Genomic DNA, 41,565 nt, shown 5'->3' on the forward strand with positions numbered 1-41,565 from the left:
CATCAAAACGCGGCGTAAATTGAAACTACAGCGAGCCTGAGCCTCCAAAGCCAATCAACCGCTCGTGTTCCAAATCATTTGATGACAGACAATCATAAGAATGCGGGCTGAGCTTGAGCGCTATAACCAAGTTATTGCTGATGCGTTCATTGATATCCCAGTTTTGAAAGAACCGAAGGTCGATGATGTCAGCACCGATCATCATCATAAATTCACCCGCTGGATATTCAGTCGCTCTGACTTCAACCTGAATGGGCGCTTTCATGGTGGCTGGTGGCAGCAGATCAACAGTGACTGGAGGTCGAAGATCTTCATCAATGATACGCCAGTCGTCGAAGTGGACTTCCGCAGTCTCCATGTCTCCCTCCTCAGTCTGGAGGCCGGGAAGGAACTCGCTGGTGACCCCTATGATCTGCCTGAAAGACTTATCGCGGGTGCGCCTGCACCGCTTCAGCGCAAGTTTATCAAACGACTGATACTGACTGCTATCAACGCCGGGTCCAAAGACGCGGCCTTCAGAGCGTTCCGAGATGGGTTCCCGACTGGTCATGCTGGGAAGTCACTCACAAACGAGCAACTGGAGGCCCTGCTGACGGGCTTTCTGGAAAAGACGCCTCACATCAAAGACTACCTGTTCGCGGACCAAGGTATTCGGTTGATGCACCTCGACAGTCAGATCGCCGAACGCGTCCATCGTCACTTCTGCCACCAAGCCGTACCTGTCCTGTCCGTGCATGACAGTTACATCATCGACTATACCCGCGTTGGGGAGTTGAAGCGGGTGATAGCTGAGGCTTCGGAGGAAGTGGCCGGTACACCGTTGCCGACGTCGAACCAGTTCTATGGGCTGGACGAACGAGCGAACCCCAATGCGGACCATGTGAAAGACTATGTGATTTGGCGACAGACGGCCCGGTCAGATGGGTATCTTCAACGGTTGGCGGAACATGAGCGGAGAACGGGGCGAGAGGTGGTGCCGTTTGGTTCCTAGAGATCTAACTCTGATTTAGCGATGACTGTGGAACCTAAGGAAGCAAAGCGTTTGTGGATCGCAACTTCAACCGTGAGCGAATGGCTGGAAAATATAGAGCTCTTCAACGAACATGTCCCCACTAGCGTTGAAAACTATACGATTTTCTGCCATGGCAACGGGAGGTTGGCTTCAGATTGAGGTGCAGTGAAATGAGTTTGTGGTACGATTTCGCACTACGGTTGGACGAAGTTTACGCGAACAACCCTGTCGCTGCAAAGCGCCAACTAAAAAATGCAGCACAGCTGATGGTGCTTAGTGACACGCGCCACAAATTCTTCCCCATCCGACGCTTAGCCGACGGCATCTCTGGCAGAGATATGAGCTCGCCAGAGTGTTTAGCGCAGGAGCTGCAACGCTATCGTCACGAGTTAAATTCTTTTGGTTTTCGCGAAGTTACTGAGCGGGATCACGAACACCAAAATCTGCTCTCTCAGTTAACTGAATTGCTTGAGACACAGTTTCAAACGAAGCCTTCGCCTTCAATAAAGACATTTTGGGTTTCAGAAACCGACATACGCGATTCTCTAATGCACGCATTTCAGTTGTTCGACGATCATGGAACGCCAGATGGCTTTAAGAAAGCGCAAAAATGGTTTGTGTCACATCCCAACACGCAAGCACCTTATCCTGCCAAGATTATCTGGGGCATAGCGACCAACGTAAAGGGTGCGGAAGTAAAGTCTCGTGATGCTCGGAAGGGTTTGCGAAAAGCAGGTTTTGAGTGCGCTGACCTTAGCGAGAGCCCGCCAACTCATATCGGCAAACGATACTTTAAAGAAGGCGCTCTAAGAACTTTCGTCGGGTCGAAGCGCGAACGCAACCCGGTGGCAAGAGCCCTTTGCATCAAGCACTATCGAAAAAAGAACCAAGGCAAATTGATTTGCACTGTCTGCCGTTTCGATTTTTCAGAGGTTTACGGACGTCTAGGAGACGGGTTTATGCATGTTCATCATTTAGACCCAATTTCTGAAGCAAAATCCTCCCGGCTAGTTTCGCCAGAATTCGATCTGGTTCCAGTATGCCCGAATTGTCACTCTATGATCCACCGAGGAGGCGAGACCAGATCCATAGCTGAAATGCGGGAGATAATAGACCATAGCTGACGATCACTTTTCGGTGCAATCACTCAATCAGTGTTTTCGCCTAAACTCGGCAACGACCCGCTAACAGTGTGTTCTTTTTGTTGTCAGTTGAACAGCGACAACTATCCCAGATGCGGTCAACCAAGTCAGCGACCTCGGGGTGATCCGACCAGCGGTGAACGTCGATTGGCCGCGAGTGCCATGGGTGCTCTATCTCCCCCATAACCTCCTCCTCCCTCTATGTATTATTATCAGGAACGAGGATACTCGGGTCTCTCTATCCTCCGGTTTCTATTCTATTCATTATTTATACCTATTCCCCACCCCCATAGAACCCCCGCTAGAGGAGAGGTCAGAGGGCGTCAGATCACCCAAAACCACTGGGGCATAAACGGGGGCATTTCTCGGAGGGTTTAGCCCCAAGTGCCTGCTGTCTTTCTATGTCTTGATGATCTGGCTGGGGTGGTAGGAATCCTTGCCAACCGATGATTGTAATCAGCTTTTCCAACCGGCGGCCGGAACTGGGGCGATTTCGGGGGCATTTCTAGGGTAAGCACAGGGCATTTTGGCTGCTAGGGAGGCCGCTGACAGACCGCTAGATCAACCGTCCACTGGCGCTGGACCGCTGACGAGTCGTTCCGGGTGCTGAAGACTGGTCGCTGGTGCTGGCGGTTGGCGGGGCTGCGGTGATTGGACCAGTGCAGCGACGGAATGGTTAGACCCCGAAGTGGCGAATGCTGCAATGTGGGCGAAAGTCAGCTATGCTAAGCCATGAATTTGGTCCCAATTAGAGTGACGGCGTTTTTCCCCTGAATACACTTAGTACAGGAACCAAACGAAATCAGCTTCCGTAAGTGCCTGTTCGCCAAGAATGGTTACCGTGTCAGTTCCGGGATCATTCCCATACGCAGACGAAAAATCGATTGTCGTGCCGCCTTGAATGGTCACGTGATCGTCCCCATCATCCAAGACACCATTCCCATTGGTGTCCAGATCGTCGAAGTTCTGAAATGGCCCATCTTTACTGGCGTTAAAGACCAGCGTGTCCTTTCCGGGTGTAAAATCCACAACCACATCTGTTGCCATGCTGTCATCGAAAGGCGAGTCTATAAGGTTGAACCGGAAATAGTCCTCGCCCGGCCCGCCGATTCCAACGTCATCACCGCCTTTGAAATACAGGTTGTCGTTGCCGCCGCCGCCGATCATCAAATCGTCACCCTGATCAAGGTTAAACATCAAACCAAGATCATCTATGAGATCATCATTTCCCGGACCGCCAATCAGTGTGTCATCGCCATTGCCGCCGGAAAGTCGCAATCCCGCACTCCCAGCTTTCAGCAAGTCATTTCCGTCACCGCCCTCTACTGACCGGCCGGTTGTGTTACCAATCCCAATAAAGATATCGTCCCCATCGCCTAAAAAAACTGAGTCGATACTGTAGGCATCTTTGGCAATTATTTTGTCGTTGCCGGAACCCATGTTCACGTTCGTCCCGATGCCATCTATGAACAGAAAATCGTCTCCGCCAAGCAAGTTAACAAAATTGACATCGTCATCCGGCTTGATGACGACGTCGCGATTGTCGGTGCCAGTGATTACAGTCATTATTCCCCCTCCAACGCTGTAAAAAAATAGGGGGTTTTTATATTCTATTATCGAGATACATTAACTGATCCATATCAATTGAGCCGCTTATTTGTTCCAATCTTTTGTCTGGAGCTAGTAATGTTAGGGGCGAAAGTACTAGCTGCGCTTGAGATTATCTTTAGAATTATCAATTATAATCAACGCTTTACCAACCTAACAGAAACTCATCTAGACGATTGACTGCCCCAGAAAACCGAGCAACCTCCTGCATCTAAATAAAGAAGCAACTGCAGGAGTTTGATCCATGAAGTACTTGTCTGCCCTCGGCGTTCTCGTCGGGGGTTTTCTTTTGCACCCACCGCCCAAGGCCGTCCTGACGACGATGCTCTGGGTGGTTTCGCGGTCTCATCCCGCTGTCTCGGCGCTGGTTCTGTTGGCGGTTCTCTGGACGTGGAGGCCCAACGATGACTGAGCTGGAGCTAAACCCCGGCGACGTCGTGGTCGTTCGGGCCTTCGATGACGTCCCTGAGCATCTGTTCCGGGTGGAAGAGGTGTTCGAAGACTGCGTGACCGGCTTTGCTGTAAGCGGTCCACTGGCTGGTTCCTACGGCGAACCGGCCCTCGAGATGATCCTACGGGTTGTCTCAACCAACTGACCCCATCCCAAATTCCAACACTGAAAGGAGGAGATTGATGTCTGCTCACATTCGCTATGCCTATCTGAAGGGCCATACGTGGTTGTTCAGGCGCAACTATCCCGTTGACGTGGCTCTCGCGCTGGGCGCTCAGGCGCTGAAGCAGAGCCTCAAGACCAGTGACCGTAACACCGCCCGCGTTCGAGCCGCTGAAGTCAATGCCCGGTTCGAGACACTGGTGGAACAGGTTCGGTTGCAGGCAGAGGAGTCACTGTCTGCACCAAAGAGCACCGCTGAGACACCTGATTGGGTGGAACATCCGGAGACGTCTCTCGTCCGTCTTCGGGCCACTCTGGAGGACTCTGGATGTAATCTGGAGCGGTCTGCCTTCGTCAGACCATCATTGCCGGTAAAGGTGCCGGTTCGTGACCTGAGCCGGGCCTATCTCAACAAGCGCAGTAACGAGCTACGACCCAGTGGGTTCAAATCGGTCCGATACTCTGTCGGGTTATTCACTAGTCGATTTGGTGACCAGTCAGTTTGCAGTCTGACCAGAATAGACGGGCGAGACTTTCTGTCCGCAATAGCCCAACTGTCTCCGATGATCGGCAAGTCCGAGCGGACCCGTGGGCTTACCCTGGACCAGCTGGTCGAGTACTCAGCTCGGGGATCGGTGACGATAACAGCCAGAACCCAGCGGCGGATCTGGTCGCAGGTCAATCACTTCCTCGACTGGGTGGTCTATGAGGGGCATCTGGAGGTCAATCCATTCAGGACCGTTCTCTTCGATCGCAAGGTGCGCCCAGCGCCTTATGCTGTCCCGACTGACGATGAAGTTGTGCGGTTGCTGGGAGCGAAAGACCGAGAACTGCATCCGGTTCTGCTGACCTGTCTGCTGTCAGGAATGCGAGCGGGGGAAGCGGTTGGGCTGCTCCGGGAAGACCTCGTGACCAAGGGCAACCTCGGGTGCTTCGTTCATGTTCAACCCAATGAGTTAAGACTGCTTAAAACCGACGCGGCGGAGAGACTGGTTCCGGTTCATCCGGTGCTAGACGAGACGTTCCGTCAGTTACCTTCATCTGGCCCTCTGTTCCCTGACCTGACCGTTGCGCATGTCACCAAGGGGTTTGCGAGACTGAGACGTAGGCTAGACTTGGAGCGACCGGGTCTGGTGTTTCACTCGACTCGAAAGTGGTTTGTGACCCAGTGCGAACGAACAGGTGTTCCCGAACATTTCACGGCCTCTCTGGTTGGTCACCAATCTGCACGGTCGGAGAACGGGATCACCTACGGGATTTACTCGGCGGGCATTAGTGATGAGCAGCGTCGGTCCATCGTTGACCAGATAAGACTTCCGGCATGAGCTTCCCGGACATTGACGCGTTCGAGGAACGAGCTGCTATCGCTGAGTTCGATGGAGGATGCACCCGTCAGGCAGCGGAAGATCTGGCTGCTCGGGCTCAAGGGTTCCGTGACGCTGAAGCGTACTGGCAATGGCTGGCTGACTATGTCGTTAACCGCAGACCACCCTCATAAATAGAACCCTCGGCGGCCCTTAGCGGGGTTGCCGGGGGATCTCCGCTTTGCTTTTTTTGAGCAGGGTGTCGGTTCGCGCAAGATAATTGGTCGAAGCGCGGACAAGTTTACCGCTAAGAAATTAACGATTGGCAGGTGTGTTCAATCTGATTTGGTCGTTAACGATTTGTGAAGCCATTCAATGCTTTGAGCCACAGTTGGGCTCTCTAAAGGAACAAAAAGCTGATGCGATCTCGTCCTTGTCTGCGAAAAGAAAGCAACTGGAGGGCTTGGTGACCACCGGTTTGGTTCAGGAGCCGCGAAAAGCAACTTGTACCGATTGACGTCAACGTTGCGAAATTTCGTTCTCCCGCTAAACTTGGGCCTAGGAAGTGATTTTCAGCGCTGCTTATCTAGGGCGCAATTGCTCGCTTGCCGTAGCTTGAGCCATTTAAAAGCTCCTTTTTTTTCGCATTTAGCTTCGGGGAGGGCGCGGTGAGCGAAGTGAAAGAAGGTTGGAATATTTCAATCAGGCTGAAGCTGTTTCTGTTTGGCGCAGTTTTGGCGACGGCCAGCTTGATCATTTTTGGCAGCATCGAATACCGCAACGCAAAATCGGCAATCAACGACCTCACCTTTGCGCAGTTGACCGCTGTTCGGGAAATGAAGGCTCAACAGATCGAGGACTATTTTGAGCTGATTTCCAATCAGATACGCTCAGTTTCAACCAATGAAGAAGCGCACAACGCCATAAAAGGGTTTAAACTCGCAATAGCTGCACTCAAATCCTCGAATGAGGCTCGCTTGCCAGAGGCAATGGCCGTGTCTGAGGGCATGCGAAGGTACTATGAAGACGAGTTTTTTGAACGCCTCCAAGCCCATACTCTCGAAGACTTAAAAGGCGTCTCCGCTGAAAGTTATTTTCCGAACACGGAAGTGGGGCGTTATCTGCAGGAGCAATATATCGTTCAGAATCCGCACCCGACCGGCGAAAAGCATCTCCTCACGGACGCCGCGGACGGGACTTATTACAGTTCGATGCACTCGAAGTACCACCCCTGGTTCCGCGATTATCTGGACCGGTTTGGGTTCTACGATATTTTTTTGGTGGAACCTGAAGACGGACAGATAGTGTATTCAGTGTTCAAAGAAGTGGATTTCGGAACCTCTTTGCTAACTGGCCCATATCAGAGGTCAAATTTTGCAGAGGTTTTTAAAGCCGCGCGCCAATGGGGGTTGGAAGCAGAGGGAAATCCTGAACTCGCAGCAGGACAGGTTTTTGTCAAACTGGCTGACTTTGAACCCTACGAACCTTCCTACAATGCGCCTGCTTCGTTCATAGCTGCACCGATCATGAACCAAGGCAAACTGACCGGCGTTTTGGTATTCCAGATGCCTATTGGGCGCATCAACGAAATCATGACCAGCAATCAGGCTTGGTCCGATGTCGGATTGGGCGAAAGCGGTGAGACTTATCTTGTTGGCTCGGACTTCTTAATGCGAAATCAGTCCCGGTTTTTGATTGAAGATGCGGAAAACTACTTCGCCATGATTAAAAACATCGGGACGGCACCGGAAACCATCCAGCAGATCAGAGCGTTTGAAAGCTCGATCGGGCTTCAGAGAGTTGAAACGCAAGGTACTCGAAGAGCTCTAGCCGGCGAAACCGATACCGAAATCTTTCCTGACTATCGCGGCGTTCCCGTTCTTTCTTCATATCGGCCAATCAATTCTGAAGGGATTAATTGGGTCATCATGAGTGAAATCGACGAGGCTGAAGCCTTCGCGCCAGTTACCGACCTTAGGGATCGGATGTTTTTGTTATTGATATTATTTGCTCTGCTCGTCGGTGCGATTTCCGCTGTTCTGTCCAAAAGGATCACTTCTCCGATCAAGGAGCTCACACAAAAAGCCGCGATAATGGCAGAAGGTGATTTGGGTGTTAAGATTGACACCAGCGGCGGTGACGAAATTGCCAAGTTGGCGCGCAGTTTCGACGTCATGCGCGACGCCCTAGCCGACCTTATAGGTGGTCTTGAGCAAAAGGTTGCGGAGAGAACTGAAAGCCTTGAGGCAAGTGAAACCCGTATTCGCACAATTTTTGAAAATGCAGCTGATGGCATCATCGTGATAGGGACTGATGGTGTTATCCAAGAATTCAGTCACAGCGCAGAGAAGATATTTGGTTACGACCGAGGCGAGGTTGTCGGAGGAAAAGTAGATGTTCTGATGCCAGAACCGATGCAATCTGAACATGACTCTTATCTGCAACGTTACGTAAAATCCGGAGACCCACGAGTCATAGGAAGGACCCGAGAGGTTATCGGTCTTCGCAAAAATGGATCAGAGTTTCCAATGGGTCTGACCGTTGGCGAGGCGTTTGTCGGTGGAGAGCGTATCTTTGTAGGCATCGTGCGCGACATCACCGCCCGAAGAGAGGCTGAACAGGAGATGAGCGAGGTTTATCAGATCATCGAACAGATGCCGATGAATGTGTTCGTTCAGTCCGAGGATATGCGCTTCAAGTATGTGAACCGAGCGTTTGAAAAGTTCCACGGCGTCAAACGGGAAAACATCCTTGGCGAGAAAGTCAGGGACATCTTTCCTGAAGAGGGAAAGGCATACGAGGGATATAACCGGGATATTCTGGCAACCGGGCGACGCCGAGACGCCGAAACCCTGGTCAAGGACCACACAGGGCAAGACTATCACCTACAAGTCAGCACATTCCCAATCAAGGATGCCGAAGGCAATCACGTAGCAGTTGCTGGTTTGGATATCGACATTACGGAACGGAAGCAAAATGCAAAAAAATTAGCTGACAACTTAGCTTTCATTTCTGCCTTGGTCGACGCCATTCCCAATCCGCTTTTCGTGAAAGATCCAGAAGCCCGATTTCTCACTTTCAACGAAGCATACAATAATGTTTTCGGAAGCACTGCCAAAGAAAAATACATTGGCAAGACCCTTCTGGATATGGAGCATCCATCCGAAGAAAAAAGGCGTTTTCACCACGAGGAGGACGTCGAACTTATCAAGGATGGCGGTACGAAACACAGCGAGATTTCCGTTACGCTTTTGGATGGCAGCGAGCGCCAGATGCTCTATTGGGCCAAAGCGTTTGATTTGTCTGACGGAAGCCGCGGTGGAATGCTCGGAGTGGTGGTGGACATCACCCACCAAAAGGAACTCGAAAAGCAACTCTCCATCGCAAACAAACGCATGGGTGACGAGCTAAATATCGGACGTGAAATCCAGATGAGTATGATCCCGCTGACGTTCCCGCGTTTCCCTGAGCATAGGGATATAGATGTATGGGCCACGTTGCGGCCTGCGCGAGAGGTGGGTGGAGACTTCTACGACTTCTTTTTCATCAACGAGCGCAGGTTTGCCTTTGTCGTTGCAGATGTGTCGGGTAAGGGCGTCCCGGCGGCGCTGCTCATGGCGGTAACGAAAACTTTGCTGAAATCGCATTCCCAGTCGACCATGTCGACGGCGCGCATCATTCAGAAAACGAACAACGAACTGAGCGAGAACAACAAGGACTGCATGTTTATCACAGTCTTTTTCGGCATCATTGATACCGAGACTGGCGAGATGATCTACACCAATGCTGGCCATAACCCGCCATACATTCTTTCCCCGACTGGCGAGCTTAAAACTTTGGATGAAATCCATGGACCCATGATAGGTGTCATGGAGAACATTCAATATGAGGAAGCCACAATCAAGTTGGGAATGGATGACAAGATCATCGTATTCACTGATGGCATCACCGAAGCCTTCAATAGCGAAGGTGAGGCTTATGGTGAGAAGCGGCTAGAACATTTGTTGTCCGTGTCAAACAAACACGGTGTGAAATATTTGATGCATGAGATTGTGGACTCAGTTGATGAATTTGCAGGAGAGGCAGAACAGTCGGACGATATCACGGTCTTTGGTTTGCGTTACGTGGATTGGGAAAGTCGAGAGGAACGTGCGGTGATCGAGCTGCATTTGAAAAATGAGCTTTCAGAAATTGACAGGTGTCAAAGAGCGCTTGAGGAATTTGGGGAAAAATTTGGGTTGGAGGCCGAAGTTCAGAATGCCTTGTCGATAGTGCTCGATGATTTCCTGAACAACATAATTAGCTACGCCTTCCAGGACGAAGAGGAACACATCATTGATGTGAGCCTCGAAACTGACAAGCAAAGACTTATTGTATCGGTCGAAGACGACGGCATCGAATTCGACCCATTCATGCAGGATGACCCAGATACAGAAAGCTCTTTAGAGGATCGCAAAATTGGCGGATTGGGAATCCACTTGATGAAAAACTTGATGGATGACTACTCGTATCGGAGGAAAAACGGCCGCAATATCACGGTCATGATGAAACGAATGGGTGACTGAACCCTGTGGGCGGAAGTGGAACAAGAGGCGATAAATGTATCTGGAAATCACATCGAAGTCTGACGACAAAACCGTCTTTGTCTATATCGACGGCGATCTAACCACGACATCAAGTCCTGATGCTGAAACCGATATCAACCGGATTCTCGAAGACGAGCCAAACAAGAATGTGGTGATCAACGTCGAAAAGGTCGATTTCATCGCATCTACTGGATTGCGTGTTATTCTCGCTCTGGGCAAACGGCTAAATGGGCAGGGAAAGAAACTAGGCGTTTGTGCAATGAACGAGACCACTAAGTCCGTGTTTAATATGTCCGGATTCTCCAGGATCTTTCCGGTCTTTGACACCGAAGACGAAGCCAGGTCAGCGCTATAGTCGACTAATTTTCACTGGGCTGGGGTATTAAATGGAGCAACTGACTACTCTCGTGCAGTCCTATCCGGGACCAACCCTTGTCGTCCTCGTCATAATAGCGCTGATAGCCTCTCCATTTCTGAAAACGTTGATTGGAAGCATCGCAATGCGCTTCGCAATGCGTGTGGGATCGATCCAAGTCGATCTTATCGTCGACGCGCTGCGTCCGTTCCACTTTGTCTATGCCTTCCCTGTTGGGGTGGCTTTCTTCCTTGCCAATCTTGGCGAACCTTACGCGTATGAAATTCGCCTGATAAGTGGCTTGCTACTGATCGCAATAGCCATTGAAACGATCATCAAGATACTGGCCGGGATCGGTGGTATCATTCGTCATAATGCCGGTGACAAGGGGGCCAGCTCGACCGGATATGTCGATTTGGCAAAGGTCGTTGTTTTCCTCTTAGGGGTCGCCTTTGCGATCTCGATAACAGTTGAAACCGACATCGTTACTCTGCTGAGTGGTCTCGGTGCGTTAACAGCAGTATTAATGTTCATTTTCCGGGACACCCTGATGGCTATTCAGGCGAGCCTGAGAATTGCCTCGTGGGATCTTCTACGCGAAGGTGACAAGGTTAAGGTGCCTGGATTCAAGGCGGACGGAACGGTCAAGCGTATAGGGCTCTATGACATCACTGTTGAGAACGGAGATTACAGCACCACACTAATTCCGACGCACAAATTCTTCGACAGCGCGAACATGAATTACAGGCACATGACTGACACAATGCGGGCGAGACTTGTGTTGTTCACATTTGTGGTCAAAGCGGACTCTGTGCATTTCTGTTCCTTAGAGGAACTGGAAAAACTGCGAGATATCCCTCTTATAAGTGATGACATATCCGCGCTTTTGGCCGACCTGGACAACCCTTCTATACACACCCCTTGGACTGATTTCAGCAAATCAGGGATCACGAACTTCGAACTGTTTCAAGTGTATATGAAACGCTTCATACAAACCCAAAAGAATGTTCACCAACGCAGGCATCCAATTGGTATAAAGGCGTTGCCACCTACGGTTGACGGATATCCGGTTGAAGTTGTGGCCTTCTCTAAGAAAACCGGCGCAGGTGATATCGCTACTATCCAATCTGAGTTGCTGACACATTTCTTAGCAGTGTCGGAATACTTTGGTATCAGACTTATCTGACGCGAATAGCGCGTTTTCTTTGTCAGTTCTAATCAAAAGCAGCAACTGCCTCGGACTCGTCGGCGTGTAGATTAATGAGACTGTCAAACCCCGACATTTCAATGATCTTGGCAACATCCTCGCGGGCTGAGCATATCCGGAGCTCGCCATCATTCGATTGAATGAGTTTTGCGGCCACCAGAATGGATCGCAATCCGGCACTGCTGACATATTCAACGTCCTGCAAGTTTAGCAGCATTTTGGTCGAACCGTTTTCAATGAGGTCATTCAAAAGCTCACCAACTTGCCAAGATGTTGTGCTGACCATCCGCCCCTTGATGTAAACCATATCAATGCCGGCGAAATGTTTGCGCTCAAGTTCCATTCTAACCTCGCTTAACTCTTCCGAGACTGACTATGGTTCAATACACTGACGAATATACTTTCGAAAATCCATCGCACCGGAAAAATTTCATCTACTTAGCATCAGGAACCTATCAAGACTTATGCGTTCTGACAAAAACTCGAGCGTCGGCTGGTTCTCCAGATTGTTCCGAATGATCAGTTTCAATAGGCTAAAGGATGGTTTGTCATAACGCTTGAAATTAAAAGATCTTTTACGTCGTCCGTGACCAAGTGACTGTGGTTCAGTTCTCCTTGGATGCAGACCCGTGCTGCTGAATACGGTAGGGTTCGATGGCCTTCCTTCAGTGAAGACTATGGCAGTGCGAGCCAGTGAAGAATCGGGACTTCAACCAGCCATTCGCTGCATCACGCCTTAACGTCCGCTCCACCCCGCCACCCACCAGCACCAGCAACCACCCGTCAGCACCCGGAACGACTCGTCAGCGGTCGTCTCAGCGCCAGTGGACGGTTGCCGTAAATATTGAAACAACACTAGTCCATCGCAGATTTGACGGGCTTCGGCGAGCATCGCACCTCGAAGACTTTTTTGAGAGCTACCCACTTCACCGAAATCGGATGTTGATATGGCTCGGGTCAACTTCCGCTTTTCGGGCAAAGCTTCAAATCTCTGCCGCGCAGCATCCCGACTGTACCAAGTCAGCGATGCGCAGAATGCTGACTTTGCAAATTTACGAGAACGGCTCAAATGAAATTGCCTTTAACCAAGCAGCAACAAGTTGGGGGTGTCGTCTGGCAAACTTACCGTTCGCAGTATCCCAACAGAATCTCTGAGCGGAACCCGAAATTGCTTTAAGGTTGCGTAAACAACGTTGGTTCCTCACTTTGAGAAAACGTAATCCATAGCAAGATTGAAAGAGAATTAAATGAAACGCCTGTTTCTGTCTCTGCCGGAGAACGCGACACTTGGAAGTGTCTATCAAGCCTTTCCAGATAAACTTTCTCCGCTTTGTGCGTACGAAAGCCTTGTGATGAGGGGCGAGAGCGACCTCTCGGTTGCTGAACGTGAACTCATTGCGGCCTATGTCTCGGGATTGAATGCTTGTGCGTATTGCCATGGGGCGCACATCGTTTTCGCCAAAGCCTACGGTATTGAAGTCGAGACAATCGAGGCACTGATGGAAGACCGCGATACGGCGCCCGTCGAGGATCACCTCAAACCGTTGCTGGCATACATTGAAAAGCTCACTGTCTCACCATCCCGAATGACAGAAGCCGACGCTAGAGCAGTCTACGCGGCAGGCTGGTCGGAGAGTGCGCTGTTCGATGCTATCCAAGTTTGCGGTGTCTTTAATCTCGTGAACCGCTTCATAGAAGGAACAGGTGTCCAAAGCCCTGGCACCGACCCAAGAGAAGCGGACGAAGCCACTTTAAACCGATGCCGCAGTGACAGCTTCTATACCGATTTCGGACGAGAGAACGGCCTCGACATCCCTTGAATTAATGTTGTTCTAACGTTCGAAACGCCACGAAAAGCTGGTCCGATAGAGCGGCAGATGCGTCCTTCGCTCTCGGGGTTAAATCATTCGTCGGATCAAGTCGGCGCATTCATTTATTGTTGGTGGACCCATGTTCAAGCCTCAACGATCCGTCCTGCTTTTCGTAGATAACTCAATTTCTGATAAGTTTTGGGGGCATGTGGGCTTTGTAAGGGTGGAGAGTTGCTTAAATTTGACGCTGAAACAACGACATTACTTGAAATCGCCTATCAAGGCGCAGAACTGACGCGGCGAAGACAGGCTTCATTTGATGCGCTGTGCCCGGCTCCTGGTGAAACTATTTTGGACATCGGTTGTGGCAACGGGATGTTAACAGTTGAGTTGGCCCGGGCAGTTGGCTCGGATGGCTATGTCATCGGGATCGACCCAAGCGCTGACATGACGGCAGCTGCTAGAGAACGGTGCAGCGACTACGCAAACGTGGAGTTTCGTGCTGGTGCCGCAAATAGCTTGCCCATTGAGGATGAGAGTGCTGACAAGGCCGTCTCGGTACAGGTCTTTGAGTACATCGAAGACGTAGACGGCGCGTTGGCTGACACGCTGCGGTGCGTCAAACCCGGCGGGCGCCTCGTCATCAGCGATCTACACTTTGGCAGCTTGATCTGGTTCAGCGATGAGCCCGACAGAATGCAAAAGATGCTGACATCCTGGAACCAGCACTTTGTGAGTGGTTCCGTCCCGGAAAGACTGCCCGCGCTGATAAAGGCTCGCGGCGACCGTGTGGAAGATGTCTTGTCGTTCACAATGACAGATCACCAGCTAAAGCCAGATGGCCTCGCAATCATGATGATGCACCTCATGAAGCAATACACTGTCGCAAATGACCATGTTGATCCCGCAGTTGCGCAATCGTGGTTTGATGAGCAGCTCAGCCTTGCAAGGACTGGACGCTTCTTCTTTTCGATGACCCAATTTGTTGTCGTGGTGCGCAAAAAGGGGTGATTGAGCTAAGTAAATCGGCCTGGGTTCTTTCGCGGGCCTCATGAAAGTCTCGTATTGGTACTTACTCAATGGCGACAACACAGGTGCGTGGCTGTCAATTCCAGCTTGCAGCTGTATTTGGCGTGATCTAATCGCCCTGTTCGGCCGATTGTCACCAAGTGTTTTCAGAACCTTTTTGGATACAGACTCATCATGTTCTGAACGTCCAGCTCACTCGAAAACGCGTCCGGATTATTCCAGATCACCTCTTTTATATAGTCGCGTTCCGAGTGAAGATCATTGTCCGAAAGCCGCGGTTTCCGGGTTTCGTGGAAGGCTCTTTTGGTCCAACCGAACAGTCCACCAAATACGGTCCAGATGCTGGGCGACATTGTATGGGAAGCCATCTCATGGTCCTTTCCGAGTTACTTGTGCTGTCGCAACAACAGTAACTGTTCACCTGTTTTTCTGGTATCCGGCACAAAATTGTGCTGTTCTACAAAAATGAAGAACGGGTTCCGAAATTGGTCGGATATTCGTGTGTTCCTCTCTGTCTTCAGAGAAGGTTCGACGCTTGCGGCCTCTGGAAAGTTAAAGGTCTCCCAACCAACGGTCGCCCGACGCATTGATGTTCTCGAAAGAGAAACAGGCTTGACGCTGTTTGAGCGCGGTACGCACGGGTTCAAACCGACCCCAGAAGCCCTTCGCCTCGTTCCCCTCGCCGAAGCAATCGAGGCTTCAGTCCTCGAATTTACCGATTGCGCGAAGGAATTGACGTCGACACAACCCATCCGTATCACCGCTTATTCGGCAAACTTCTCCGCACGCATGATTGAAATCGTAAACGAGTTTTCCGCCGACAATCAGGATGTCGCATTCGAGTTTTTGTCCAGCGTTCGGGCGCTGGACCTGATGGCGGGCGAGGCCGACATTGCTTTGCGCCTTGCAAGAACCGATCCCGATCCTGACCTGATCTGTCGTAAGATCAGCACGGCCCGCTGGTCTTTGTTCGGCAGCAGAAATTACGCGGACAAATTTGGCTTACCGGGGTCAACGAATGATCTGGCCGGGCATCAGTTTGTTACCTTTCAGCGGGACGATGTACCGAATGTATTCCACGAATGGTTGACCAATCACGTGGAGCCGGGCCAGATCGTCATGTCTTTCACTGAACTGGAGCTAATGCATGCGGCGATCAGGTCAGGGCAAGGCCTTGGGATCAGCAATGTCAAGCTGGTGGAAACAGACATGTCTTTCATCCGATGTTTCGACGAAATCCCTGAACTTGCGGTGCCGCACCTAATGCTCATTTCGCCGGAAGCCTATCGTCGGCCAGAGGTTAGAGCCTTCGTTAAGTTCTTCGCACCTCGCTATGCGGCAATCTACAAGTAGTTATTTATGCAAAAAGGATTGAGAACACGCGAACAAACTAGTTTGCATGTATGCCACGACCGCAGCAATAGAAGCCTTATGTGGCGAGCCCAAGGATACTCTTGAAGATGACAATGGGAGATCAAATTGATCGCCGCGCCCCAGTCGCTGCAAACCGCCTTAACTCCGACATGCCATCACGTGGTGCATGACCAGGTTAAGAACTTCAACATCGTTCTGGTTAAATGTCTGGTATCGGAATTTGACCGTTCCCCGGTCTGGCTTCGAACGTGACGGTGTAATTACCTCAACCGTGACGCGCACGCTGATCGTGTCACCGGAATACACCGGAGCCAGCCACCGTACCTCGTCCATACCATGTCCACCCAGATTGGTGCCGGTAAGTACACCAGTGTCGCGGAACAACCTGAAAGTAAGCGCTATTGTTTGAAATCCACTGGCGATGAGACCGCCGAACATCGACTCTGCGGCAGCCACTTTGTTAACGTGGAAGGGCTGCGGGTCATGAACCAGTGCGAAGTCAATAATCGCTCCCTCGGTCAGCGTAACGCCTCCGGTTTCGAAGGTTTCGCCAACCGACAAATCGTCGATGTATTTTCCGCTAGCCATGGCAAAAGTATAGTTTGATGCAGACTCAACCGTCAACGCGGAGCCAGGCTCGGCCGCCACTAATGCCGCATTATCTTTCGGCCATGGCAAAGATCGTAATGGAGAACTAAGTCAGTGGTCGTTGACCTATGCCGCGGCGACAAATAGGTGCGCTTCTTGCGGTACGTGCAATACGCCTTCTTTGTCATATCTAGACAAAGCGTCTGCAACCTCTTCCACGACCTTGTTGGTGACGTCAGCACCTGCATCCCTAAGATCGGTTTCGATTGGCAGCGCCATGATTTGCGCGCGAAGATCAACAAATCTTCGCTCAAGTACCAGTGGCTCGTGACGAGCTATCTTGAAGCCTGCATCGACCAACAAGTTCGAAATGAGGTCCCCATCTCGAAACGAAAAAGGCGCTCTGGCTTTGACTGCGGCATCTGTTCCAACATGCCGTTCGAGAGCTTCTGCAAGCGCTCCATTGAAGGGCGACACTGCGCGCCAACATGTCAAAAATAGCTGACCGTCATTGCGCAAGATCCTATGAACCTCTTGCAAAGCGGCGGATTTGTCGGGGAAGAACTGAAGCCCCTGTTGTATGAAGGCATAGTCAAACGTAGCATTTCCGAAAGGTAACTCGGTTACATCTGCTGCATACCACTCGAGCACATGACGACAATCCGGCTGATTGGACTGCGCGACCTCAATCATGGTTTCGTTCAGATCTACGCCAACAACCCGGCCTTCGCCCGTCAGTTTCCTTGCAATCTCTCGCGTCAAAGCCCCGGTGCCGCATGCGATGTCGATAACACAAGTGCCGCTTCGAAGCTGAACCTTCTGCATTGTTGCTTCAGCCAATGGGCCGAACATCGCAGGCACACTATGGTTGTTGTACTTCTGCGCAGCCTCTTTGGTCAGCCGGAAATTGTCCGTCATCAAAAATATCCTCCTAGCAACGCGTCAATAATTGGACCGCCCAAAGTGACCCAAAATCGTAGTCTCACGAGGTTTCAACCGGAAGGCTCTCATCGGCGCTCCACTCAGCCCATGAACCATCGTACAGGCGGGACTTTTCGAACCCCATTTGGCGCAACGCAAGGAGCCCACAAGAAGCAGCTATGCCACGGCCGCAATAGGCGATGACCTCATCGTCAGTTTGAATTCCCTTGTCCTGATAGTGCTTGAGGAGCTTGGAATGATCCGCCAACTTGAATGAACCACGTTCCTTTAGTTTAGCTGCACGTTCGGCAATGGGTATGTGTGCCAAATCCGGATCGATGTTCGATATCGCCGGTATGTTGACGGCGCTGGGAATATGTCCCGAGCGACCTCCCCATGTGTGAACTCCGTCGCCTCGGAAGAGGTTGTTTGGTAGAAAGTCCACAATTCTGACTCCGGGCTTACCCATCGCATCCAAGACATCAGCTTTGCGGGCAATCCAATTGCTCTGCACTGTTGGTTCAAAGTCACCATGCTCAACGGTTAGATCGCCAGTTTCAGTGGGTCGCCCTTCGAGTTTCCATTGCTGCAAGCCGCCGTCCAAGACCTGCACGTTTTTATGGCCATAGTGCGAAAGTGCCCACCAAAGACGCGCAGACGCCAATGGAAGCCCGGAGTCATCGTAGACCACGTCATTAGTGTCGTTGGAAACACCCAACTCGCGCATCCTTTCCCCGAAGTCCTCTGGGCCGAGCATCATGTCGGGAGTGTTCTGAGTGCTGTCTGCAAGCTCCGTCGACATGCCAACATACACGGCGCCAGGAATGTGCTCGGCCTGGAACTCGCTCCTATCGTCATAGGCTACGCCCTTGCCGTTTTCCTCCCTAAACTTCCAGCGAACATCAATGATGCGTAGTTTCGGGTTAGTCAGGTTATCTGCCAACCAAGCCGTATCAATGAGCGGGCGAGTTTGGGTTGTCATACCTACTTTCTCCTCTAACCGGACGCGGGTCGAGCCGTATGGAATAATCCCCAAAATTGCTTTCGGAGTCCAATTTTGGAAAATCGGGATTTGATAGAGCAAATATGATTTCAACGGCATGTTGATGATTTCATGAGACTTCTGAAAGAAACGGATGCTGAAATCATGGCGCCTCGTAACGTCGATTTCCTTTGACTCGTTTATGGGTAGGCATGCTCATATAGCTCACTGACGGACAGGTTTGGTACAGAAAGTGGAAGGTTTGGATGCTTGAAGATCGGTACGGAAGCCCGCTAACGACCACATCACAAACTGCGCGAGACGCCTACGTTGAAGGCATCGACCGATTTCTGGGTGCTTTTGATGATGTTGAAGGAGCTTACCGTTCTGCAATGCAGGCAGATGATAGCTTTGCCATGCCCCATGTCGGGCTTGCGCGCTACCTTGTTACCGTCGGGCGTGGACAAGATGCAAAGCGTCAAATAGCCGTCGCAAAGGAACTGTCGCATGGTGTCAGCCCGCGCGAAGCCGCCCAGATCGACATTATCAGCGATCTCATTGAGGGGCGTGCACCGCAGGCCTACAGGCGCATCCGGGATCACGTCACAGACCATCCGCGAGATATTTTGCTTGCTCAGACATGTACCAGCGTATTTGGCTTAATAGGGTTTTCAGGTCAGGCTGGACGCGAGGCGGAGCAGCTTGCGTACACAACCATGTTGAAGCCGCACTATGGCGACGACTGGTGGTTTCTCTGCCAGCATGCATTTGCCCAGATGGAGGCCGGACAGATCGGCCCGGCCGCGGAAAACATCGAGCGCGCGCTTGAGTTGAAGCCAGACAGCGCACACAGTGCACATGTCAGGGCCCATCTCTACTATGAGAACGGGGAGACGGACGCTGGCTACGCTTATCTGCGCGAATTCTGGCAAGACTATCCCTTCACAGCGTATCTGCACTGCCATCTCAGCTGGCACGTCGCTCTGTGGGCGCTTGAGAGCGGCGATGTGGCAGGTATGTGGAAGCTGTTCGATGATTATGTTTCCCCCGACCGACCTCCTGCGCCACCACTGAACGTTTTGACTGATAGTGTGGCAATTGTTCACCGCGCCTTTTTGGCTGGCGAGCAAATTCCTCAGGAGCGTTGGCAACAACTCAGCGACTATGCTGTTCAGTTCTTTCCTTCACCAGGCTTGGCTTTTGCGGATGTTCACGCTGCTCTTGCGCATGCGATGGCTGGAAACAGAGAGCGTCTGGAAGCAACCATTGACGGCGCAAAGGGACCCGCAGGCCCCACCGTTGCTTCGGTAGCAGGCGCATTCCGTGCTGTGGCGGATGGAAACGCGGACGAAGCGATTGAGAAATTCGTAAGTGTCATGTCTGAGCACGAACGCCTTGGTGGTAGCCGGGCGCAACGCGATATTATTGAGTTTTCATTGGCGCATGCGCTGGCAATATCGGGAAAATCGAATGAAGCTCGACGTATCCTCAACATGCATCGACCGCATACCTCTCACGACCATGCAGTTGCCACGCTAGAAGAATAGTGTGCCCGTATTTTTGACGCCCGCAATGAGCGCAAATTACACGTTTTCAACGCCAGTTAGAACAGAAGCTGTCGCACGACGTTACCAGGCCCCAAAAGTGTTAGTTGGCGGAAAAGACCAACCTGACTGCCGACATCAGCTTTGTCAAAAGCCCGTCTTAGGTGTGCGAGCGGTGTTTGTGGTCTTGTCGGTGGGCTACTGTGGATGGATTGGACGACGCGTCACTCACGTAGCCGATAAGTTGGTCAGTCGCCAAGAAGAGTGCTTCGATCAAATGGGGCTCATATAAGTCGGGTCTATGCCTTGGGTCGGCTTTGATGTCGCCAGTATCGAGAAACAGCCCATTGTGGTAACCTCCTACCTTTAATTAGGGGGTTATTGTGATGGAATACTATGATCTCGGTAGCTACAGCCGAAAGATCACAACCTCGTCGGACGAAGCCCAGCTTTGGTTTGATCGTGGTTTGGCTTGGACTTACGCGTACAACCACGAAGAAGCGATTGTATGCTTTCAGAATGCCGTGGCTGCGGATCCAAATTGCGCAATGGCGCACTGGGGCATCGCGTATTGCATTGGGCCGAACTACAACAAGCCCTGGGAAACATTCGAAGAAGACGAGAAGCCTGACTGTATCGCCTTGGCAAAAGCGTCAATCGAGGCTGCTGCATCGTTAAAGGACAAACTGACGCCTGTTGAACGCGCGCTCATCGAAGCCATTCCAGCGCGTTATCCATCCTCATCGGATATCGAGGATTTCAGCCCATGGAATGATGCATTCGCTGATGCGATGCGAAAGGTGCAGGCTGAATTCGATCAGGATCTGGACGTGTCTGCGATTCTGGCCGAGTCGCTCATGAACCGGACACCTTGGCAGCTTTGGGATTTGCCGACTGGGAAACCAGCGGATGGAGCCGATACACTTGAAGCCATAGCAGTCCTCGAAACTGCATTTGATACACTCCCCGGAGCATGGGAACACGCAGGACTCCTGCACATGTACATTCACCTGATGGAAATGTCGCCCCACCCCGAACGGGCACTGCGTCACGGCGATGTGCTCAGCACGCTGGTGCCCGAGGCCGGGCATTTGTTGCACATGCCGACCCATATCGACGTGTTGTGCGGAGACTACATGAACGTGGTACTGCGCAATCACAAAGCCATATTGGCAGATCGAAAGTTCATGGAACGCGAAGGCCCTGACAACTTCTATTCCGTTTACAGGTGTCACAACTACCACTTCAAAATCTACGGAGCGATGTTTTTAGGGCAACCATCGGCAGCACTGGAAGCTGCTGATGAGCTTGTCGAAACTTTACCTTCAGAGACACTTCGGCCAATGGCTGATTGGTTCGAGGCGTTCATTCCTATGAAACAACATGTATTGATCAGGTTTGGACGCTGGCAGGCTATCCTTGATCAGGAGTTACCTGAAGATGCGGAGCTCTACAGCGTCACTATCGCCATGATGCGGTATGCAAGGACGGTTGCCTTGGCCAACCTACACAGGGTCGCCGAAGCCGAGAGTGAAAAAGCCAAGTTCTATGATGCTCTGGCCAGAGTTCCTGAGACCCGAATGCTGTTCAACAACACATGCCGGGACATTCTGAAGGTCGCTGAGCAAATGATGCTGGGTGAGTTGGCCTATCACGCAGGAGAGCACGAAACGGCCTTTGACCACCTGCGAAAGTCAGTCGAGATCGACGACAACTTGCCGTACGACGAGCCCTGGGGCTGGATGCAACCCACCCGTCATGCGCTGGGTGCTCTTCTTCTTGAGCAGGGCCAGATGGAGGAAGCCGAAGCTGTTTACCGTGCAGACCTTGGCCTGGATGCAACGCTTAGCCGGGCCTGTCAGCATCCGGGCAACGTCTGGAGCCTGCATGGCTTGCACGAATGTCTCGCCCGGCGCGGTGAAACGGTCGAAGCCGCCCACATTAAGCTACAACTGGACAAGGCCGCTGCCCGCGCCGAGGTGCCGATAAAGGCGTCGTGTTATTGCAGGCAGAAGGCGTTGGCCGCCGAGTAATCTCGGATCAACAGCAATGGCTGGGGCAATTGCGAGGCCCGCTTCTGCCGTTGATCGGGACTTGTTTAACTTCGTTGATGGCAACCGTCTGGGCGACCACAAGACCGGCAATCATCGCTTGGATGCCGTTTTGCGGTAAATCAGCCGCATGGTAGCATCGCGTAGGATTTGCAGTCGGGGGGCAACATGGTCTTAACATTCGCACAAATGGAAACTCAGGAAATATCCAAAGCAAATCCAATTTCAGCAACTGACGCGCTGGCAGTACTGATCGAAGACCCCAACGCACTTGTGGTGGACGTAAGGGATAGCGCTGAAATGGCGGCCACAGGTATCAGCCCGAGAGCAATTCCGGCTCCTGGTCGCGCCGTCGCTTGGATGGCAGACCTTGAAAGTGAATACAGATCTCAAGAGTTACAGGATCGTGGAAGGCGAATTTTCACCACTTGTGGCGGAGCTCCGAGCTATCGAGGCGCGGCAGCGGCAAATGTATTGACTGCGATGGGTTTTCAAAACGTGCAGTTCATCGATGGAGGGATGGCGGCTCTGATCGCAGCGGGCTCCTCTACAAAGCAGCCTTAAAAAAGGCGAAACCAACGGTGTTGAGCAAACACGCCGGGGTCAATAGAAGCTTCTCAGCTTGCAGAGTTGTGTCTCGATACGACTTGCGACTGAGATTTTAGCCAATTGACGAAAACCTTAGCCTCGGGGCGCTGAAATTCTGCCTGCGTCTGGATGTAATAGACGCCGAAGAGAGGCTCAGAGAACAATTCAATCATCCGACCAGATGATAGATCGTCCTCGAAAAAAGCTCTGGCGGTATACGTGATACCGTCACCCCGGCGAACCGCAGTCATGATCAGGTTCCCCGGCATGTGATTTATGGTCAATGGTTCGGCAGGAATAACCCCGTGATAGGTGAACCAGTCAGCCGCCTCGTTGGTGCCCAGTTCCTGCAACCAGGGCAGCTTCGTTAAAGAGGCTGGGTCACGCAGATCTTGGCCTTCCACCAGTGAAGGTGCCCCGATCACGACCATGTCGGAAACAAGGACAGTATCCTCTTCTTTTCTCGGCATGCGTCTGTCGTGATACCGAATGGCGACATCGATACCACCTGGTCCTATCTGAACCAGTTCCGAAGTTGGGTTCAGCATCAAAGTGATCTCTGGATGTTCACGTTGAAACTCTGCCATTCTCGGCAACAGCCACTCCACCGCGAATGCTGGTGACATTGTTACTTGAACGGGACGCTGCGCTGTGTGTTCTGCCAGTCGTTCGACACCCCTTCCAATGATTTCAAAGCCGATACCCAGTTCACGCGCAAGAATGATGCCAGGCTCTGTCAATTCAATGCTGCGCCCACGTTTAGCAACAAGAGCTACACCCAAATGCCTTTCCAACGATTTCACCTGCTGGCTGACAGCCGCTTGGGTCACGTTCAAGCGTTCAGCCGCCACGGTGTAACTCCCAGCCTTCGCAACCGCTGAGAAGGCGCGCAAAGCATTCATCGGGGGAAGGTGCAACCAATCCATACTATAGTTTTTCTAAAGTTTCGTTAGACTATTTGAGTCGCATGATATCGGGATTCTTGACATTATTCACAGTGAAATCTGTTCTTAAATCATGGGGTATTAGAGCAGATGCCTCATTATCGATGTAAACCTAGCCGCAAGTCATGAGGGCTTGATACGATGAAAAAACTTCAAGGTGGATGTTACTGTGGTGCTGTTCGATACCAGTTAGCAACCCCACCAGCTTGGTCGGGTCATTGCCATTGCCGTTCATGCCAAATGGCCCTTGGCGGTGCCTTTGTAACTTGGGCTAAAGTAGCAGCGGAAGACTTCGCAGTTATCAAAGGCGAAATCCAACACATTGAGAAAACTCCGGGTATTCGCCGCGGGTTTTGTCGGGACTGTGGAACGACGTTGACCTATGCCGCCTTAAATGAAGTCGAGGGCCAAGACTGGAGCGCTGATGCGTGGTTTTCTGCTGTGACGTTGGACGACCCATCGATTGCACAACCCAAAGCCCATATTTTTGTTTCACATCAGCAGCCATGGATAAAACTTGACGACGGGCTGCCGACGTTTCCTGAGTTCTAGATAACTTTCCGAGCGAACAGAGGAGAAAGCGATGAACGCTGCTTATTCATATGCCTGCAAGGATTGCGAAGGCATGGAGGCCTGCCCAGGGAAAGTGATCGCAGCGACCAAAGATGAAGTATGGAAACTCATGGAGCTCCACGCGGTGGTCGCTCATGGAGAGGACCCCAGCTCGTGGGATGCCGACACCCGGGCATATCTGGAAACACTAATAAAGCCCGCGTGATCAAATAAATTAAGCTTCAAGTTCCTACGGATAATCGGCCCAAATTATCAACTTGGTTGTTTAACCGCGAAGGGCAGCTTTAGTCTGCTACTGGGAAATTGCTAGGCCCATTTGTGAGTATCCGGTTTGGGCTGCGGCCTACCGCCAAGGCGCCTAGAAGCGCAAGGCCATCACGAACCCAAATCGGAAACGTGTGAGATTGGTTTCCATCACAAACCATCCTGCTACAGCGAAACCCTGCTTCTATTCAGGCAAACCGGCTAGTCGCAAAGACGCACAGTCTTTCTCCAGCCTTTTTCTGTCAGAGAAAAGTTGAGTATTCGCCCAGTCCGATATGGAAAACTGAGGGCGGTATTTCATCACATTCCGTGCTTCATCGCGAGCGGCCTCAAGGTTCTCCGTCTCTACATGGACGATTACGAGGTCGAGGTGACCAAAGCCTTCAACCCTTTGACCATATTCGGTGAATGCTTTCTTGGCTTCCTCGTATTGACCGTCGAGTCGAAGGGCTAAACCCAGAACGCCTGCATACCAACCTGGATAGTGAGGGTTCAGGGTAATGGCTTGTTGTGCGACTTGGATCGCTTCATTTGCCTGGCCATTGAAAGCTAGGGTGATTGACAGTCTGGCAGCCACGTCAGCGTGGTTTGGATTCAGCGCTAGTGCCTCGTTGAACTTCTCGATAGCCGAAACCAGCTTGCCATCGATTGCATCCGCAAAACCCGCAATAGCGTGAGCCTCTGGGTTGTAGCTGTCTATTTCCAGAGCCCGCTGAGCGCAGTCACGAGCCTCCGCTAGCGCGGCACGCCGGTCAGCAACAAATCCATGTCGTGCTTCGACAGTGCAAATGAATCCCAAAGTACAATACGGAGCCGAGTAACCCGGATCGAGTGCAATTGCCTGTTGTGCAAATCGGCGAGCGTCGGCCTGAGCTTCCCTGGTAATTCTGCGCGAAGCCTCAACGGCCTTTAGTTGAGCAGTCCACGCGCCTAGGTTATTTGTGCCGGATCCTCTGAAACGAGCCATTTCTCCCGCCAACAGTTCGACTTGAAGCTCGGTTGCAATCCTAAGTGCGATTTCATCCTGAACTTCGAATACATCTTCAATGAGGCGATCATAGCGGTCTGCCCAAATATGCATGCCGGACTTTGCATCGATTAGCTGTGCTGTGATCCTCACCCGGTTACCGCTTTGACGGACACTTCCCTCAAGAACAAGATCGACACCCTGCTCCAGACCGACCTGTTTCACGTCAACGGAGCGACCTTTGTAGACGAATGTAGAGTTACGCGCGACGACTAGTAAATTCGGGAGTTTTGATAAAGTGGTGATGATCTCTTCGGTAATTCCATCTGCAAAAAACTCCTGATCCGGGTCAGAAGAAAGATTATCGAAAGGTAAGACGCCGATTAGCAGAGACTTTGTATGGCTAGCCGGAGTTACTCGCGGTGGGGCAGAACCTGGCGGCGACCATTGGAAAACTTCTATTGGTGACGGCGCGTTCTTAAACTGTCGCTCTCCAGCGCGATAAAATTGCTCAGCGAGGCGCTCGTCAAGGCTGCGATGGACGACATCTGAAATTAACACAGCCCCTTCGTTGGAAGCCTCTTGTAGACGTGCAGATAGATTGATGCCATCGCCGAAAATGTCATCTTCGTCGAATACGACATCTCCAAGATGCACACCCACTCGTAGTTTCAATGAGGACTGAGTCGACACCTGGCTTTGAAGATCAAGGGCGCATCGTACTGCATCAGATACCGAGTTAAACTCGACTATCCATCCATCACCCATCCTCTTAACGACATTACCTCGATGATCGCTAACCAAAGGATCAAATAACTCTCGACGTAGAACACGAAGTTCGCTGAGAGTCCTATTTTCATCTGCCTTAATCTGGCCTGAGTAGTTTACTACATCTGCCGAGAGTACTGCGGAAAGTCTGCGGTCTCCATTCATGTCTATTGGTAACGCAAATTACGCTGCTTGGAAAAGACAACATGATTTCCTGAACGTCGCGCATGTCCTAGTGAACGGTTTGGTGCAAAACTGAAAAGCTTGACTGTGAATGCCTGCTTCGGGCTGGACCTGCCAAACATGCAAGCTGCGGAGAATGGCCGCTTCGAGCCCAAACCAACCGATGTTGCTGAAAGCACCAATGTCAGCGATGCGCAGAAAGCTGACTTTGCAAAGTCGAGCTGACGGCCCTAGACATTTGGTCGACGTGCGGCCTTATCGAAAACGCGAACGATCCAATCGAGGAAAACCCGGACGCGCGGTGAGAGTTGTCGGTTTTGTGGGTAAAACGCAGCCAGCTGGGTTGGGGATGGCGGCGTATCCGGCAGGACTTCAACAAGACGACCATCTTCCAAATCTTCCAGAAAACGATATCTGGGCGCTTGAGTCATCCCGAACCCGTTTCGGGTCAAATGATGCACAGTGTCAGCGTCGTTTGCGGTAAAGGACTCTGTCGCTCTGGCGGCTTTCTGCGCGCGAATTTCTTATTGTATCTTCAAGGCCCGTGCTTCACCCGCCAGAGACACGTATTCGCGCACCGCAATGATATCTTCTGGCGAGGTTAAGTGCCCAGCCTTTAGGAGGTCGGCAAGCAGCTTGGCTTGGCTCCATTCTTCACGGCCTCCGAATTGACGAGCAACAACCGGGGCAATCGATGGTTCATTCCGCAACACCGTCGCAACAGCGCCTCGAACAACATTTTGCGTTTCTTCATCCCCGGAAAGACTGTGAATCGCGAATGCCTCAACAATCAGTTCCCGGTTTTCAAGCGGAAGTGTCACATCTGCCAAGTAGCGCATCGACAACTCAGTAGCGGCGCTTGGCCCACCATGCTCGACAAAAGCGGTAGCGAAGGCACCGAAGGCAGGACCAGGCCTTGCTGAATAGACTTTAAGCCCTGCTTGCAAGGGCCGTTGGACGTCACTGTCTTTAGAAAGACCAAGTAGAAGAACCTGTATCGGTAAGAGTGTCGGATCAGAGACGACATACAATCCAGAGGTGATTGCTTCCGCTGGGATGCTCAATCCTAGATTTTTCAACGTCCCATATTCCACGCGGTCAAGTTCACGGAGCGCCAACTGGTGAATGCGAATGTCGGTGTGGCCCAACAAGGCGCCAAAAAAAACTAACCGATCATTCTCATCCCCTCCACGCCAGTCCTCAATTCGAGCGATGATTTGATCAAAGACTGCGATCAATTCTCCGTCGACAAGTGCAATTCTTGTCCAAGCACCGTACTTCTCTCGACCGAAAATTGCGTAAGCGTTCGGATTTTTTCCAAGCCTCTGAATTGCGGTTGCGTCCACGCGCTGAGGGATATCAATATCTTCGGGCGTTGCGCCAATTGCTGCAATCGGATCATACCGCAACGGATCATTTGGATCTTCGATAACAGGAACTGCCAGTGCAATTTCCTGACTGCGTAGTAACTTGTCCACCACCGTGTCTTGCGGGATGTAATTATGAAATGCACAGGCGTACACAGTCGTAGCGGCCATGACGACGGACAATACTGCGCCTGATAGGGCCGCAATAAACAGACGTTTTATCATCTTGACCTCCCAAGAATGATTTTGTTTGTCATGAGGCGATCCAATCACGCCTCGTTGGTCTCTTTGCCTTCCAGCCAGGTTCCACTTACTTTGATGTTTTCTATTTGCATTGGGTCAACAGAAGTCGGGTCGTCTTCAAGAACCGTGAGATCAGCGTATTTCCCGACTTCCAAACTCCCCGCAATGTCATCCATATGCAGTTGCCAGGCCGCATGCGTCGTAACACCTTTAAGTGCTTCTTCTACTGGAATACGCTGGTCGGGCGCGAAGACTTCCCCACCGTCTGCCATGACTCTGGTCACCATGTCTTGGACGCAACGCAGAGGACCTAACGGCGATACCGAGTAATCGCTGTGCATTGAGAACGGGATGCCTTTTTCAACGGCTGTGGCGGCGGCATCGTAGTACTCGACCCTTTCTGGACCAAGTAGATTATCTCGGAATGCCTTGCCCCACCATCGAATATGGCCGGACAGGTAAGTTGGCGAAACACCGAGTTCCTTCATCTTGTCGTACTGCTCAGGATGGCCGACGCTGCAATGTTCAATCCGGTGCCGATGATCGTCGCGCGGGTTCTCCGCCAATACCTGCTCGTACACGCGTAGTACTAGATCTATAGCCGCATCACCGTTGCCATGAACGGCAAGAGAAAAACCATCCCCATGTGCCCGTTTGACCACCTCGTATAGTTGGTCTTCCGTGTAGTTGAGTGCTCCACGGCTGTCCGTGCCAAGGTAGGGCTCGCGCAAGTAAGAGCTGTAGGCCTGCGTTGCGCCATCTGACCACGCCTTCATCTTGGCAACGCGCATCTTGTCGTCGCCGTAGCCCATACCGATTCCGTTTTCGGCCCATTCGTCCATCAGGGTTGAAACTAGAAAGGCGCGCGTCCGCACCGGCGCGCGATCCTTGATGCGTTCAAATAATCTGAGGTCTTCTATGCCTTTGTTTTGACCGACGCTTGGATCACCAAAGGTGGTAATTCCGACCTTGGCACCCGAGTTGAAAAAACGGATTGTTCGCGCCTCCATATCCTCATCGGTCAGTTGTTGGGCAGCGTTCAGAAACGGGCCAAAAGTCGGGAGCTCTTCCAAGCGACCAGTGAGTTCCCCTTTGTCGTTTTTAACGTAGCGAGCCGCAACTGGGTCCGGAGTGTTCTCGTCGATTCCAACGATTTTGAAGGCAAGTGAATTAGCATAAGCTGCATGACCACTTCCTTCCAGCAACAAGAACGGGTTGTTGGGGGCGATGCGGTCCATATCTTCAAGAGTGAACTGTCTTCCGCCGGGGGTCACGACGCCGTCATAATCAGCGGCCAGAAGCCAGTCGCCTTCTTTCAACTTGGCGGCACCTTCGTTCAGTTTTTGCATTACCTCGTCGAAACTGGCTACTTCGGTCGGACTTATAATAATGAAGTCGTCCTTGACCACCGAATATGAATGCGCGTGGCTGTCGATCATGCCAGGCATTAGCGTTCTGCCGTCAAGATCAATGATGCGTGTCGTGCTGGAAGTCAGCGCGTCGATTTCATCTTGGCTACCAACAGCGATGATCCGCCCATCACGGACTGCCAGCGCTTCTGCCTTCGGGTTGGAGGTGTCCATCGTAAGGATACTGCCGCCACTGAAAATCACGTCTGCTGCATCAGATTGGGCAATAGCTGTTCGATAGGGAAGCAAAAGAGCCCCCACAGCAGCAAGCGACCCGGTTTTCAATACATCACGCCTGTCCGGCCGGAAAGCGGATTTGTAAGGAAGCAATGGGGCTTTCATACTATTTCTCCTTATATTTCAATAACATTTCGATGTTCTTGGTGCGCAATCGACCCAATGTGCTTGGAGTTTGAAGTGACGAAGACACCTCTAATCCGCGAGATCGCGGCATTTTTCACCTAACGGATTGCAAAAAAAATCTGGCTCCGAAATCCTTTGTTCGGCAGCCTCAATCCGCTTCGCTTTCGACAATATTTCGGGAACAGCTTATTTGGTTAGGCGAAATTCTCGCGATGAAATAGTATTCAATTTATCCGGTGTACTAATTTTTTCAGACCGCGCATTAAGTTTGGTCCTATGGGTTTCACGCATCTTGGAGAGTTCTTATGCAGTTGCGACCGTTAAAGAGTTTTGCACAACACTTCACGAATGCGCCGGTTCGAGAAACAGAGCTTGTACAGCTGGGTCCAGGTGACATCAATTTAAAGGACTGTTGGATCTACGGAGAAAACAGTTTTGTAAATACTGCGTCCAGTAAAGCCCGGTCTTCTTGGACAGTGCTCGGAAGGCAGGATTTGATGGCACTAATGTTGCCACTTTCTTGGGACGGGGATTACCGCGTAAATGGTTGGTACTCCGATCCAGGTGATGTCTATCTGCTCGACGGGGAGCACGAGTACTGCAACGTGGGTCAGGATCGGAAAGTGCTGTTCATTGCTTTCGAGCGCCGTCGAATGACGAGAGAAGTCGCTTCCTTAAGTAGGCGCACCTACGATGAGCTACCCCAAGGGCACAACAAGTTTCAAATTGGTCTAGCGGCGGCTGAGAATCTATCAAAGATCACTGGCCGAACTTTCAAAAACGCTTCACCTCTTGATCAAGGGGGGCGGCGATTTGGAATGAGCCGCGGAGTAGAAAGCGAATTATTTGCTCAGATCGCGCAATGGATATTGTCGTTGAACCTACTTTCCGATTGTACACATGTTCTAGACAAGGCAGCTTTCAAGAATGTTAGGTTGGCGCGGGGCGCGATCACACGTATCCCTGCGGACCAACTAACGATCTCAACTCTGTGTCGAGTTGCTGGTGTGGGGCGAAGCCAACTTCACGAGAACTTTGTCGAGATTTTTGGTGAATCGCCTTGGCAATACATATTGAAGCGACGTTTGACTTCTGTCCGAGAGCATCTCCTAGACGTTGTATCAACACCAAGGTCGGTCAAGGACACAGCACTCATGCATGGCTTCTTTTCTGGTGGCCACTTTGCGAAAGAATACCAATCAATGTTCGGAGAGCTACCGTCTGAGACATTAAAAAAGACTCTGACCGAAAAATCTCAACTTTGATTAGATTGACCTCGGTTTTGCTTGTCTATTCGCGTTAGGCAGTGAAAATCAGCGAGGCGACTATTCAAGCCGGCGATGGCATTTCTTTTGAAACCATTTTGATTGGCCTGTAGGTTTGCCGGGACGTTTGGATTGTCCGCAACTCGGAATCTGCATAGCTTGTTTCGGTGTCCGCTTTGGGCTGATAGTTCTACTCTCGGGGTTCGTGCAAAAAAGGCCGCTCGAAAGCGGCCTGATGGATCACACCTCGGTGGCTTCCGCGATGGCGAGTGCGTCTTCGATGTCTACACCCAGGTAACGCACTGTACTGTCCATCTTGGTGTGACCAAACAATAGCTGCACGGCTCGCAAGTTACCTGTTCTACGATAAATCTGCGCCACTTTTGTGCGTCGCATTGAATGGGTCCCATATTGGCTGGGATCAAGCCCAATCGAAGCGACCCATGACTGAACCAACCTCGCGTACTGACGAGTAGAAATATGCAGCCGATGCTGAAAACGCCCTGGCCACAAGTACTCGGATCTTTTCATCGCAGGTTGTTTCAGCCAATTCAAAAGCGAGTTTCGCGTACCACTACTAATTTCAAAACGAACGGGTATCTTTGTCTTGCTTTGGTTGACAGACGCGCGTTCCTTTACTTGTCCAGCGGCAAATACGTCTGCAACATTAAGGCGAACAAGATCGCAACCACGGAGCTTACTATCTATTGCTAAATTGAAGAGTGCTAAGTTCCTATGATCTTCTGAAATTTCTAAGCGAACGCGTATTGCCCAGACATGCCTTGGCAAAAGCGGGCGCTTCTGGCCAATAACCCGACCTTTGTTCCACGCAGATCGGCCAACTCGAATGACGGGTAGATTTAAAGCTTGCATGACGAATACTCCACACCGCCACGCACCACCTCATCGCCCACACAGTGTCAGCGTCTATTGGTTACCATGCTTGGTCTCCGTCATGAAAAATCTGACTTTGTCGAAGCCTGACCGGCGCCTCAAATATGCGATTTGGTATAGGGCGAATAGCAGAACTATGGATTCAATAGATCAGGATGGATAATCTTGGGTCTAGGGGAGAACGGGAGTGGAACGCCGCCTTACCACTATCTTGAGTATTGACGTCGTGGGCTACTCGCGACTGATGGAACGCGATGAGGCAGCGACGCTGGCAGCACTAAAGTCGCATCGGTCTGAACTCATTGACCCCTTTGCGGCGAGTTATGGTGGCAAGACGATCAAATTGATAGGTGATGGTGCTCTACTGGAGTTCGAAAGCACCGTACAGGCAATGAAATTTGCCGTTTCTGTTCAAAACGAAATGCTCTCTCGAAATTCGGACGTTCCAGAAAGCGAACGAATTGTGTTTCGGATCGGCATCAATATCGGAGATGTAATTGCCGAGGATGGAGACATTTATGGTGATGGCGTCAATGTCGCCGCTCGACTTGAAGGCTTGGCTGAGCCTGGAGGTATTTGCATTCACCGCAGCGTAAGGGACCAGGTACAGGACAAGCTGGATCTGAATTTCGAGGATCTGGGTGAGACCGAAGTCAAAAACATAGAGAGACCAGTCCGAGCCTTCGAAATCGTTCTGGATGACAAGGCCAAGGCTTTGGCTTTATCAAAACCAATTGCGCATACGAAACCAACGATATCCAAGTGGGTGCCAACTCTAATCGGTGCAGCATGCATCTGTTTGGTGCTGGTTTCGGTCGTATGGTGGCGATCCAGAGATGTGGCACCCCTGACCGAACAAGAGGAGTTTGCGCTTGCCATCCCAGACGAACCGTCCATCGTCGTTTTGCCCTTTGAGAACCGCTCAAAAATTGAAGAGGTCGGCTATCTGGCAGAAGGTTTTGGAGCAGCAATCACGACGCAGCTTTCGAAGTTTCCACAGCTATTTGTGATTGCTGGTTCTACTTCGATTACCTTTGCGGACAGCTTGGCCAAACCGCGAGAAATAGGTCGAGAGCTCGGTGTGCGATATGTTCTGTCAGGTAGCGTTCAGAGCGTTGGCGAGAATATTTCGATTAACTCAACACTGATAGAGACAGAGTCGGGGCACGCTCTATGGTCGGAACAATATGACGTTGGCGTCGAAGAATTGTTTTCCGCTCAGGCCGACCTTATTCGGGAAATCGCATCCACCCTAAAAATTGTAGTTGAGGAAGAAGAAATCGCTTCGCTTAGGAAACGGCCAACCGATGATCTAGAAGCGTATGAACTTTTTCTGAGGGCTGTCGCCAAAAGCAAGCTGCTGAATACTGCGAGTCGGCAAGAGGCAATTGAACTACTGGAACGAGCCATAGTGCTCGATCCAGACTACCTTTCTGCACATATTGAATTGAGCGGTCGCTACCTTAGTCTTTGGCGCTTTGGTGGGTCGGACGATCCAGAAACCGCGCTGAACAAAGCCCGCAGGCACGCACAGCGTGCGTTAGAACTGGATCAATCGGACTATCGCGTTCAACACCGCTTGGGCCAGCTACATTTGTTTGCTGACCACGATCATCAACTCGCATACCAGGCATTTCAGCGGGCAATACGGGAGAACCCCAATGATCCTGAGGTTCTATATGGTATGGGCTTTCTACGGTCGCTTATGGGTGAGCCAGCCGAAGCGATTGAGTGGAACAACAAGGCAAAAAAGGTCAACCCGCGTTATCCCGGCTGGTACAATTTTAACGCGGCCCTTTCTCATTTCTTAATCAGAGATTACAAACAGGCAATTCTGCTGGCAAAAACCGGTATCTCAACTTATCCAAAGTCGCTTCCTCCGCGCCGTATCTTGGTCGCAACTCTTGCTGAAATGGGACGTCTGGAAGATGCACAGGTTGAAGCAAAGAAATTACTCGAAATCCGGCCGGACTTCCGTGTTTCTACACACAGAAACACACCCTTTATGCATACTGAGGACCAGGACCGGTATTTTGGTGCGATGGTTGCTGGTGGATTGCCCGAATAGAAAGGTTTTCATATCCCGGATACTGGCTGTATGCGCGGTTTCCACTTTTGGTAGCATCGTTGCATGAACGGACCAATCCGCTCCTCGGGATCAACAAACATCGCTGTTGAATGTCTGGTTTGGGCTGCGACCAGCCAACCATGCTTGCCGCAAAGAATGGCCGCATCGAGCCCAAAGCGGAAGTTAAAATGGATCTATTGCTCGAAAGACCTTAGGTATCAAAACAAGTTGTCACAGCCTGACATCCGCTATCATGTAAAAATCCCGACACAATCAAATAGTTGATTTTGTTTTGCATCTTTGGCCAAGTATTAGTTGGAACCATAGAGGTAACGACAATGAAGAAGATATTGACGCCCACCGCTTTACTTTTAGGGGCCCTGACTGTTGCAGCATGTGAAGACACTGGCAGCTCAACTGCGTCATCAGACCTGACACCAGCACAGCAAGCATGTTTGCGGGATGTAGCCAACACAACGAACAATACGCAAGTCGTGGTGCTCTCGTCTGCGTTCAGCGAAGCGGGAACACAAGTCACTGTCGGGGTTGGCGAGGATCGTGCTCCTTGGAATTGCATTGCTTACAGTGATGGCGCGACAGCTGGTATCGAGTTCTTGGGCGACGAAGGCGCACTATGACCAGTCTGTTGCGTAGCTGAACACGGCCGCGCAGCCCTGGCTCACTCTTCGGAAAGTTCGACTTGGTTTGTAGAATAACCACCATCGTATTCGCGATCTTTTACCTGCTGGCTTTGTTTGTGTTCTTGACGGGTACATTTGGCTGGTTTGAACAAGAAAGAGACCCTTTGTCTGGGGTGTTCCTTTTGCCGTTGGGATTGCCTTGGATACTTGTATCGGACTTGGTTTCAGAGCCAGTCAAACCGTGGTTCGCAGCGATTGCACCCGTGCTCAACCTGTTGGCCTTGGTCTTAATTTGCAAATGGGCACGCAGTTTGCGCCAGAAGTAAAGGCGGAGCTCTGTCTCACCAAAAAGGAGGAAAACATGGGAAAAGTGATCTTGGGTATTGTGATCGGGCTCGTCTTAGGCGTGGTTGGGGCGATGACCTTGGGTGGCGGGGCCGCGATGGGTGTCGGCGTTGCGACAGGTTTGTCCGCCGGTGTCTGCTCCACATTGAAAGGAGCACAAGCCGAGAACCTGATCACCGCCGAGCAAGCGGATCAGATCCTCAACCGCGTAAATTCCGAAATGGCATCACTGCAAGGAATTGAAACGACGGGCGAGATCGTCGGCAGCGCACAGGCATGCGATGAGTTTCTGTCAAAGTTACAAGAAGCGAAGTGAAGTTCCGCTTTGTACGGAACAAAACTGTAAGAACAAACTAACAGGGAACCATCTGATGAAACCCTTATTAATCAAACTCTTCACACCCATGTTCGCAATCGCGGGCACAGCTGCTTTTGCAATGTCTGAAGCAGACGACGCTTGTATCGACCATTTGCGGCAGGTTGGTGGACCAGACGGTCAATCCGGAACGATTGAAAGCTCTCAGTTCTCGGAAGCTGGTACGCTCGTCATGCTGCGAGACGCAGGCGGAACACTTTGGCGCTGCATCGCGTACAAGGATGGAAGCATCGGCGAGATGTCGGTTGTCGAGGCGATGGATGATGGAGGAGGAGCCATGGCAGGCGCAGCCGGGTCTACTGGTAGCCAACGTGTCAAATTTGATTCTGGTTCAACTGGCGCAGAACTCGTCGGTGAACTCGCGCCCGGAGCGTCGCAGCAATACGTTCTGGGTGCCAAAAACGAACAGTTTCTTTACGTCCGCGTTGCTCCGCGAAATGGCTCCTTGGACTACGTTATTCGCAACCCCGATGGTTCTGAACTGTTGGGATTGATGTCGGCGGACAAGGAGTATCGAGGGCAGCTTTGGCAATCTGGTGATCATGTTGTGGAGGTTATCAATCGCAGCAACTCTTCCGTCGACTACAACGTAATTTTCGGAATTGAATAAGTGATCAACCAGAAACCCGGAAATGTATTCCCAAAGAAGCTAGGAAAAACAGATGAAATCCAAGTTCCTGTTGGTGATCGGCACGGCGTGTACTGCTGCGCTTGCAGCATGCGGCGAAAGTGACGGATCGGTGGATGCAAGTGCACCAACTGTGGGCAGCGCTAGCGATCTTTCGTCATTTGAAGGGGCAAGAGCGGGCCAAGCTGAAATGGGCATCCAAAGTCTCGGATTTGAACTCATCCGAAGCGAAGGTCTGACCTCGTACTGGTTTAACAAGGATACTGGTGCATGTGCTCGGATTACGACGTCTGAGGGAAGGTACTCAGAAGTAGCTATGCTGCCATCAGGTGACTGCTGACAAATTTCCATCAATCCCAAATCTTGAAAAAGGAGCTCAAACTTGCATTTCGACCTGGCACACGCGGCGGTCATCGTAGTCGCCTTAATCATCACTAACCTGGCATTGAAATCGGCTGGCGTGATCAACGAAGAAAACAAGCACCAATGGAATTGGAAAGTTTTTCTAGCCTACTTCGTGGTCGTCGTTATCATCAATCTGGTGTGGCCTATTTAAAGTTTCACAGCGGAAAGCTAACTGCCCACTTGATATGGTCGTCGTGAATTAGCCTTTCCGAGAGACTATCAGGTCGCAAAGGTTTGGGCATCAGTGGTTCAAGAATAGAAAGGAGTTGGCATGCGGTTTTTTGCGTCCCTCATATTCATTGGTATTCTCGCAACCGCTGCGAACTCTGACGTGACCAGTCGAAATGGCGGTCCAACCAACAGTCAAATGCTTTCAAGGGGGGGTGACGGAGGCGTTGATGGTGTCGCTTTCTTTCGCCCAGTCTTAAGCGGAGTATTGTATCGCTCTGGTTTCAAAGGCGGCGACAAGGACCGAACGGGCCTGAGTGAAAAACAACGCGAAATTTTGTGCAATGAAGGGTTTTCAACCGGGTTTTATGCTGACTTTGGCAAAAACACTGAATACGGTCGCACCAGTTGTGGAAACGGATCACTTGACTATCAAAGCGCCAGATCCTCCCGACCCGGTGCTGTTATGGCTTCCATACACGAAGTGATTGAAAACCCTGGAAAAGGCCCTGTCCTGGTGCACTGCATGTGGGGCGTTCATTCCTCGGGGGCATTGTCGGCAATGGCGCTCGTTCAGTTTTGCGGTTGGACGGAAGAAAGGGCCAAGGAATATTGGAATGATGCCCGAAACGGGGCGCCTTGTTCGGGCGGGTGTGACCAGTGGATTGATTCAAAATTCTCCAATTTCAGTGTCGACCCAAAGTTGAAAATCTCCGCCGAACAACAGGCAGCGATTTGCCCTAAATGATACCAGGAGGACTATCCAAATGAAGTTCAATCTTCTGGGGTCACTTGCTTTCATTACACCCACTGTCTTGTGGGCGAGCGACGATGTTCTCGGTGAAGCCACGACATTTGATAGTCCCAATGGTGTTACGGAACGCTGCATTCGGATCGAAAAAGTTCCAACGGGCGAGTATCGAAAAAGCGATCTTGAGGAAGAAACGGCCTATTGCGAGATCGATTTCTATGCCTCTGAAATTGCTATTTGCCCAAAAACCTGGAGCACCAGCCCAGGAACGGCAGTCTACGATATTTCGGAAGGACCCTACACGGGGAACCGTTCTGAGTTCGAGAGAAACGCTTGCAAAGAGGGGAAGGCCGCGAAAGATCTGGCCAAGGATAGGGTGGCTAAATTCAAGTCCACCATGAACCAAAAAGGCACCAGTGGAACCTTTTCCACCTCGTCGTTGCTTTACTATCATTTCTCCAGATATTTCGACGCGACTGTCAAAGTCCCAGTCGCCGTTTGGCGCAGCATGGACGCCCGGGCGCATTTTTCCGAGGTCGCAGAGCCCGGCCTTGCGATTTCCGGTGGCTCTCATGGCGGGCGCATGAACCACGAAGGCTGGCGGGTCTTCGCAGCTGCGGATGCGGACCCGGACTCATACCAACCGACCGATGATCTATTCACCGCAGATCGAACGCAAATATATGGTGTTCTGCTTGAGAGCCCTGGACATCGATACGGCTCGGAAATCAACGGCACCCGCAAATCTGGTTGGGGAAAAGGACAAAACCGTGATTTTCAGGAAACCCCCGCTTTCTTGGCTTTGCGTTCTTCAAAACCATTGTCAGAGGCAATCGCAGAGGGCGTCAGAGAAGGTCGAAGAGACCGGATGATCAACAAGGATCTCGGTCCCGATGTCAGCGAACAACAGATGGCATTTTGGATGCAAGAACTTACCGAGATTGTTCTCCTCGATTTCATCTTTAGCCAGCAGGACCGCGTAGGAAACATAGACTTCACACCCTATTGGTATTGGGTCGAAGACGGAAAGCTGAAGCATAAGAAAGCCAAGCACCATGAGCCAAACGATGGAGACGTTCCCGCCGACGCGTTATTGATCCGTCGCAGCAATCTAAACGACAACGATGCTGGTGGGCGTGTCGAGTATGCCAACTTCGCGAAATCTACACAAATGCTGGAGAAAATTCGCCACTTCTCTCCAAGCACATATCGGAGCTTGGTTGCATTGAATAGTGACCTTCAAACCCAAGGCTCGGTCTATGACTGGCTATCGCAAAGCTTTGGGTTGTCAGATAGGCAGATTGCCCAAGTTGTGAAAAACACCGAGCTGGCAACGTCCATTCTCCAGGACAATTGTTCTAATGGTGATTTGATGTTCGACTTGGATCCTGTCGCATTCTTTTTGAGAAACGACACCGAGGTAGAGGCTGTGGACTGTAATGCCCCGTAAGCTTTCCACCCTTTTTGCGGCGTTCATTTGGACCACTCTGCTCGCCTGCAAAGCGGCGGCATTGGATGTTATCGTCATATCGGATCTGAACGGCAGCTATGGTTCGGTGAAATACGATGCCCGCGTCCACAAGGCGATTAAGCGGATAGTCGAGATTGATCCCGATTTGGTGATTTCGACCGGAGACATGGTTGCGGGACAGCGCATTCCCAACTTGTCCGACAAACAGGTCAGGGAGATGTGGAAGGCGTTTCACGTGGCCGTATCAGATCCTCTAGCGGCTGCCGGAATTCCATTTGCGGTCACGCCTGGAAACCATGATGCTTCCGCCTACAGTGGGTTCGAGCGTGAAAGAAAAATATACGCAGCGGAATGGACTCCGAGAAAACCAGACGTCGATTTCTTGGTTTCAAATGACTACCCGTTCTTCTACGCATTTGAGATGCAGGGCATTACGTTTGCGTCTCTGGATGCAACAACCCTAGGACCCCTGTCCGGTGACCAGCAGGACCGCCTACAGGAACTGGGTGCAGACGGAGACCCGATTGTCACTTTCAGTCACCTCCCACTTTGGCCGTTCGCGATCCAGCGCGAACGCGAAATCATCGGTGACCCAACACTTGAAAAAATCTATTTGGAAAGCGGTGTCGTTCTGCATCTTTCAGGCCACCACCATGCCTTCTATCCCGGTTGGAAAGACGGGGTAGCTTACGTCTCTCAAGCTTGTTTGGGAGGTGGCCCGCGACGGCTTATTGGCTCAAAAGCCAGATCACCTCACAGCTTCACTCATGTTACGTTCCAGCCAAACGGAGAGTTTGGGATAGCAGTATATCGAGGGCCTGATTTCGAAAGGTCGGTAAATTTCAAGTCGCTCCCGAAAGAGATCAGATCTCCGAATGCGGTGTTGAAACGCTTAGACCTTGTCAAATGACTAGAGGTTGAGTTTCAGTTCAACTTTTTCTGGGACCAGATCGTTAATCATCTCTTCGATCCGGGCTTCTGAAAGTCCTCCTGAGGTGATGAAAAGCAACGAAACGCGAGATTTTCCTGGGACGTGGTGTTTTCTGACAAGCTTCCAGCCAGCGTCTGCGGCCATGGCTTCAATGTCTCGGCTGACTTTCAATGAGTGTTCTTCATCCGAAGCCTTGAGCGAAACTTCCACGCCCTTGTTTCGCCCTCCGAGCCAAATGAAGCACCAACACACAATCGCCACCAGAGTGGCCATCAGCGGTAAGCCCAAACCGACGGCAAGACCAAGAACCGTTACGATTATCATTTCGACTGTATCGACCGGATCATCCAGATTGGAGCGGAACCTGAGCAACGCGCCGATGCCAAAAATAACGAACCCAATCATTGACCCGTGCTGGACTACCAGGAATCCCACAGCCATTCCAATTAGCGCGTAAAGGAAGAACAGTCTGGGCATAACTAGATCGCTGACACTTCGGCGTGCTTTACGTCGTACGGGATGATAAACAATCAAAGCGGTCAAAATGATCGTTACAATGACGTCTAGCGTGAAGAAGTAGAGTTCCTGCTTTCCGCGGAACTGAGTCCAGCCTCTTTCAATCACTATCTCTGATTCGGACGTTCCTGCGAGCAAGGAAGCAGGATCAATTTGAGAATAGCCAATACTAGGCAAAAGCACGGCCGAAAGGACCGATGCTATTGAAAACAGCTTACTCAAAAGTCTTTCCCTCCCGCTGTACCGTCGAATAGTCGCTCCAAAGTGCGTAACTTGATGCAATCACTCCACACCTCTCGACCAAGTCGCACGCCCATAAACTAATTCAACCCTATGAATTTACATTCGGTAAAGCCTTGCGGGATCAAACATCATACTTCCGCAAAATACTGTGTTAGGTTGGACAACATCGATTTTTGATCGAATATGAACCAGATCCACACAAGCGCAGATTTATCTCGAATGAACCAGTCAAATGACCGGCACAAACGAAGAGTAGCGAAGGTAATTTGCGCGAGCCTTGCTGTGGTCGCCAACACTTTGGCGTTAACCAGCCCAGTGAGAGCGCAGACTGATATGTTGGAACTTATTGAGTCTTACAAAGTGGCAGACAAATCAGAGGGCTTTTCTGAGCCATCCGGATTGTCGCTTTCCAGTGTTCATGGATTCTTGTGGGCAGTAAGCGATGAAGCATCGAAGCTGCACCTTCTGGGAGTAGATGGAGAGCTAAAGAATTCGTTCAAACTTCCAGAAACTCTAGGTGCAGACTTGGAAGGTGTCGCTGGAAGAAATGATGGGTCTGTATTGCTGTTACAAGAAACTGACCGATCTATTGTAACGGTCCAACCTACGGACCCAATCAAAGTCAATTCTACTCCACTTTCTTCACTCAGGGGCTACGGCAAAGTTGCGGAAATGCTTGCTGAGAACCCTTTGAACAAGGGACCGGAAGGGATCACTGTAGATCAAGACTCTGGGCAAGTATTCGTAGTCATTGAGGGCCAGCCAAGGCTTCTGCTCGTCATTTCCTCGGAAATTGATGAAATTATTGGAGTAGTTCCATTACCGGCTGAGGCTGGTTTCGTTTCATCCCGCGCCGACGATGACGAATTAGACATCAGCGGGATCGCCTGGTCCGGCAAGACCAGAACTTTATGGATACTCAGCGATGAAGGGCGCCGAATATTCGTTTTTGATCCTGAATCTCTGACGGTCAAAACTGTCTGTCATCAAATGATTTGGAACACGAGCGGTTGATTGGCTTTGGAGGCTCAGGCTCGCTGTAGTTTCAATTTACGCCGCGTTTTGAT

Annotated in this window: 41 protein-coding genes; 28 read left to right on the plus strand and 13 right to left on the minus strand. The window is 51.2% G+C overall.

Annotated features, from left to right (window positions below; all coding sequences use genetic code 11):
• Window positions 1-100: 100 nt before the first annotated feature.
• Together ACR0DB_RS21240 and ACR0DB_RS21245 are read left to right on the plus strand one after the other, a co-directional pair.
• On the plus strand, window positions 101-991 hold the full coding sequence (locus ACR0DB_RS21240) for a hypothetical protein (RefSeq protein ID WP_480552820.1): 891 nt from the start codon (window positions 101-103) through the stop codon (window positions 989-991).
• 191 nt (window positions 992-1,182) lie between these two features.
• The gene (locus ACR0DB_RS21245; RefSeq protein ID WP_480552822.1) at window positions 1,183-2,136 is read left to right on the plus strand and encodes an HNH endonuclease; all 954 of its coding nucleotides are present in this window, start codon (window positions 1,183-1,185) and stop codon (window positions 2,134-2,136) included.
• A 798-nt stretch (window positions 2,137-2,934) separates the two neighbouring features.
• Here ACR0DB_RS21245 and ACR0DB_RS21250 read toward each other — a convergent pair.
• Window positions 2,935-3,720 carry a calcium-binding protein gene (locus ACR0DB_RS21250; RefSeq protein WP_480552824.1) on the minus strand — a complete coding sequence of 262 codons (786 nt, stop codon included), beginning with the start codon at window positions 3,718-3,720 and terminating at the stop codon, window positions 2,935-2,937.
• A gap of 286 nt (window positions 3,721-4,006) precedes the next feature.
• Between ACR0DB_RS21250 and ACR0DB_RS21255 the strand changes: the two genes are divergently transcribed.
• From ACR0DB_RS21255 to ACR0DB_RS21285, 7 genes are all read left to right on the plus strand, one after another.
• Window positions 4,007-4,174, plus strand: a complete 168-nt coding sequence (locus ACR0DB_RS21255) for a hypothetical protein (RefSeq protein ID WP_170555652.1) — start codon at window positions 4,007-4,009, stop codon at window positions 4,172-4,174.
• On the plus strand, window positions 4,167-4,358 hold the full coding sequence (locus ACR0DB_RS21260) for a hypothetical protein (protein WP_480552826.1): 192 nt from the start codon (window positions 4,167-4,169) through the stop codon (window positions 4,356-4,358). Before ACR0DB_RS21255 ends, ACR0DB_RS21260 begins: the two co-directional genes overlap by 8 nt.
• 37 nt (window positions 4,359-4,395) lie before the next feature.
• Entirely contained in the window at window positions 4,396-5,700 is a 1,305-nt protein-coding gene (locus ACR0DB_RS21265) for a DUF6538 domain-containing protein (RefSeq protein ID WP_480552828.1), read from the plus strand.
• The gene (locus ACR0DB_RS21270) at window positions 5,697-5,873 is read left to right on the plus strand and encodes a hypothetical protein (protein ID WP_170756179.1); all 177 of its coding nucleotides are present in this window, start codon (window positions 5,697-5,699) and stop codon (window positions 5,871-5,873) included. The genes ACR0DB_RS21265 and ACR0DB_RS21270 overlap by 4 nt, the downstream gene beginning before the upstream one ends.
• Window positions 5,874-6,347: 474 nt before the next feature.
• On the plus strand, window positions 6,348-10,244 hold the full coding sequence (locus ACR0DB_RS21275; protein WP_480552829.1) for a PAS domain S-box protein: 3,897 nt from the start codon (window positions 6,348-6,350) through the stop codon (window positions 10,242-10,244).
• Between the two features lie 34 nt (window positions 10,245-10,278).
• Entirely contained in the window at window positions 10,279-10,620 is a 342-nt protein-coding gene (locus ACR0DB_RS21280) for an STAS domain-containing protein (RefSeq protein ID WP_170503490.1), read from the plus strand.
• Between the two features lie 31 nt (window positions 10,621-10,651).
• Window positions 10,652-11,806, plus strand: a complete 1,155-nt coding sequence (locus tag ACR0DB_RS21285; protein WP_480552830.1) for a mechanosensitive ion channel domain-containing protein — start codon at window positions 10,652-10,654, stop codon at window positions 11,804-11,806.
• 28 nt (window positions 11,807-11,834) lie between these two features.
• Here the strand turns inward: ACR0DB_RS21285 and ACR0DB_RS21290 are convergent, their stop codons facing one another.
• A complete protein-coding gene (locus ACR0DB_RS21290; protein ID WP_170389831.1) occupies window positions 11,835-12,170 on the minus strand; it encodes an STAS domain-containing protein in 336 nt (111 codons plus the stop codon).
• Between the two features lie 904 nt (window positions 12,171-13,074).
• Here ACR0DB_RS21290 and ACR0DB_RS21295 point away from each other — a divergent pair.
• Together ACR0DB_RS21295 and ACR0DB_RS21300 are read left to right on the plus strand one after the other, a co-directional pair.
• On the plus strand, window positions 13,075-13,647 hold the full coding sequence (locus ACR0DB_RS21295) for a carboxymuconolactone decarboxylase family protein (protein ID WP_480552831.1): 573 nt from the start codon (window positions 13,075-13,077) through the stop codon (window positions 13,645-13,647).
• Between the two features lie 222 nt (window positions 13,648-13,869).
• Entirely contained in the window at window positions 13,870-14,649 is a 780-nt protein-coding gene (locus ACR0DB_RS21300; RefSeq protein ID WP_480552832.1) for a methyltransferase domain-containing protein, read from the plus strand.
• Between the two features lie 164 nt (window positions 14,650-14,813).
• Here ACR0DB_RS21300 and ACR0DB_RS21305 read toward each other — a convergent pair whose 3' ends face one another.
• Entirely contained in the window at window positions 14,814-15,035 is a 222-nt protein-coding gene (locus ACR0DB_RS21305; RefSeq protein ID WP_480552833.1) for a hypothetical protein, read from the minus strand.
• A gap of 133 nt (window positions 15,036-15,168) precedes the next feature.
• On the opposite strand from ACR0DB_RS21305, the gene ACR0DB_RS21310 reads away from it, so the two are divergent.
• Window positions 15,169-16,020 (plus strand): LysR family transcriptional regulator, encoded by an 852-nt coding sequence (locus tag ACR0DB_RS21310; RefSeq protein WP_480552834.1) that lies wholly within the window; start codon window positions 15,169-15,171, stop codon window positions 16,018-16,020.
• A gap of 159 nt (window positions 16,021-16,179) precedes the next feature.
• On the opposite strand, the gene ACR0DB_RS21315 is transcribed toward ACR0DB_RS21310, so the two are convergent.
• The 3 genes from ACR0DB_RS21315 to ACR0DB_RS21325 form a co-directional block, all read right to left on the minus strand.
• On the minus strand, window positions 16,180-16,689 hold the full coding sequence (locus tag ACR0DB_RS21315) for a MaoC family dehydratase (RefSeq protein ID WP_480552835.1): 510 nt from the start codon (window positions 16,687-16,689) through the stop codon (window positions 16,180-16,182).
• Window positions 16,690-16,755: 66 nt separating this feature from the next.
• Window positions 16,756-17,481 (minus strand): class I SAM-dependent methyltransferase, encoded by a 726-nt coding sequence (locus ACR0DB_RS21320; RefSeq protein ID WP_480552837.1) that lies wholly within the window; start codon window positions 17,479-17,481, stop codon window positions 16,756-16,758.
• A gap of 130 nt (window positions 17,482-17,611) precedes the next feature.
• Entirely contained in the window at window positions 17,612-18,532 is a 921-nt protein-coding gene (locus ACR0DB_RS21325) for a sulfurtransferase (RefSeq protein ID WP_480552838.1), read from the minus strand.
• Window positions 18,533-18,798: 266 nt separating this feature from the next.
• Between ACR0DB_RS21325 and ACR0DB_RS21330 the strand changes: the two genes are divergently transcribed.
• The 3 genes from ACR0DB_RS21330 to ACR0DB_RS21340 all read left to right on the plus strand — a co-directional run bounded on the left by ACR0DB_RS21330 (window position 18,799) and on the right by ACR0DB_RS21340 (window position 22,691).
• Window positions 18,799-20,079 carry a tetratricopeptide repeat protein gene (locus ACR0DB_RS21330; protein WP_480552839.1) on the plus strand — a complete coding sequence of 427 codons (1,281 nt, stop codon included), beginning with the start codon at window positions 18,799-18,801 and terminating at the stop codon, window positions 20,077-20,079.
• A 383-nt stretch (window positions 20,080-20,462) separates the two neighbouring features.
• Window positions 20,463-22,109: a hypothetical protein gene (locus tag ACR0DB_RS21335; RefSeq protein WP_480552841.1), complete on the plus strand. Its 1,647-nt coding sequence runs from the start codon at window positions 20,463-20,465 to the stop codon at window positions 22,107-22,109.
• Between the two features lie 186 nt (window positions 22,110-22,295).
• Entirely contained in the window at window positions 22,296-22,691 is a 396-nt protein-coding gene (locus ACR0DB_RS21340) for a rhodanese-like domain-containing protein (protein ID WP_058282238.1), read from the plus strand.
• 53 nt (window positions 22,692-22,744) lie between these two features.
• Here ACR0DB_RS21340 and ACR0DB_RS21345 read toward each other — a convergent pair whose 3' ends face one another.
• Window positions 22,745-23,641 (minus strand): LysR family transcriptional regulator, encoded by an 897-nt coding sequence (locus ACR0DB_RS21345; protein ID WP_480552843.1) that lies wholly within the window; start codon window positions 23,639-23,641, stop codon window positions 22,745-22,747.
• 159 nt (window positions 23,642-23,800) lie between these two features.
• On the opposite strand from ACR0DB_RS21345, the gene ACR0DB_RS21350 reads away from it, so the two are divergent.
• Both ACR0DB_RS21350 and ACR0DB_RS21355 read left to right on the plus strand, forming a co-directional pair.
• Window positions 23,801-24,211: a GFA family protein gene (locus ACR0DB_RS21350; RefSeq protein ID WP_171236556.1), complete on the plus strand. Its 411-nt coding sequence runs from the start codon at window positions 23,801-23,803 to the stop codon at window positions 24,209-24,211.
• 31 nt (window positions 24,212-24,242) lie between these two features.
• On the plus strand, window positions 24,243-24,437 hold the full coding sequence (locus tag ACR0DB_RS21355) for a DUF1059 domain-containing protein (RefSeq protein ID WP_170805199.1): 195 nt from the start codon (window positions 24,243-24,245) through the stop codon (window positions 24,435-24,437).
• 243 nt (window positions 24,438-24,680) lie between these two features.
• Here the strand turns inward: ACR0DB_RS21355 and ACR0DB_RS21360 are convergent, their stop codons facing one another.
• The 4 genes from ACR0DB_RS21360 to ACR0DB_RS21375 all read right to left on the minus strand — a co-directional run bounded on the left by ACR0DB_RS21360 (window position 24,681) and on the right by ACR0DB_RS21375 (window position 29,775).
• Window positions 24,681-26,396, minus strand: coding sequence for an adenylate/guanylate cyclase domain-containing protein (locus ACR0DB_RS21360; protein ID WP_253282942.1), 1,716 nt, complete (start codon window positions 26,394-26,396; stop codon window positions 24,681-24,683).
• 248 nt (window positions 26,397-26,644) lie between these two features.
• Window positions 26,645-26,935, minus strand: a complete 291-nt coding sequence (locus ACR0DB_RS21365; protein ID WP_480552866.1) for a LysR substrate-binding domain-containing protein — start codon at window positions 26,933-26,935, stop codon at window positions 26,645-26,647.
• Window positions 26,936-26,938: 3 nt separating this feature from the next.
• Window positions 26,939-28,006, minus strand: a complete 1,068-nt coding sequence (locus ACR0DB_RS21370; RefSeq protein ID WP_480552847.1) for a hypothetical protein — start codon at window positions 28,004-28,006, stop codon at window positions 26,939-26,941.
• A gap of 44 nt (window positions 28,007-28,050) precedes the next feature.
• Complete coding sequence (locus ACR0DB_RS21375; protein ID WP_480552848.1) at window positions 28,051-29,775, minus strand: amidohydrolase; 1,725 nt, start codon at window positions 29,773-29,775, stop codon at window positions 28,051-28,053.
• A gap of 326 nt (window positions 29,776-30,101) precedes the next feature.
• On the opposite strand from ACR0DB_RS21375, the gene ACR0DB_RS21380 reads away from it, so the two are divergent.
• Entirely contained in the window at window positions 30,102-31,061 is a 960-nt protein-coding gene (locus ACR0DB_RS21380; protein ID WP_480552850.1) for a helix-turn-helix domain-containing protein, read from the plus strand.
• A 240-nt stretch (window positions 31,062-31,301) separates the two neighbouring features.
• Here the strand turns inward: ACR0DB_RS21380 and ACR0DB_RS21385 are convergent, their stop codons facing one another.
• Complete coding sequence (locus ACR0DB_RS21385) at window positions 31,302-31,934, minus strand: tyrosine-type recombinase/integrase (protein WP_480552852.1); 633 nt, start codon at window positions 31,932-31,934, stop codon at window positions 31,302-31,304.
• A gap of 208 nt (window positions 31,935-32,142) precedes the next feature.
• On the opposite strand from ACR0DB_RS21385, the gene ACR0DB_RS21390 reads away from it, so the two are divergent.
• The 9 genes from ACR0DB_RS21390 (at window position 32,143) to ACR0DB_RS21430 (ending at window position 39,718) form a co-directional block, all read left to right on the plus strand.
• A complete protein-coding gene (locus ACR0DB_RS21390) occupies window positions 32,143-34,023 on the plus strand; it encodes a tetratricopeptide repeat protein (RefSeq protein ID WP_480552854.1) in 1,881 nt (626 codons plus the stop codon).
• A 338-nt stretch (window positions 34,024-34,361) separates the two neighbouring features.
• A complete protein-coding gene (locus ACR0DB_RS21395) occupies window positions 34,362-34,661 on the plus strand; it encodes a hypothetical protein (protein WP_480552856.1) in 300 nt (99 codons plus the stop codon).
• Window positions 34,662-34,905: 244 nt separating this feature from the next.
• Entirely contained in the window at window positions 34,906-35,325 is a 420-nt protein-coding gene (locus ACR0DB_RS21400; protein ID WP_480552858.1) for a hypothetical protein, read from the plus strand.
• 55 nt (window positions 35,326-35,380) lie between these two features.
• Window positions 35,381-35,995 carry a hypothetical protein gene (locus ACR0DB_RS21405; RefSeq protein ID WP_170691816.1) on the plus strand — a complete coding sequence of 205 codons (615 nt, stop codon included), beginning with the start codon at window positions 35,381-35,383 and terminating at the stop codon, window positions 35,993-35,995.
• Between the two features lie 52 nt (window positions 35,996-36,047).
• Entirely contained in the window at window positions 36,048-36,353 is a 306-nt protein-coding gene (locus ACR0DB_RS21410; protein WP_170465782.1) for a hypothetical protein, read from the plus strand.
• Window positions 36,354-36,395: 42 nt separating this feature from the next.
• Window positions 36,396-36,569 carry a hypothetical protein gene (locus tag ACR0DB_RS21415; protein WP_170355752.1) on the plus strand — a complete coding sequence of 58 codons (174 nt, stop codon included), beginning with the start codon at window positions 36,396-36,398 and terminating at the stop codon, window positions 36,567-36,569.
• A gap of 120 nt (window positions 36,570-36,689) precedes the next feature.
• Entirely contained in the window at window positions 36,690-37,334 is a 645-nt protein-coding gene (locus ACR0DB_RS21420; RefSeq protein ID WP_480552859.1) for a hypothetical protein, read from the plus strand.
• Window positions 37,335-37,353: 19 nt separating this feature from the next.
• Entirely contained in the window at window positions 37,354-38,787 is a 1,434-nt protein-coding gene (locus tag ACR0DB_RS21425; RefSeq protein ID WP_480552860.1) for a hypothetical protein, read from the plus strand.
• Window positions 38,777-39,718: a metallophosphoesterase family protein gene (locus ACR0DB_RS21430; RefSeq protein WP_171210275.1), complete on the plus strand. Its 942-nt coding sequence runs from the start codon at window positions 38,777-38,779 to the stop codon at window positions 39,716-39,718. The genes ACR0DB_RS21425 and ACR0DB_RS21430 overlap by 11 nt, the downstream gene beginning before the upstream one ends.
• On the opposite strand, the gene ACR0DB_RS21435 is transcribed toward ACR0DB_RS21430, so the two are convergent.
• Window positions 39,719-40,477 carry a DUF4956 domain-containing protein gene (locus ACR0DB_RS21435; RefSeq protein ID WP_480552862.1) on the minus strand — a complete coding sequence of 253 codons (759 nt, stop codon included), beginning with the start codon at window positions 40,475-40,477 and terminating at the stop codon, window positions 39,719-39,721.
• Window positions 40,478-40,831: 354 nt separating this feature from the next.
• Here ACR0DB_RS21435 and ACR0DB_RS21440 point away from each other — a divergent pair, with 354 nt between their 5' ends.
• A complete protein-coding gene (locus ACR0DB_RS21440) occupies window positions 40,832-41,512 on the plus strand; it encodes an SdiA-regulated domain-containing protein (RefSeq protein WP_480552863.1) in 681 nt (226 codons plus the stop codon).
• Window positions 41,513-41,565 lie beyond the last annotated feature (53 nt).

The organism is Ruegeria sp. AB6 (genome assembly GCF_056542685.1).

Coding starts and splice junctions, on each gene's coding strand:
- ACR0DB_RS21240 (WP_480552820.1), top strand. CDS start 101: ATGCGGGCTGAGCTTGAGCGCTATAACCAAGTTATTGCTGATGCGTTC.
- ACR0DB_RS21245 (WP_480552822.1), top strand. CDS start 1,183: ATGAGTTTGTGGTACGATTTCGCACTACGGTTGGACGAAGTTTACGCG.
- ACR0DB_RS21250 (WP_480552824.1), bottom strand. CDS start 3,720: ATGACTGTAATCACTGGCACCGACAATCGCGACGTCGTCATCAAGCCG.
- ACR0DB_RS21255 (WP_170555652.1), top strand. CDS start 4,007: ATGAAGTACTTGTCTGCCCTCGGCGTTCTCGTCGGGGGTTTTCTTTTG.
- ACR0DB_RS21260 (WP_480552826.1), top strand. CDS start 4,167: ATGACTGAGCTGGAGCTAAACCCCGGCGACGTCGTGGTCGTTCGGGCC.
- ACR0DB_RS21265 (WP_480552828.1), top strand. CDS start 4,396: ATGTCTGCTCACATTCGCTATGCCTATCTGAAGGGCCATACGTGGTTG.
- ACR0DB_RS21270 (WP_170756179.1), top strand. CDS start 5,697: ATGAGCTTCCCGGACATTGACGCGTTCGAGGAACGAGCTGCTATCGCT.
- ACR0DB_RS21280 (WP_170503490.1), top strand. CDS start 10,279: ATGTATCTGGAAATCACATCGAAGTCTGACGACAAAACCGTCTTTGTC.
- ACR0DB_RS21285 (WP_480552830.1), top strand. CDS start 10,652: ATGGAGCAACTGACTACTCTCGTGCAGTCCTATCCGGGACCAACCCTT.
- ACR0DB_RS21290 (WP_170389831.1), bottom strand. CDS start 12,170: ATGGAACTTGAGCGCAAACATTTCGCCGGCATTGATATGGTTTACATC.
- ACR0DB_RS21295 (WP_480552831.1), top strand. CDS start 13,075: ATGAAACGCCTGTTTCTGTCTCTGCCGGAGAACGCGACACTTGGAAGT.
- ACR0DB_RS21305 (WP_480552833.1), bottom strand. CDS start 15,035: ATGGCTTCCCATACAATGTCGCCCAGCATCTGGACCGTATTTGGTGGA.
- ACR0DB_RS21320 (WP_480552837.1), bottom strand. CDS start 17,481: ATGTTCGGCCCATTGGCTGAAGCAACAATGCAGAAGGTTCAGCTTCGA.
- ACR0DB_RS21325 (WP_480552838.1), bottom strand. CDS start 18,532: ATGACAACCCAAACTCGCCCGCTCATTGATACGGCTTGGTTGGCAGAT.
- ACR0DB_RS21330 (WP_480552839.1), top strand. CDS start 18,799: ATGCTTGAAGATCGGTACGGAAGCCCGCTAACGACCACATCACAAACT.
- ACR0DB_RS21335 (WP_480552841.1), top strand. CDS start 20,463: ATGGAATACTATGATCTCGGTAGCTACAGCCGAAAGATCACAACCTCG.
- ACR0DB_RS21340 (WP_058282238.1), top strand. CDS start 22,296: ATGGTCTTAACATTCGCACAAATGGAAACTCAGGAAATATCCAAAGCA.
- ACR0DB_RS21345 (WP_480552843.1), bottom strand. CDS start 23,641: ATGGATTGGTTGCACCTTCCCCCGATGAATGCTTTGCGCGCCTTCTCA.
- ACR0DB_RS21350 (WP_171236556.1), top strand. CDS start 23,801: ATGAAAAAACTTCAAGGTGGATGTTACTGTGGTGCTGTTCGATACCAG.
- ACR0DB_RS21355 (WP_170805199.1), top strand. CDS start 24,243: ATGAACGCTGCTTATTCATATGCCTGCAAGGATTGCGAAGGCATGGAG.
- ACR0DB_RS21360 (WP_253282942.1), bottom strand. CDS start 26,396: ATGAATGGAGACCGCAGACTTTCCGCAGTACTCTCGGCAGATGTAGTA.
- ACR0DB_RS21370 (WP_480552847.1), bottom strand. CDS start 28,006: ATGATAAAACGTCTGTTTATTGCGGCCCTATCAGGCGCAGTATTGTCC.
- ACR0DB_RS21375 (WP_480552848.1), bottom strand. CDS start 29,775: ATGAAAGCCCCATTGCTTCCTTACAAATCCGCTTTCCGGCCGGACAGG.
- ACR0DB_RS21380 (WP_480552850.1), top strand. CDS start 30,102: ATGCAGTTGCGACCGTTAAAGAGTTTTGCACAACACTTCACGAATGCG.
- ACR0DB_RS21385 (WP_480552852.1), bottom strand. CDS start 31,934: ATGCAAGCTTTAAATCTACCCGTCATTCGAGTTGGCCGATCTGCGTGG.
- ACR0DB_RS21395 (WP_480552856.1), top strand. CDS start 34,362: ATGAAGAAGATATTGACGCCCACCGCTTTACTTTTAGGGGCCCTGACT.
- ACR0DB_RS21405 (WP_170691816.1), top strand. CDS start 35,381: ATGAAACCCTTATTAATCAAACTCTTCACACCCATGTTCGCAATCGCG.
- ACR0DB_RS21410 (WP_170465782.1), top strand. CDS start 36,048: ATGAAATCCAAGTTCCTGTTGGTGATCGGCACGGCGTGTACTGCTGCG.
- ACR0DB_RS21420 (WP_480552859.1), top strand. CDS start 36,690: ATGCGGTTTTTTGCGTCCCTCATATTCATTGGTATTCTCGCAACCGCT.
- ACR0DB_RS21425 (WP_480552860.1), top strand. CDS start 37,354: ATGAAGTTCAATCTTCTGGGGTCACTTGCTTTCATTACACCCACTGTC.
- ACR0DB_RS21430 (WP_171210275.1), top strand. CDS start 38,777: ATGCCCCGTAAGCTTTCCACCCTTTTTGCGGCGTTCATTTGGACCACT.
- ACR0DB_RS21440 (WP_480552863.1), top strand. CDS start 40,832: ATGTTGGAACTTATTGAGTCTTACAAAGTGGCAGACAAATCAGAGGGC.